Consider the following 55,088-nt stretch of genomic DNA (forward strand, 5'->3'; position numbering starts at 1 on the left):
GCCAACGTTGATGATGTCGCCTTTGACGCCAGAGCGATAAATACAGTCAGCTTTGTCAGGTTCAACAATAATGCTGTGCAGATTTTGCGGGCTGTAGACATCGACCAGATAACCCAGCACACCACCGGCCATCGCGCCGACACCGGCTTGCAGCAGAACGTGCGTCGGGGTTACGCCCATTTCACGCATTTGCTCGACGGCTTCATCTGCCAGTGTTGCATAGCCCTGCATGATCCAGGTTGGGATTTTGGTGTAACCTTCCCAGGCGGTATCTTGCACCACTTCCCAGCCGTGCTGCTGCGCGTGTTGCATGGTCAGGCGAACGGTATCGTCATAGTTCATATCCGTGACGATGCACTCGGCACCGAGGTTCAGAATGGCGTCAACGCGTTCCTGAGCAGAACCTTTCGGCATGTAAATCACCGCATTCTGTCCGAGTTGCTGTGCTGCCCACGCCACACCGCGCCCGTGGTTGCCGTCGGTGGTGGTCGCGAAAGTCATTTTTTCGCCGATGGCATTTTTCAGGTGCTCAAATGACAGCGTTTCGATATCAAGATGATATTTTTCGCACAATAATTGAGCGATGGCGTATGCACCGCCGAGCATTTTGAAGGCGTTCAGACCGAATCGTTTTGATTCGTCTTTGACGAGAATTTTCTTCACACCAAAAAGGTTTGCGAGATCGTCCAGCGCACAAAGCGGTGTTGGGCGATAACCAGCAATTTTCTGGTGGAACTGGCGCGCCAGTTTGGCCTGGCTTTGCGAAAAGAGCGGTGATGTTTCGCCGTTGAAAAATTTGTTATCGGCGATATCAATCTTCAATGAGAAAACGGACATATCCTATCCTTTTGGCCTCTGGAAATAGAGGGCCGACCAGCTGATCGGCCCGAGGGGTTATTTCACGCGTTCTTGCGCTTCTTTCAGCAGTTGCTCGAGCAGTGCACCTGGTTTGGCGTATTTACGGGACAGGATCATCGCGGCGATGATATAAGGCTTCCAGCTGGCTTCTTTGTAGGTTGCGATACGGTATTTTTCGAATACGCCTTCAGTCACTTCACCTTCTTTGCAGGATACGCCGCTGATATCAGCTGGCAGGCAGTGCATGTACAGGGCTTCGCCATCACGGGTCAGTTTCATCATCTCTTCGGTGCAATGCCAGTCTTTGTGCTGAGCGTTCTGCGCCAGACACTGTTTTTCCAGTGCTTTTAAGCCTTCGTGATCGTTAGCGCGCAGCAATTCAGTACGCTCTTCCATCACTTTGTAAGGTGCCCATGACTTCGGATAAACGATGTCTGCGTCTTTGAAGGCTTCTTCCATGCTGGTGACCTGACGGAAGCTACCGCCAGAGGCTTTAGCATTGTTTTTAGCGACTTCAACGACATCCGGGATCAGGTCGTAGCCTTCCGGATGGGCCAGGGTGACATCCATACCGAAGCGAGTCATCAGACCGATGATGCCTTGTGGTACAGATAGCGGTTTGCCATAGCTTGGGGAGTAGGCCCAGGTCATGGCGATTTTTTTACCTTTCAGGTTTTCCAGTGAACCAAAGTGTTCACGTAACCATGCGAGGTCAGCCATTGACTGAGTCGGGTGGTCAATATCGCATTGCAGGTTCACTAAAGCCGGACGCTGCGGCAGTACGCCCTGCTTGTAGCCGTCATCAAGTGCAGCGCCAACTTCACGCATATAAGCGTTGCCTGCGCCCAGATACATATCGTCACGAATACCGATGGCATCGGCGCAGAAGGAGATCATATTGGCGGTTTCACGCACGGTTTCGCCGTGAGCGATTTGTGATTTGCCTTCGTCGAGATCTTGCTGTGCGAGGCCGAGCAGGTTAAGCGCGGAAGCATAAGAGAAGCGGGTACGGGTGGAGTTGTCGCGGAATACGGAAATACCTAATCCACTATTAAAGACTTTGGTTGAGATGTTTTCAGCACGCAGTGCTTTTAATGCTGCGGCAACGTCCAGTACTTGTTTCAGTTCATCTGGCGTCTGTTCCCACGTTAACAAAAAATCTTTCTCGTGAAGGTGAGAGGTCAGCGAATTGATATCCTTAATCAGCTCATTAACAGTTTTCATCATAAAGTCCCGGTAGTGGAATGACAGGCAAAGAGGTTTATTTCACTGTGACTTGCCAAAAAGTGATTGGTCTTTTCACAGCTATACCTGGGACTAACAATAACTATGCCAGAATTATCCAAGCGGCTGCAAAAGACTAATTTGACGGGTAATGTGTGGGGTTGATCACAAATTGATGCCAGCTTCTGGTTGTTTGTAAAATACGAAAACGTTTGGCTTTTTTTATCGCGTTATTTATTTGCTGCTAAGTATCAGAAATAAGATAAAGGGGCAGGTTATCCCTCGTCAGTTTGATAAACTCACCGCCGTAATTCTCATATTGATATAGAAATGTGATATCTCTTCCATAATTTCATTAGAAAGTGATAAAAATCTTATGTTTTTATCAAAGCCAATTTCGTCTGAGTTAATATCATCATGATCTGTGAACCATCAACGTCTTCAATGATCGACTTTTAAGTAAGTCTGGAAGGTAAAGCTATGGAGCTTGCTACTACGCAGTCAGTACTGATGCAAATTCAACCGACAATTCAGCGTTTTGCCAGAATGCTTGCCAGCGTTTTGCAGCTTGAGGTTGAGATCGTTGATGAAAACTTGTGTCGCGTCGCCGGAACGGGCGCGTATGGGAAGTTTCTTGGTCGCCAGTTGAGCGGCAACTCACGCCTGCTCCGCCACGTCCTGGAAACGAAAACTGAAAAAGTTGTGACACAATCTCGCTTCGATCCCCTTTGCGAAGGTTGCGATAGTAAAGAAAATTGCCGTGAAAAAGCATTTCTGGGTACGCCTGTCATTTTACAGGATCGTTGTGTTGGGGTGATAAGTTTGATTGCCGTTACCCACGAGCAACAAGAACATATCAGTGATAATTTACGCGAATTTTCTGATTACGTTCGCCATATATCCACCATTTTTGTTTCGAAACTTCTGGAGGATCAGGGGCCAGGAGATAACATCAGTAAAATATTCGCGACCATGATCGATAATATGGATCAGGGCGTTTTAGTTGTTGATGACGAAAATCGGGTTCAGTTTGTTAATCAGACTGCCTTAAAAACACTCGGTGTTGTGCAAAATAATATTATTGGGAAACCTATCCGTTTCAGACCATTAACATTTGAGAGTAATTTTACCCATGGACATATGCAGCATATTGTTTCGTGGGACGATAAAAGTGAATTAATCATTGGTCAATTGCATAACATTCAGGGCCGACAATTATTTTTAATGGCGTTTCACCAATCGCATACCAGTTTTTCTGTAGCAAATGCACCTGATGAACCGCATATTGAACAATTGGTTGGCGAGTGCCGTGTTATGCGGCAATTAAAACGACTCATTAGCCGTATTGCACCCAGCCCATCCAGCGTTATGGTGGTTGGCGAAAGCGGCACGGGTAAAGAAGTCGTCGCCCGTGCAATCCATAAGTTGAGCGGAAGACGGAATAAACCTTTTATTGCTATCAACTGTGCCGCGATTCCGGAGCAGCTTCTGGAGAGCGAACTGTTCGGTTATGTTAAAGGCGCATTTACTGGCGCATCTGCCAACGGTAAAACAGGGTTGATTCAGGCGGCGAATACGGGCACGCTGTTTCTCGATGAAATAGGTGATATGCCATTGATGTTGCAGGCTAAATTACTGCGCGCTATTGAGGCACGTGAAATTCTGCCGATTGGTGCCAGTAGCCCAATACAAGTCGACATTCGCATCATTTCTGCAACTAACCAGAATTTGGCCCAGTTCATTGCCGAAGGTAAATTCCGCGAAGATCTCTTCTACCGACTTAATGTTATCCCGATAACTCTGCCACCGCTGCGTGAACGTCAGGAAGATATTGAACTACTGGTGCATTACTTTTTACATCTGCATACCCGTCGTCTGGGATCGGTTTATCCGGGCATTGCTCCCGATGTCGTCGAAATATTGCGTAAGCATCGTTGGCCCGGAAACCTGCGCGAGTTAAGCAATTTGATGGAATATCTGGTTAACGTGGTTCCTTCAGGTGAAGTTATCGACAGCACGCTATTGCCGCCAAATCTGCTGAATAATGGCACAACGGAGCAAAGTGATGTAACAGAGGTCAGTGAGGCGCACCTGGCACTCGATGATGCGGGCGGCACGGCGCTGGAGGAGATGGAAAAGCAAATGATCCGCGAGGCGCTTTCACGTCATAACAGCAAGAAGGAAGTTGCTGATGAACTGGGCATCGGCATTGCTACGCTCTATCGCAAGATTAAGAAATATGAGTTGTTAAACACATAACCTCAGTGAATCCGGCCTGAATTCAGGCCGGATATCCTTTTACTTCGTTTTCTCGCAATCCAGAACTGTATTTACAATCATCTGATACCCCGTGCAGCGACAAAGATTTCCCGCCAGTCCACGACGAATTTCCGTAATGGTTAATGGCTTCTCGCGTGGTTTCGCCAGCATTGCCGTGGTAGCCATAATCAGGCCCGGCGTACAAAACCCGCACTGCACTGCGCCGGATTTCGCATAAGCCTGCTGAACATGAGAAAGTTTTCCGCCTTTCGCTTCACCTTCCAGCGTGCGGATCTCTTTTCCTTCAGCCCAGGCGGCAAGGTATAAGCAACTGTCTATTGCTGTGCCGTCGACCAGCACCGTACAGGCACCACATTCACCCACGCAGCACCCTTGTTTGACACTTAGCAGTCCTTGTTCGCGGAGTAATTCCGAGAGCGGCGTGCCTGGTGCGGCGTGAAGCTGAAAAGGTATCCCGTTAATGGTGCATTCGATGGTAATTGTTTCGCTGTGATTCATTGCAATTTTCCCCCCGCCGCGGCGACGGCTTCGCTAATCACTTTTTTGGTCATCGTCTGGATGAGATGCAGACGAAACTCTTTACTGGCCCGCCATGACGAACGCGGGGCGACATCTTGCAGGACTGATTCGCTGATGGCTTCCAGCGTTTGCAGGTTTAATGGCGCATTTTGTGCAGTCTGTTCGGCATGTTGGCAGCGAATCGGCGTTGGCGCGGCAACACCAAATGCCAGACGTAATTCGCTGAAATTGCCGTTATCCAGTCGGCAATGTGCGGCGCAGCCAATCGTTGAAATATCCATTGCGTCGCGCATGGCATATTTAAAATGCGCGCTGCCCGCGTGTTCTTTCGGCTGGGGCGGAAAATGAAAGGCGACAAGGATTTCGTCATGCTCAAGAGACACTTTGCCCGGCCCGGTGTGAAAGCCATTAATCGGGACGAAACGAACACCGCGCGGGGAGTGGATCTCCAGTTTCGCGTCATAAATTAGCGTTGGCGTGGCAGAATCTGCGCTGGTGGCACCGTTGCAAATATTTCCACCGTAGGTAGCGACGTTACGGATCTGCGGTCCGGCAATGGATGAGGCCGCAGCACATAACGCCGGGAGATGACGTTGAGTTACAGGATCTTCAATGAGCTGGGTAAATGTCGTTGCAGAGCCGATACGTAGTGAGCCATCTTCCGCCAGCGTAATTCCCCGCAGCTCCGCCAGATTATGAATATCAACAATATGGCGATAACGGTCATTGTGATGGTGGAGCTGAATCAGTACGTCAGTGCCACCGGCGAGCAGTTTGGCCTGCGGGTTGTCAGCCAGCAGGTTGATGGCATCGGCAAGGGTTGCTGCGCGATGGTAAGAAGCAAAATCAAACATGATGTTATCCTCAAATCAATCCTGCCAGATGGAACTCTTCATATAACCGTTTTGGCGTCAGCGGCAGTGTATTGATTGCAACACCGGTAGCCATCTTCACCGCGTTACGAATAGCAGCGGCAACAGGAATTATTGGTGGCTCACCCAGTGACTTATGTCCGTATGCGGATTGCGGCTCATTGATTTCGACGAACGCGCTTTCCAGTTGTGGCAGATCCGGCATGGTCGGCATTTTGTAATCCAGCAGATTGGGGTTACGGACCACGCCGCTTTTCGCATCAATGATCATCTCTTCAAATAGCGCCCAGCCAATGCCCATTCCCATTCCGCCGTGTACCTGACCTTCTGCCAGTAGCGGATTAAGAATATGGCCCGAATCATGAACGTTGAGGATGCGGTTGATGGTGACTTTACACAGCGCAATATCGACCGTCAGATCAACAAAGGTACAGCCAAACGCTGGTGGGTTAGTGGTGGTTTTGATGGAGCTTTCGGCAGAGAGCTGCCCGCCGCGTTCAGGGTGGTAGAAGGCGTCCATCGCCAAATCTTTTAACGACATTAATGGCTCTTCCGGTCGTTCAACCAGCACGATATGGCCTTTTATCAGGGTAAGATTCATCGCTGACTGATGTAGCATGACAGCGGCATGAGCGATGATTTTCTCCTTTAATAACAGTGCCGCACTGCGCAGCGCAGGCGCGGCAACATAGCTCTGGCGTGAGGCAAATGCACCGGGATCGAACGGCGTAACGTCGGTATCTTGGGTTGAAATAACGCGAACGTCGCTGACCGGAACCCCCACGGTTTCTGCTACCATTTGCGAGAAGACGGTGTCGGCCCCCTGACCGATTTCTGTCGCGCCGCTTTGCACGTTGATGGTTCCATCCTGATTCATCAACAGGCGCGCGCCTGCTATTTCTACGCCGACAGGCCAGGTGTTAGAGGTGTAGCTAAAACAGGCGACGCCAACGCCGCGGCGTAAATTGCCTTGCTGGTTCTGGCATTCTGCACGGCGTTTTTCCCATTCAAAGATTTTCCGGCCTTTTTCAAGACACTCCGGCAACCCTGCGCTGTAAATACGTTTGCCCGTGAGCGGATTAGCATCTCCTTCGCGGGCGGCGTTGCGTAAACGAATTTCAACAGGATCAATACCTAACGCTGTCGCGGCGTCATCAAGCATAGACTCAACGGCAAATACGACTTGTGGCGCGCCATAACCACGCATCGCACCAGCCGAGGGGAGGTTGGTATAGCAGGTCTTTGAACTGTAAGCGTAGGCACAACGAGGATAAAGGTAAGCGACTTTATTTCCGCCCGCAGAAGCGATGGAGTGCCCGTGAGATGCATAAGCGCCGGTGTTAGACAGAACATCCAGACTATAACCTTTCAATGTTCCGTCGCGGTTCACGCCCATTTGCCCGTCAATAGTAAAAGCGTGGCGGGTACGGGTTGCGAGGAAACACTCTTCACGGCTAAGGGAAACTTTCACCGGAATGCCGCCAAGCTTGCTGGTCAGGAATGCCGCCATTGGCTCTTCCAGTACATCCTGTTTATTACCAAAACCGCCACCGACAAACGGTTTGATGACTCGTACGCATGACCAGGGAATATTCAGCGCCTGACCAACCACACGGCGAACAATGTGCGGGATCTGGGTGCTGGAAACGATGGTAATTCGCGAGTCATCCTCCATCCATGCCAGCGATGTCACGCTTTCCATATGACAATGTTGAATAACGGGAGTCTGATAGTGCCCCTGCACCTGGTAATCGGCGGCATCGATTGTTTGTTGGACATTACCCGTCGACATCGAGCTTTGTTTTAGTAAATTGCCGCCGTTATGGATTGGTGCAGCGTCATCTGCCAGCGCCGCTTCTGGCGTGGTGATAACGGGTAATTCTTGCCACTCAATGCTGACCAATTGCGCCGCTTTTTCTGCCGTGAGTTCATCACGGGCCACGACGATGGCAACGGCGTCACCATGATGACGAACATGGCGAGTTAGCAGTGCGCGATCGGCGGTATCGCGCTTGTTTTCGTCAAGTGTCCATGCATGCCCAGCTGTAGCGAATGGGATATCAGGTACATCTTCCCAGGTAAAAATCGCCAGTACGCCTGGTAAACTTCTGGCTTGTTCATCATTAATACCTACGGCATAACCATGTGCGATAGGGCTACGTACATATTTCGCGTAACACATGCCCGCCATAACATAATCGTCAGTATATCGTGCCCGCCCGGTGACCTTAGCAATGGCATCTACGCGCATGCATGATTCACCTGTAGCGGTTGCTTCCCGCGCTTCCATAGAAATCCCCTCGATTTGAACATTTGGTTCTTATGGCAAAGATTTAGTCTAAGCAGGCAAGATTTACGCCAGAAACGACGATAAGCGTTAAGGGAGGAAGGAAGTGTGATGATGTTAAAAAAACACAGATATGATACGAAACAGGACTCTGAATAGGGACAGTGATACGTATCAATATGAGTGGCGATAAAATCAATGTGATAAATCAGGATTATTACGCATCAAGGTGGGAAATAGGGTAAAAGTCAGGAACTTCGATACCACTACAGCAAATATTTTGCTGATGATACTTCCCTTTGCCAAATGAAATTAACCTCTTTCTCTATTACATCGTTTTTCCAGAAGCAAGAGATTGGGTATCAAGAGGCTGGCTGCTATGATATGGCGTCTTGTTTTTTAAGCGAGGAAAGATTTTGAGTGCGGGACGCCTGAATAAAAAATCTCTGGGTATCGTGATGTTGTTATCGGTTGGACTGCTTTTAGCGGGCTGTTCGGGTAGCAAATCATCCGATACAGGAACGTATTCCGGCTCCGTTTACACCGTGAAACGGGGGGATACGCTATATCGTATTTCGCGCACCACGGGAACCAGCGTAAAAGAGCTGGCGCGACTGAACGGCATTTCCCCCCCTTACACCATTGAAGTTGGTCAGAAACTAAAACTGGGTGGGGCGAAAAGTAGCAGTACACGTAAATCAACCGCCAAATCAACGACCAAAACCGCATCGGTTACACCGTCATCAGCAGTACCGAAATCTTCCTGGCCGCCAGTAGGGCAACGTTGTTGGTTATGGCCAACGACAGGGAAAGTTATCATGCCGTATTCGACAGCTGATGGCGGCAATAAAGGGATTGATATCTCAGCTCCACGGGGTACACCTATTTACGCCGCGGGTGCAGGAAAGGTGGTGTATGTGGGCAACCAGCTGCGTGGCTACGGTAATCTCATCATGATTAAACACAGTGAAGATTACATTACGGCTTACGCCCATAATGACACGATGCTGGTAAATAATGGGCAAAGCGTGAAGGCTGGGCAAAAAATCGCCACTATGGGGAGCACTGATGCGGCATCTGTTCGCCTGCATTTCCAGATTCGTTACCGTGCTACGGCAATTGATCCGCTGCGTTACTTGCCGCCTCAGGGCAGCAAGCCAAAATGCTGATGGCGAATTAATCAGCAGTCAGCAGCGTGGTACTTGCTAAGGAGAGCGTAAGGTTTATAATGCCTTACGCATCTCGAAGCGGGCGTAGTTCAATGGTAGAACGAGAGCTTCCCAAGCTCTATACGAGGGTTCGATTCCCTTCGCCCGCTCCAATTTATCTTCACATCATCTACCTGCCATTTTTGTTGTATCTGATTTTCTATATTATCTTAATTCAAGCGCTTCAGACTTTTCGCAATCGCCGTAATACTTCCCCATTTTTTTGTAAACAAAAAGCGTTTACGCAATGCAATCGTCATGTATCTTAAATAGTCTTATTTAAGATGTTCAGAACTCTTTGTGTGTTTAACTGGCTGATAATTATATAATATTACGAGAGAAGTGATAGAGCGGAATAATAACAAATGAACATTATGAAAACTGGGATGGTTCAAAATTGAAGCAATTTTGAACCATCCACAACGGATATTAGCTAAAGAACATTACCGATACGCACAGGATACCCACGATCAGCGTAATCAGATTTCCGATGGAACGCCAGGGTTTAAGCGCCGGGATGAGATACGTTGACAGCGTAGGCATGATGAAAAGTATCATGGCAATGAGCGGGCCGCTGATCGCGTAAATCATCGAAATCGCGTTCGGGTTAATGCAACAAACAATGAAGGTAATCAGCGATACCAACATAATTGATAGTGCGCGGTTAAATGCACGACTTTTCTTTACACCAACCTGCTGTAATGTTGTTTTGACGACCTCTGTGGCACCTTCAATAACGCCAAAGTACGTACCCAGGAATGATTTTGACATCGCAACTACTGCGACAATAATCCCGGAAATTGACAACCATGCTGGGGCGTTCGGCAGCATAGAAAGCGCCGATAAAATGGTAACCCCTTCTTCTTTAGCCGCTTCAATATACGAAGGTGGAATAGAAAGCAGGCAGCTAAAGACAAAGAACAGTACACTTATGCAGATGATGAGATAAGCGACTTTCATAATTTTTTTGCATTTATCCATAGCGTGTTCGCCATATTTTTCACGTCTGTCTATGGCAAACGTAGAAATAATGGGCGTATGGCTAAAGGCGAAAACCATCACGGGAATCGATATCCATATCTGGTGAAGGGTATTCTGATTGAACTCTACCTGGGTTGTTAATAGATCAGGTTGCCAACTACCGACCAGGTAAATAGAAAGAAATAAGAAATAGGCAATCAATGGGAATACCAAAAATCCCATTACCCGAATAGTGGCATGGCGTCCCATCAGAAAAATGAGATTCAGGATTAATACAACCCCCAGACTCACCAACATACGGATGCGAAGATCAATAACCATATGCTTTGCCAGCTGTTCCGTAAGTGAGTTGGTAATTGCCACGGCATATATCAACACGACGACAAAAAAGGCGATGAAATACAGCGTGGTAATCAGATTACCAATCTTCTTGCCATAGTAGTGTGTTACCGCGCCCGTTATCCCTTCACCTGCTGATGTTTTTGATGAGAGGATGAACTGGCATAAGGCTTTATGTGGCCAATATGTTAAAGGCCAGGCGACCAGAGCAGTAATAAACAGGACCACAGCCCCCGCCGAACCTAACTGAATAGGAAGGAAGAGCGTGCCTGCACCAACGGCTGTGCCGTAGAGCGCGAAACTCCACAGAGTTTCTTCTTTTGACCAAATATTAGACATTATCTGAACGTATCATCTACAAATTAAACAAAATGGAGGGCAATTTACCATAAACCAGGTTAAGTATGGGAGATTAACGCCCTATCTACCTCTCTATTGGTGGGTTAGTGGTTGCAAACCTTACGTGCCAGTTATGTCTCTGACTGCTACTCAGGCGTATTTCCTTTGTGATAATAGTCACTTTTTTTAAACAATTAAGATAACTGTAATTAACAATCATTTACTATTGCACTGTTAATTGGTGCGAGGTTGTGATGAAAGACGTTGTGATTGTCGGGGCGTTACGGACACCTATCGGCTGCTTCCGTGGTGCGTTAGCGGGTCATTCCGCCGTGGAACTTGGCAGCCTGGTCGTGAAAGCATTAATAGAACGTACCGGTGTTTCTGCATATGCGGTGGATGAAGTGATTCTTGGTCAGGTGTTGACTGCAGGGGCAGGGCAGAATCCGGCAAGGCAATCGGCTATTAAAGGTGGTCTTCCTAACAGCGTTTCTGCAATCACTATTAATGACGTTTGCGGTTCCGGGCTTAAAGCACTGCATCTGGCTACTCAGGCGATACAGTGTGGCGAGGCTGATATTGTCATCGCCGGTGGTCAGGAAAACATGAGCCGCGCACCACACGTTCTGACTGATAGCCGCACCGGTGCACAGCTTGGCAATAGCCAGTTGGTTGATAGTCTGGTGCATGACGGCTTGTGGGATGCCTTCAATGATTATCATATTGGTGTCACCGCCGAAAATCTGGCTCGCGAATATGGCATCAGCCGTCAGTTGCAGGATGCTTACGCACTTAGCTCGCAACAAAAAGCGCGAGCGGCGATTGACGCTGGACGATTTAAAGATGAGATCGTCCCGGTAATGACCCAAAGTAACGGTCAGACGTTGGTTGTTGATACCGATGAGCAGCCACGCACTGACGCCAGTGCAGAAGGCTTAGCCCGTTTAAATCCTTCATTTGATAGTCTCGGTTCTGTGACAGCGGGTAATGCATCATCCATAAACGATGGCGCAGCTGCAGTAATGATGATGAGCGAAGCCAAAGCACGAGCGTTGAATTTACCCGTGCTGGCCCGCATCCGCGCATTTGCCAGCGTTGGTGTAGATCCGGCATTGATGGGAATTGCGCCGGTGTATGCGACCCGCCGTTGCCTGGAGCGTGTAGGCTGGCAGTTGGCTGATGTCGATCTTATCGAGGCTAATGAAGCGTTTGCTGCACAGGCGCTTTCGGTTGGCAAGATGCTTGAATGGGATGAGCGTCGTGTCAATGTCAATGGTGGCGCGATCGCACTCGGTCACCCAATAGGCGCTTCCGGTTGCCGAATCCTCGTTTCTCTGGTTCATGAAATGGTGAAACGTAATGCCCGCAAAGGACTGGCTACGCTTTGTATCGGCGGGGGCCAGGGCGTGGCATTGACCATTGAACGTGACGAATAGCTCTGCATTTCCTCCTTACCGATAAATATCAGCCGTCATTAATCTGTTGAATAATGGTGGCTGGCGAGTCGACATACATTTTCAGGGCTCCCTGATTTTTCCATTCTCATGACATATTCGTGATCGACACTGCACTTTTTTCAGTCCTTAACTTAAAAATGAAACATTGTTTTATTTTTAATTGAAAACCCTATCCCGTGGGCATATCATCCCCTTATAGAGAAAACGAAACAGTGTTTCACTATCGTTTTCTATTTTCACGCTTCACTGATTATCGGAGGTTGATGTGGACGTAAGACAGAGCATCCACAGTGCGCACGCAAAAACGCTGGATACCCAGGGGCTGCGCAATGAATTTTTGGTTGAAAAGGTATTTGTCGCCGATGAGTACACCATGGTTTACAGCCACATTGACCGTATAATTGTTGGCGGCATTATGCCGGTAACTAAAACGGTTTCCGTTGGCGGGGAAGTTGGTAAACAACTCGGCGTAAGCTATTTCCTGGAACGTCGCGAGTTAGGTGTTATCAATATTGGCGGTGCCGGTACGATTACTGTCGATGGTCAATGCTATGAAATCGGTCACCGCGACGCCCTGTATGTTGGTAAAGGTGCAAAAGAAGTTGTCTTTGCCAGTATTGATACCGCCACTCCGGCGAAGTTTTATTACAATTGCGCACCTGCGCATACGACGTATCCCACCAAAAAAGTCACACCGGACGAAGTATCTCCAGTCACGTTAGGCGATAAACTCACCAGTAACCGTCGCACGATTAACAAATATTTTGTCCCGGATGTACTGGAAACCTGCCAATTGAGTATGGGGCTGACGGAGCTGGCTCCGGGTAACTTGTGGAACACCATGCCGTGTCACACCCACGAGCGCCGGATGGAAGTTTATTTCTATTTCAATATGGATGATGACGCCTGCGTTTTCCACATGATGGGGCAGCCGCAAGAAACGCGTCATATTGTGATGCATAACGAGCAGGCAGTGATCTCCCCGAGCTGGTCGATCCATTCCGGCGTCGGAACCAAAGCTTATACCTTTATCTGGGGCATGGTCGGTGAAAACCAGGTTTTTGATGATATGGACCATGTGGCCGTTAAAGATTTGCGCTAGTTGTGGGCATAAACGAATAAGGTATTGTTATGATTTTAAGTGCATTTTCTCTCGAAGGTAAAGTTGCGGTCGTCACTGGTTGTGATACTGGGCTGGGCCAGGGGATGGCGTTGGGGCTGGCGCAAGCGGGCTGTGACATTGTTGGCATTAACATCGTTGAACCGACTGAAACCATCAAGCAGGTCACGGCGCTGGGGCGTCGTTTTTTAAGCCTGACCGCCGATCTGCGAAAGATTGATGGCATTCCAGCACTGCTGGATCGCGCGGTAGCTGAGTTTGGTCATATTGATATCCTGGTGAATAACGCCGGATTGATTCGCCGCGAAGATGCTCTCGAGTTCAGCGAAAAAGACTGGGACGATGTCATGAACCTGAATATCAAGAGCGTATTCTTCATGTCTCAGGCAGCGGCGAAACACTTTATCGCGCAAGGCAATGGCGGCAAGATTATCAATATCGCGTCAATGCTCTCCTTCCAGGGCGGGATCCGTGTGCCTTCTTATACCGCATCAAAAAGCGGCGTGATGGGCGTGACGCGATTGATGGCGAATGAATGGGCTAAACACAACATTAATGTTAATGCGATAGCTCCGGGTTACATGGCGACCAACAATACTCAACAACTGCGGGCAGATGAACAACGTAGCGCGGAAATTCTCGACCGCATTCCAGCTGGCCGTTGGGGACTGCCGAGTGACCTGATGGGGCCGGTAGTGTTTCTTGCCTCCAGCGCTTCAGATTATGTAAATGGTTATACCATTGCTGTGGATGGCGGTTGGCTGGCGCGTTAATTCATTCCTCTTACTTTTATGACCCTGCCGCATGGCAGGGTTTTTTATACCTGTAGATCATCATAATCCATATCATGGTTATGAAATAATCCATATCAATTATCAATTAATGAACTTTATGAATTTTATCTGCTTTAAAATTAGGTAGTTAATAATAATCTCAATAATTCAACTTAATTTGAAAATTGGAATATCCATCACATAACGACATGTCGTAGCAATTTAATCCATATTTATGCTATTTCCGACCTGACACCTGTGTGAATTGTTCACGTATTTTTTCACTATGTCTTACTCTCTGCTGGCAGGAAAAAATGGTTACTATCAATACGGAATCTGCTTTAACGCCACGTCCTCTGCGGGATATGCGGCGTATGAATATGTTTGTTTCGGTAGCTGCTGCGGTCGCAGGATTGTTATTTGGTCTTGATATCGGCGTAATCGCCGGAGCGTTGCCGTTCATTACCGATCACTTTGTGCTGACCAGTCGTTTGCAGGAATGGGTGGTCAGTAGCATGATGCTCGGCGCAGCAATTGGTGCGCTGTTTAATGGTTGGCTGTCGTTCCGCCTGGGGCGTAAATACAGCCTGATGGCGGGGGCCATCCTGTTTGTACTCGGTTCGATAGGGTCCGCTTTTGCGACCAGCGTAGAGATGTTAATCGCCGCTCGTGTGGTGTTGGGCATTGCTGTCGGGATCGCGTCTTACACCGCTCCTCTATATCTTTCTGAAATGGCAAGTGAAAACGTTCGCGGTAAGATGATCAGCATGTACCAGTTGATGGTCACTCTCGGCATCGTGCTGGCGTTTTTATCCGATACAGCGTTCAGTTATAGCGGTAACTGGCGCGCAATGTTGGGGGTTCTTGCTTTACCAGCAGTTCTGCTGATTATTCTGGTGGTCTTCCTGCCAAATAGCCCGCGCTGGCTGGCGGAAAAGGGGCGTCATATTGAGGCGGAAGAAGTATTGCGTATGCTGCGCGATACGTCGGAAAAAGCGCGAGAAGAACTCAACGAAATTCGTGAAAGCCTGAAGTTAAAACAGGGCGGTTGGGCACTGTTTAAGATCAACCGTAACGTCCGTCGTGCTGTATTTCTCGGTATGTTGTTGCAGGCGATGCAGCAGTTTACCGGTATGAACATCATCATGTACTACGCGCCACGTATCTTCAAAATGGCGGGCTTTACGACCACAGAACAACAGATGATTGCGACTCTGGTCGTGGGGCTGACCTTTATGTTCGCTACCTTCATTGCGGTCTTTACGGTAGATAAAGCAGGGCGTAAGCCGGCTCTGAAAATTGGTTTCAGCGTGATGGCGTTAGGCACTCTGGTGCTGGGTTACTGCCTGATGCAGTTTGATAACGGTACGGCTTCCAGTGGCTTGTCCTGGCTCTCTGTTGGCATGACGATGATGTGTATTGCCGGTTATGCGATGAGCGCCGCGCCAGTGGTGTGGATCTTGTGCTCTGAAATTCAGCCGCTGAAATGCCGCGATTTTGGCATCACCTGCTCAACGACGACAAACTGGGTGTCGAATATGATTATCGGCGCGACCTTCCTGACACTGCTTGATAGCATTGGCGCTGCCGGTACGTTCTGGCTCTACACTGCGCTGAACATTGCGTTTGTGGGCATCACTTTCTGGCTCATTCCGGAAACCAAAAATGTCACGCTGGAACATATCGAGCGCAAACTGATGGCAGGCGAAAAGTTGAGAAATATCGGCGTCTGATTTCACGGGCCGGATGTGCTGTACATCCGGCCCTTTTTTCGTTAATAGAGATTAGGCACCTGGCCGTTGAGGCGTTTGTCTCGTTCCTTATTCAGCCTTGTTGCGGTAACACACATCAGGAGAGAGGAATGAAAACAATTGGTTTGCTGGGAGGAATGAGCTGGGAATCCACTATTCCTTACTATCGTCTGATAAATGAAGGCATTAAACAGCGGCTTGGTGGGCTTCACTCTGCACAAGTGCTGCTACATAGCGTCGATTTTCATGAAATAGAAGAGTGCCAGCGTCGCGGTGAGTGGGACAAAACCGGGGATATTCTGGCTGAGGCGGCGCTTGGCTTACAGCGGGCGGGCGCAGAAGGTATTGTGTTATGCACCAATACGATGCATAAAGTGGCGGATGCCATTGAGTCTCGTTGCTCTCTGCCTTTCTTACACATAGCGGATGCCACTGGATGTGCAATTACCGGGGCAGGAATGACTCGTGTGGCGCTGCTGGGTACACGTTACACCATGGAACAGGATTTTTATCGCGGGCGGCTGACGGAACAATTTTCCATCAACTGTCTTATTCCTGAAGCGGATGAACGGGCAAAAATTAATCAGATTATTTTTGAAGAACTGTGTCTGGGGCAATTTACCGAAGCGTCACGCGCTTATTATGCGCAAGTGATTGCTCGCCTTGCAGAACAGGGCGCACAGGGCGTCATTTTTGGCTGCACAGAAATTGGTTTACTGGTGCCAGAAGAGCGCAGTGTTCTGCCTGTGTTTGATACCGCGGCGATCCATGCCGAGGATGCTGTCGCTTTTATGCTGTCGTAGCTGACGACAAAATAGCGTCAAGAGAAGTGACCAGTTTCGGTAATCCCGCTTGTAAATGCTCACTAAACGCCTGCACCAGCGCTGATGACGGGCGGTGCAGGGGGCGGATCAGGCTGACGGTGAATGGAACCGCAATGCTGAACCGCCGCACCACTAAACCGCTTGCCGCATAATCCAGTGCGGTGAGCGGGTTAACCACCGAAACGCCTACCCCCGCCCGTACCATTGCGCAGACTGACGCGGCGCTGTGGGTTTCTACGATCATGCGTCGTTTAACCTGATTCTCAGTAAACAATTGATCCAGCAACTGGCGATAGCTGTCAGTACGGGAAAGGCTGATGTAGTTCTCACCGTGAAAATCATCCGGCGTTAATACCTTTTTTACCGCCAGCGGATGGCCCGGAGGTAACACACACACTTCATCTAAAGAGAGTAATTCGGTACGTTCTGTTCCCGCAGGCGTATGGAGCGTTTCAGTGAGTCCTAAATCATGACGCTGGGCCGAGAGCCACTCTTCAAGTAGCGGTGATTCCTGGGGCACGATGTTTAAGCTGACATCGGGATAACGTGCCAGAAAGGGTTGCAGGAGCTGCGGTAAAAAAGATTGCGAAAAGACCGGCAGGCAGGCAATAGACAGTTCTCCCTGGCGAAACTCGCGCAGACTTTCTGCGGCACTGACAATGCGATCCAGTCCGTACCAGGATCGTTGCACTTCTTCAAACAGACGCAGTCCTTGCACGGTAGGATGTAATCGTCCACGTATGCGCTCAAACAATTTCAGCCCGATCACCTTCTCAAAGCGCGCCAGTTCGCGGCTGACGGTTGGCTGTGAGGTGTGTAGCAGGTGTGCCGCCTCAGTCAGGCTTCCGGCGGTCATTACCGCATGAAAAATTTCAATATGACGTAAGTTAACGGCGGCCATTAGCGCTCTCTCGCAATCCGGTAATCCATATCATTTTTGCATAGACTCGACATAAATCGATATTTTTTATTCTTTTTATGATGTGGCGTAATCATAAAAAAGCACTTATCTGGAGTTTGTTATGCCACATTCACTGTTCAGCACTGATACCGATCTCACCGCCGAAAATCTGCTGCGTTTGCCCGCAGAATTTGGCTGCCCGGTGTGGGTCTACGATGCGCAAATTATTCGTCGGCAGATTGCAGCGCTGAAACAGTTTGATGTGGTGCGCTTTGCACAGAAAGCCTGTTCCAATATTCATATTTTGCGCTTAATGCGTGAGCAGGGCGTAAAAGTGGATTCCGTCTCGTTAGGCGAAATAGAGCGTGCACTGGCGGCGGGTTACAATCCGCAAACGCACCCCGATGATATTGTTTTTACGGCAGATGTTATCGATCAGGCGACGCTTGAACGAGTCAGTGAATTGCAAATTCCGGTGAATGCGGGTTCTGTTGATATGCTCGACCAACTGGGTCAGGTTTCGCCAGGGCATCGGGTATGGCTGCGTGTTAATCCGGGGTTTGGTCACGGGCATAGCCAAAAAACCAATACCGGTGGCGAAAACAGCAAGCACGGTATCTGGTACACCGATCTGCCCGCCGCACTGGACGTGATACAACGTCATCATCTACAGCTGGTCGGCATTCACATGCACATTGGTTCTGGCGTCGATTATGCCCATCTGGAACAGGTATGTGGTGCTATGGTGCGTCAGGTCCTCGAGTTCGGTCAGGATTTACAGGCTATTTCTGCGGGCGGTGGGCTTTCTATTCCTTATCAACAGGGTGAAGAGGCGGTTGATACCGAACATTATTATGGTCTGTGGAATGCCGCGCGTGAGCAAATCGCCCGCCATTTGGGCCATCCTGTGAAACTGGAAATTGAACCGGGTCGCTTTCTGGTAGCGCAGGCTGGCGTATTAATTACTCAAGTGCGGAGCGTCAAACAAATGGGTAGCCGCCACTTTGTGCTGGTTGATGCCGGGTTCAACGATCTGATGCGCCCGGCAATGTACGGTAGTTACCACCATATCAGTGCCCTGGCAGCTGATGGTCGTTCTCTGGAACACGCACCAACGGTGGAAACCGTCGTCGCCGGGCCGTTATGTGAATCGGGCGATGTCTTTACCCAGCAGGAAGGGGGAAATGTCGAAACCCGCGCCTTGCCGGAAGTGAAGGCGGGTGATTATCTGGTACTGCATGATACGGGGGCATATGGCGCATCAATGTCATCCAACTACAACAGCCGTCCGCTGTTACCAGAAGTTCTGTTTGATAATGGTCAGGCGCGGTTGATTCGCCGTCGCCAGACCATTGAAGAATTACTGGCGCTGGAATTGCTTTAACTGCGGTTAGTCGCTGGTTGCATGATGACTTGCCTCCAGCGACGGAGTTGACACTGAATGGCGACGTACCAGCGTCGGACTAAAGACATTAGTGATTTCCGGGAGAGGGCGATTATCCGCCAGCGCCAAAGCCAGTTCGGCAGCCTGCGTCGCCATCGTCACGATTGGGTAACGCACGGTGGTCAGGCGCGGACGCACATAGCGTGACACCAGCACATCATCAAAGCCAATTAACGAAATCTCACCCGGTACATCAATACCATTATCATTGAGCACGCCCATCGCGCCCGCCGCCATTGAATCGTTATAACAGGCTACCGCAGTGAAATTTCTGCCTCGTCCCAAAAGCTCGGTCATTGCCTGTTCGCCGCCGCTTTCGTCTGGTTCGCCAAATGTCACCAGCCGGTCATTGGCCGGAATACCACTTTCAGCAAGGGCATCGTAATACCCTTGCAGACGATCTTCGGCGTCAGAAATAGAGTGGTTAGAGCACAGATAACCAATGCGGGTATGACCTTGCTGAATTAAATGACGCGTTGCCAGCCAGGCACCGTAACGATCGTCCAGAGCAATACAACGGTTTTCAAAGCCAGGCAGGATACGGTTGATCAGCACCATACCGGGCATTTGTTTCATTAACGAGGCTAAATCGGCATCCGGGATCATTTTGGCATGGACAACCAGCGCAGCACAGCGATGGCGGATCAGTTGCTCAATGGCCTGACGCTCTTTTTGTTCGTTGTGGTAACCGTTGCCAATCAATAAAAAATTACCAGTGTGATAAGCCACCTGTTCGACCGCTTTCACCATTGCGCCGAAAAACGGATCGGAAACATCACCAACGACCAGACCGATCGTTTCAGTGGTCTGCTGCGCCAGCGCACGGGCGTTGGCGTTCGGGTGATAGCTAAGAGACTCCATTGCACTATGCACAGCAAGCCGGGAAGCTTCGCTGGCTTTGGGTGAATTATTAATGACGCGGGAAACGGTGGCGACTGAAACGCCTGCCAGTCGGGCTACATCCTTTATGGTCGCCATGAAAATACCTTAGTGGGTAAACGCTTACATTCTTTCAGTGTTACGGAAAACGCCCGTTGGTTCAAGGGGCGGCGTGTTTTCATTGTGGGAATGTGAGCCAAACGCAAATAAGTAAGACAAAAAAAGAGATTGCAAACCTTTGGTTACACTTTGCGAAACGCTGTTGCGATTGACCGCTGGTGGCGTTTGGCTTCAGGTTGCTAAAGTGGTGATCCCAGAGGTATTGATAGGTGAAGTCAACTTCGGGTTGAGCACATGAATTACACCAGCCTGCGCAGATGCGCAGGTTTTTTTTTGCCGGTCATCAATCTGTAACAGTAACCGACAATTTACACACCTCGTTGCATTTCCCTTCATTCCTTTGCGTTTTCTCGCTGGCGAAGAGTCGTTGTGCAGACCACAATCAAGATCCCAGAGGTATTGATTGGTGAGATTATTCGGTACGCTCTTCGTACCCTGTCTCTTGCACCAACCTGCGCGGATGCGCAGGTTTTTTTTCGCACCTAATTTACTGTCGCTCGCGTTCTTTATCTCGTGTAATCTCCCTCCATTCGCTTTTACTGAATCAGAGCAAAGGGAGTTGGAATGCTTTTTAGCTTTTTTCGAAATTTGTGCCGTGTTTTGTATCGCGTTCGCGTTACGGGTGACACCAAGGCACTGAAGGGCGAGCGCGTTCTAATCACGCCTAATCACGTCTCTTTTATTGATGGCATACTGCTGGCATTGTTTTTACCCGTACGTCCGGTATTTGCCGTTTACACCTCAATAAGCCAACAGTGGTATATGCGTTGGCTGAAATCATTTATCGACTTTGTTCCTCTCGACCCGACGCAACCTATGGCGATTAAACATCTGGTACGTCTGGTGGAACAGGGCCGACCAGTGGTGATTTTCCCTGAAGGACGCATCACCACCACTGGCTCGCTGATGAAAATCTACGATGGCGCGGGATTTGTCGCGGCGAAGTCTGGTGCAACGGTTATTCCTGTGCGTATTGAAGGGGCGGAACTTACGCACTTCAGCCGCCTGAAAGGTCTGGTTAAACGTCGCTTGTTCCCGCAAATTACTCTGCATATTTTGCCACCAACGCAGGTGGAGATGCCGGATGCGCCGCGTGCCCGTGACCGTCGCAAAATCGCTGGCGAAATGCTGCATCAAATAATGATGGAAGCGCGTATGGCGGTGCGCCCGCGTGAAACGCTGTACGAATCTTTACTGAGCGCAATGTACCGCTTCGGAGCCGGGAAGAAATGTGTCGAAGACGTTAACTTTACCCCGGACTCCTATCGCAAATTGCTTACGAAAACGCTGTTTGTTGGACGCATCCTTGAAAAATACAGTGTTGAAGGCGAACGCATCGGCTTAATGCTGCCCAATGCAGGCATCAGTGCGGCAGTGATTTTTGGGGCCATCGCCCGTCGCCGCATTCCCGCAATGATGAACTACACCGCCGGGGTAAAAGGGTTGACCAGTGCTATTACGGCGGCTGAAATCAAAACCATTTTCACTTCCCGTCAGTTTCTCGATAAAGGCAAACTCTGGCATCTGCCGGAGCAACTTACTCAGGTGCGCTGGGTCTATCTGGAAGATTTAAAAGCAGATGTCACCACTGCCGACAAAGTATGGATCTTCGCTCATTTGCTGATGCCGCGTCTGGCACAGGTAAAACAGCAGCCGGAAGAAGAGGCGCTGATCCTTTTTACCTCCGGTTCTGAAGGCCATCCGAAAGGCGTCGTCCATAGCCATAAAAGCATTCTGGCGAATGTCGAGCAGATTAAAACGATTGCCGACTTCACCACCAACGATCGCTTTATGTCGGCGTTACCGCTGTTTCACTCCTTTGGGCTGACGGTAGGCCTGTTTACGCCACTGCTCACAGGTGCAGAGGTGTTCCTTTATCCAAGCCCGCTGCATTACCGCATTGTGCCGGAGTTGGTGTATGACCGCAGTTGCACCGTGTTGTTCGGTACCTCGACTTTCCTCGGTCACTACGCGCGTTTCGCCAACCCGTATGACTTCTACCGTCTACGCTATGTGGTGGCAGGCGCAGAAAAACTACAAGAAAGTACCAAACAGCTTTGGCAGGATAAATTTGGCCTGCGCATCCTTGAAGGCTACGGTGTGACCGAGTGCGCGCCTGTCGTTTCCATCAACGTACCGATGGCGGCGAAACCCGGTACGGTAGGGCGTATTCTACCAGGAATGGATGCGCGCCTGTTGTCGGTTCCTGGTATCGAAGAGGGCGGACGCCTGCAACTGAAAGGGCCGAACATAATGAACGGCTATCTGCGGGTGGAGAAGCCAGGTGTACTGGAAGTGCCCACCGCCGAGAATGTTCGCGGCGAAATGGAGCGCGGCTGGTATGACACTGGCGATATTGTGCGTTTCGACGAGCAGGGCTTTGTGCAGATTCAGGGCCGCGCAAAACGCTTTGCCAAAATTGCAGGCGAAATGGTGTCGCTGGAAATGGTGGAACAACTGGCACTTGGTGTTTCGCCAGATAAAGTCCATGCCACTGCGATTAAGAGCGATGCCAGCAAAGGCGAGGCGCTGGTGCTTTTCACCACAGATAACGAACTGACGCGCGATAAGTTGCAACAGTATGCCCGCGAGCACGGCGTGCCGGAGCTTGCTGTACCGCGCGATATTCGCTATCTGAAACAGATGCCATTACTTGGCAGCGGCAAACCTGACTTTGTCACGTTGAAAAGCTGGGTAGACGAAGCGGAACAACACGATGAGTGAGTCAGTGCACACTAACACTTCGTTGTGGTCGAAGGGGATGAAAGCGGTTATCGTGGCGCAGTTTCTCTCTGCGTTTGGCGATAATGCGCTGCTGTTTGCCACTCTGGCGTTACTGAAAGCGCAGTTTTATCCGGAGTGGAGCCAGCCCATCCTGCAAATGGTGTTTGTAGGTGCTTACATTCTTTTTGCGCCGTTTGTCGGACAGGTGGCGGATAGCTTCGCCAAAGGCCGGGTGATGATGTTTGCCAACGGCCTGAAGCTGCTGGGCGCAGCCAGTATCTGCTTTGGTATCAATCCGTTTCTCGGCTATACGCTGGTGGGTGTTGGTGCTGCAGCCTATTCACCGGCGAAATACGGTATTCTCGGCGAATTAACCACGGGTAGTAAGTTAGTGAAAGCTAATGGTTTAATGGAAGCTTCTACCATAGCGGCGATTTTGCTCGGTTCCGTAGCCGGTGGTGTACTGGCTGACTGGCATGTCCTGGTCGCCCTGGCCGCATGCGCACTGGCCTACGGTGGTGCGGTCGTTGCCAATATCTACATTCCTAAACTGGCGGCGGCGCGTCCGGGGCAGTCCTGGAATCTCATCAGCATGACCCGCAGTTTCCTGAATGCCTGCACCTCGCTATGGCGCAATGGTGAAACGCGTTTTTCGCTGGTGGGCACCAGTTTATTCTGGGGAGCGGGTGTCACGCTGCGTTTCCTGTTGGTGCTGTGGGTACCGGTGGCGCTGGGCATTACCGATAACGCTACGCCGACCTATCTCAACGCGATGGTAGCGATTGGTATCGTGGTTGGCGCTGGTGCGGCAGCGAAGTTAGTTACGCTGGAAACCGTGTCACGCTGTATGCCAGCCGGGATTTTGATTGGCGTGGTGGTACTGATTTTCTCCCTGCAACACGAGCTGCTGTCAGCCTATGCCTTGTTGATGCTGATTGGCGTGCTGGGGGGCTTTTTTGTCGTTCCGCTCAATGCGTTGCTACAGGAACGGGGTAAAAAAAGCGTCGGGGCGGGGAATGCAATTGCAGTACAAAACCTTGGCGAAAACAGCGCCATGTTGTTGATGCTGGGCATTTACTCGCTGGCGGTAATGGTAGGCATCCCGGTCGTGCCCATTGGCATTGGCTTCGGTGCGCTATTTGCGCTGGCAATAACGGCGCTGTGGATCTGGCAGCGCCGTCATTAATATTTAACGCCGGTTTTAACCGGCGTTAATCTTATGGTGCCGGATAAGTATAAACCTGATGTACCGCTTCAATTTCAGCTAATACGTCTTCGCTTAACTCCAGATGCAAACTTTCGACGTTAGTTTTCAGCTGCTCCATCGTGGTTGCGCCCAGCAGAGTGCTGGCAACAAACGGTTGACGGCGTACAAAAGCGAGCGCCATCTGTGCAGGATCCAGGCCATGACGTCTGGCTATATCAACATACGCCGCGACGGCTTTTTGCGTTTGCTCACCGCTATAGCGGGTGAACCGACTAAAGAGTGTATTACGTGCGCCAGCGGGTTTTGCACCGTTGAGATATTTCCCGGTCAGCGTGCCGAAACCCAGGCACGAATAGGCCAGCAGTTCGACCCCTTCATACTGGCTGACTTCTGCCAGACCTACTTCAAAACTGCGGTTTAACAGACTGTAAGGGTTCTGAATGGTGACAATACGCGGCAGATCGTGTTTGTCCGCCAGATGCAGGTAGCGCATTACGCCAAATGCAGTTTCGTTCGACACGCCGATATAACGAATTTTTCCCGCGCGTTGGTACTCTGTCAGTGCGTCCAGCGTATCCAGCAGCGAAACCGCAGGCGCAGAATCCGTCCAGCTATAACCGAGTTTGCCGAAGCAGTTGGTTGGGCGCTGCGGCCAGTGCACCTGATAGAGATCGAGGTAATCAGTCTGCAGACGCTTGAGGCTGTCATGCAGCGCTTCACGGATATTCTTCCGATCCAGCGCCTGATCCGGGCGAATGCCTTTGTCATTATTGCGCGACGGTCCGCTCACTTTGGAGGCGATAATTAACTTTTCGCGGCTGCCATGTTTCGCCAGCCAGTTGCCGACGTAGGTTTCGGTTAGCCCTTGAGTTTCGGGGCGCGGAGGTACTGGGTACATTTCGGCAACGTCGATAAGGTTAATGCCCTGAGCGACGGCATAGTCGAGTTGTGCGTGGGCGTCGGCTTCGCTGTTCTGTTCACCAAACGTCATCGTGCCAAGCCCCAGCGTGCTGACTTCCAGCGAACTGTGGGGTATACGGTGATATTGCATAGCCGTTTCCTTTTTATAATCACGACATAAGGAATATAAAAATGGCAGAGGGAAGGGAAAAGGGAAAGAGAAAAATCTTAAGGCCAGCCGGATGCTGACCTTATTTGTTAACGTTCAATAATTTGCGAAACATCATCACGGTTAATTTGCATCGCGTTACCTTGCTGATCGTGATAACTCACCAGCCCGGTATCATCATCAATTTCAGGTTTTCCATCGGTCAAAATCATACGGCCATCTTTGGTCGCCATGACGTAATCACTGGAACACCCGGAAACAGCAAACGCCAGTCCGACTGCAGAAATTATTACTGCCCATTTTTTCATCCGGTTATCCTCATTTGGCCCACCTATGATAATAGTCTGTTTATAAACCGACGTTATATATCTTGAAAGCAGGAAAATCTTAAACTGTGAGGGTAACAGGAGTGAGTACGCCCTCCCGCAGGAGAGCGTACGGAGTATCAGAGCGGATTCTTTTTGTTGCGAATCAGGTTGAGGCTTTCAACCGCAATAGAGAAGAACATCGCGAAGTAGATGTAACCTTTCGGTACGTGGATGTCGAAACTTTCCAGAATCAGGGTAAAGCCCACCAGAATCAGGAAAGAGAGCGCCAGCATTTTTACCGAAGGATGGCGCTCGACAAAATCACCAATCGAGCGCGCGGCGAACATCATCACGCCTACGGCAATCACCACGGCAGCCATCATAATAAACAGGTGATCTGACAGACCCACAGCAGTAATCACCGAGTCGAGGCTGAAGATAATATCCAGCAGCATAATCTGCACGATAGCGCCGAGGAATGATGAAACGCGTGTTTTCAGCCCTTCTTCTTCACCTTCGATGGATTCGTGGATTTCCTTGCTGGCTTTCCAGATAAGGAACAAGCCACCCAGAAGCAGGATCAAATCACGGGCGGAAATTTCCTGACTGAATATTGTAAAAAGCGGATTTGTCAGGCGCGTAACCCAGGCGATTGATGCCAGCAGCGCCAGACGCATAACCATGGCTCCCGCCAACCCCAGACGCCGCGCATGAGCACGTTGTGCTGTGGGGAGCTTTGCCACCACCAGAGAAAGAAAAATAATATTGTCGATCCCAAGAACGATCTCCAGCAGCGTCAGCGTACCGAGCGCAAGCCAGGCGTTAGGATCGGTTATCCATGCAAATAACATCTAAAAAGCCCTGCCAAAAAAATGAAGCGGTAATTATATGCCCGGAAAGCGGCAGGTCAAAGCGATGGCTACTGGATCAGAAAATGACGGGCCAGTAGCGCACTGGTGAAATTCTTCTTCAAATAAAAGCCGCGCGGCAGCGTCAGAATCCGTTCGCCCCGGACACCAATGGCTTCGGTAAGCGCTTTCGCATTCGCTGCTTTCGGTCGTATCTGCAAATATTCCCCGTGACGAGCGGTGATCCGCTCAACCTGACCGAGAACAATCATATCCATTAATTCTTCCCAGTCTTCGCGCAGTTGCCGGTCTTCCTCTTCATTCGGGCTCCACAGTAACGGTGATCCTACGCGACGCTGCGCCAGCGGGATGCTGCGCTCGCCTTCAACCGGTATCCACAGTACGCGTTTGAGCTTGTGGCGTACGTGGCTGGTTTCCCAGGTCACCCCGCTATTACCCGTTAACGGGGCAACACAAACGAATGTTGTTTCCAGCGGACGACCAAGACTATCCACAGGGATAGTTTTAAGTTCCACGCCCAGGGCAGCAAAATCTTGCTCAGGTTTACTTCCTGCGCTGGCACCTAGCCAGATCTCCAGTAACACGCCAATCCAGCCCTTATCGCGTTTTAAATTCTCCGGCGTAACCAGCCCGGCAAGTGCCGCCAGTTCTCCCAATGTATAACCAGAAAGTTGTTGTGCTTGCGCTAACAATTGTTCTTCAGTTTCGGGAGGAGAGAGCAGTGGGCGAGGTTGGGACATGTCATGATACCTTGGTTAAAAAACAAACAGCAATTAAGTGCCGAATATTCGCAGTGTAACTTTTTCCACATGCGTTGTTCAATTCTCTGATTTATATTGCTTTTTAGGTTGCCGGTAATCGAGTTGCGCAACACTGCAACGGGTTTTCCAAATCTGGTCACTGAAAATAAACAGGATCTTACACCATGTTATCCACAGAAAGCTGGGATAACTGTGAAAAACCTTCACTACTGTTTCCATTTACAGCCTTGACGTGCGACGAAACTCCAGTTTTTAGTGGTTCAGTGCTTAACTTAGTGGCACATTCTGTGGATAAATACGGCATTGGTTGATCTTTCGCCAACCCGTAAATGAGAGGTGTGACCTGGGTCACGAACTACTCTTTTTTATTACTCAAATTACATGTAATGCATTGACTGATAATGAATATTTTAAAATGTCTATATCGGGCTTATTCAGAATGCTCCGGGTTTTCCCGTAGTAATTCCGTAGTTCTTCACAACTCTATCCACAGAAAAGGTGAATAAAAACGGCTATCCACCCCTTCCTCTGTTTATAACTCTGCACATAACTGTGAGTTATTCAATTGTTATTAGTGTGTAATGCCCTGCAGAGAGTGGTTTACCGTCTTCCTGGAGTATGAAACAATCATTCGTATATAAAGCTTTATTTTGAGGTAGTCCGGTGATTGATGACGATGGCTACCGCCCAAACGTAGGTATCGTGATTTGTAATCGCCAGGGGCAGGTAATGTGGGCCCGGCGATTTGGTCAGCACTCCTGGCAATTTCCGCAAGGCGGAATCAACCCCGGAGAATCCGCAGAGCAGGCGATGTACCGTGAATTGTTTGAAGAAGTAGGATTAAGCCGCAAAGACGTTCGAATCCTTGCTTCAACGCGTAACTGGTTGCGCTACAAATTACCGAAACGTTTGGTGCGTTGGGACACGAAGCCGGTTTGTATCGGCCAAAAACAAAAATGGTTTCTCTTGCAGCTGGTGAGCGGCGATGCAGAAATCAATATGCAAACCAGCAGTACACCAGAGTTTGACGGCTGGCGATGGGTAAGTTACTGGTATCCAGTCAGACAGGTGGTGTCATTTAAACGTGATGTCTACCGTAGGGTAATGAAAGAGTTCGCGAGTGTGGTGATGTCACTGCAGGAAAATACGCCAAAACCACAAAACGCATCTGCTTATCGACGTAAAAGAGGTTAAGTCACGCCAATTATGCTCACTCGCCTGCGCGAAATAGTCGAAAAGGTAGCCAGCGCACCACGCCTGAATGAGGCGTTAAATATTCTGGTTACCGACATCTGTCTTGCGATGGATACCGAGGTCTGTTCGGTCTACCTGGCCGATCATGATCGACGTTGTTACTACCTGATGGCGACCCGGGGGCTGAAAAAACCACGTGGTCGCACTGTAACGCTCGCGTTTGATGAAGGGATCGTCGGCCTGGTTGGCAGGCTGGCGGAACCGATAAACCTTGCAGATGCGCAAAAGCACCCCAGCTTCAAATACATCCCCTCCGTAAAAGAAGAACGTTTCCGCGCGTTTTTAGGCGTACCAATTATTCAACGTCGCCAGTTGCTTGGTGTACTGGTGGTACAGCAACGAGAGTTGCGCCAGTATGACGAAAGTGAAGAATCCTTCCTGGTGACGCTTGCCACCCAGATGGCAGCGATTCTTTCTCAGTCGCAGTTGACTGCCTTGTTTGGGCAATATCGCCAGACGCGAATCCGTGCATTACCGGCAGCGCCTGGTGTAGCGATTGCCGAAGGCTGGCAGGATGCCACGTTACCTTTAATGGAACAGGTGTATCAGGCATCAACGTTGGATCCGGCTCTGGAACGCGAACGACTGACCGGGGCGCTGGAAGAAGCGGCAAACGAGTTTCGCCGCTACAGCAAACGCTTTGCCGCCGGTGCACAAAAAGAAACGGCGGCTATTTTCGATCTTTACTCACACCTGCTTTCGGATACCCGGCTGCGGCGCGAATTGTTTGCCGAGGTTGATAAAGGCTCGGTGGCAGAGTGGGCGGTAAAAACGGTCATTGAAAAATTTGCCGAACAGTTTGCCGCGCTAAGCGATAACTATCTCAAAGAGCGGGCTGGCGATTTACGTGCGCTGGGCCAGCGATTGCTGTTTCATCTTGATGACGCTAATCAAGGGCCGAACGCCTGGCCGGAACGTTTCATTCTGGTGGCAGATGAACTGTCAGCGACAACGCTTGCTGAGCTGCCCCAGGATCGCTTAGTCGGTGTTGTCGTGCGCGATGGCGCTGCCAACTCCCATGCTGCGATCATGGTACGTGCGCTGGGGATACCTACCGTGATGGGCGCGGATATTCAGCCTTCGGTACTGCATCGTCGGACGCTGATCGTCGATGGTTATCGCGGTGAATTGCTGGTCGATCCGGAGCCGGTACTGCTGCAAGAATATCAGCGGCTAATTAGTGAAGAGATCGAGCTTAGCCGTCTGGCGGAAGATGACGTCAATTTACCCGCCCAGTTAAAAAGCGGCGAACGCATTAAAGTCATGCTCAATGCCGGTTTAAGCCCGGAACATGAAGAAAAACTGGGCAGCCGTATTGATGGCATAGGACTTTATCGCACTGAAATCCCATTCATGCTGCAAAGTGGTTTTCCGTCGGAAGAAGAACAGGTGGCGCAGTATCAGGGGATGCTGCAAATGTTTAATGATAAACCCGTCACCTTGCGTACGCTGGATGTCGGAGCAGATAAGCAGCTGCCTTACATGCCGATCAGCGAAGAGAATCCATGCCTGGGTTGGCGTGGGATTCGCATTACGCTCGATCAGCCGGAGATCTTCTTGATCCAGGTGCGGGCGATGCTGCGTGCTAATGCCGCTACGGGCAACCTGAATATTCTGTTGCCGATGGTCACCAGCCTCGATGAAGTTGACGAAGCACGCCGCCTGATTGAACGTGCCGGACGTGAAGTCGAGGAGATGATCGGTTACGAAATTCCCAAACCACGTATCGGCATCATGCTGGAAGTGCCGTCAATGGTATTTATGCTGCCGCATCTGGCAAAGCGGGTCGATTTCATCTCTGTTGGCACCAACGATCTGACGCAATACATCCTTGCCGTTGATCGCAACAATACCCGGGTTGCGAACATTTATGACAGTCTTCATCCTGCAATGTTACGAGCTCTGGCGATGATCGCCCGGGAAGCGGAAATACATGGAATCGATCTCCGTTTGTGCGGTGAAATGGCGGGCGATCCGATGTGCGTGGCAATCCTCATTGGGCTTGGGTATCGCCATTTGTCTATGAACGGACGTTCTGTAGCGCGCGTAAAATACCTGCTGCGGCGCATTGATTTTGCCGAAGCAGAAAATCTTGCGCAGCGTAGTCTGGAAGCGCAACTGGCGACCGAAGTTCGCCATCAGGTTGCTGCCTTTATGGAGCGTCGCGGCATGGGCGGGCTGATTCGCGGGGGGTTATAGCGCGGATCATATACATATCTTTTAACGGTATCCGGCAACCAGCCAGGTCCCCTTGTGCTATTATTCGCACCTTTGGAGCGCCTGAAACCTGCGGCGCGCATTTCAATCGCTGTTCTCTTTCAGCGAAATAACAAGAACTTGTGGTGACAGATGACCAGTAGCTATCTGCATTTTCCGGAGTTTGATCCGGTCATTTTCTCAATAGGACCCGTGGCGCTTCACTGGTACGGCCTGATGTATCTGGTGGGTTTCATTTTTGCAATGTGGCTGGCAACACGACGGGCGAATCGTCCGGGCAGTGGCTGGACCAAAAATGAAGTTGAAAACTTACTCTATGCGGGCTTCCTCGGCGTCTTCCTCGGTGGACGTATTGGTTATGTTCTGTTCTACAATTTCCCGCAGTTTATGGCCGATCCGCTGTATCTTTTCCGTGTCTGGGACGGCGGCATGTCCTTCCACGGCGGCCTGATTGGCGTTATCGTGGTGATGATTATCTTCGCCCGCCGTACTAAACGTTCCTTCTTCCAGGTCTCTGATTTTATTGCCCCACTCATTCCGTTTGGTCTTGGTGCCGGGCGTCTGGGCAACTTTATTAACGGTGAATTGTGGGGCCGCGTTGACCCGAACTTCCCGTTTGCCATGCTGTTCCCTGGCTCCCGTACAGAAGATATTTTGCTGCTGCAAACCAACCCGCAGTGGCAATCCATTTTCGACACTTACGGTGTGCTGCCGCGCCACCCATCACAGCTTTACGAGCTGCTGCTGGAAGGTGTGGTGCTGTTTATTATCCTCAACCTGTATATTCGTAAACCGCGCCCAATGGGAGCTGTCTCAGGCTTGTTCCTGATTGGTTACGGCGCGTTTCGCATCATTGTTGAGTTTTTCCGCCAGCCCGACGCGCAGTTTACTGGTGCCTGGGTGCAGTACATCAGCATGGGGCAAATTCTTTCCATCCCGATGATTGTCGCGGGTGTGATCATGATGGTCTGGGCATATCGTCGCAGCCCACAGCAACACGTTTCCTGAGGAACCATGAAACAGTATTTAGAACTGATGCAAAAAGTGCTCGACGAAGGCACACAGAAAAACGACCGTACCGGAACCGGAACGCTTTCCATTTTTGGTCATCAGATGCGTTTTAACCTGCAGGATGGATTCCCGCTGGTGACAACTAAACGTTGCCACCTGCGTTCCATCATCCACGAACTGCTGTGGTTCCTGCAGGGCGACACTAACATTGCTTATCTACACGAAAACAATGTCACCATCTGGGACGAATGGGCCGATGAAAACGGCGACCTCGGGCCAGTGTATGGTAAACAGTGGCGCGCCTGGCCAACGCCGGATGGTCGTCATATTGACCAGATCACTACGGTACTGAACCAGCTGAAAAACGACCCGGATTCCCGCCGCATTATTGTTTCAGCGTGGAACGTAGGCGAACTGGATAAAATGGCGCTGGCACCGTGCCATGCATTCTTCCAGTTCTATGTGGCAGACGGCAAACTCTCTTGTCAGCTTTATCAGCGCTCCTGTGACGTCTTCCTCGGCCTGCCGTTTAACATTGCCAGCTACGCGTTACTGGTGCATATGATGGCGCAGCAGTGCGATCTGGAAGTGGGTGATTTTGTCTGGACCGGTGGCGACACGCACCTGTACAGCAACCATATGGATCAAACTCATCTGCAATTAAGCCGCGAACCGCGTCCGCTGCCGAAGTTGATTATCAAACGTAAACCCGAATCCATCTTCGACTACCGTTTCGAAGACTTTGAGATTGAAGGATACGATCCACATCCGGGCATTAAAGCGCCGGTGGCTATCTAATTACGAAACATCCTGCCAGAGCCGACGCCAGTGTGCGTCGGTTTTTTTTGCCCTCCGTTAAATTCTTCGAGACACCTTCCCGAAATTTTGCAACGTCCTGCAACGGCGTAAATAGTCCGGAAGATGCGCCGAAGAAATAGAAACTGGCCCTCGTCTTTTTTTCTCCTCGCTCCATACTGCCGGCATGAAAACACAACGTGGTTATACGCTGATTGAAACGCTGGTCGCGATGCTGATTTTGGTCATGCTAAGCGCAAGTGGGCTCTATGGCTGGCAATACTGGCAGCAGTCGCAACGGCTTTGGCAAACCGCCAGCCAGGCGCGGGACTATTTGCTCTATTTACGTGAAGATGCCAACTGGCATAACCGCGACCACAGTATCAGTCTTATCAGGGAGGGGACGTTATGGTGCCTTGTGAGTTCCGTTGCTGGGGCGAATACCTGTCATGGCAGTTCACCATTGGTCTTTGTGCCGCGCTGGCCAGAAGTCGAAATGAGCGACCTGACACCTTCGCTTGCTTTCTTTGGCCTGCGCAATACCGCATGGGCCGGGCATATTCGCTTCAAAAACTCAACGGGCGAGTGGTGGCTGGTGGTTTCGCCGTGGGGAAGACTCCGGCTTTGTCAGCAAGGAGAAACAGAAGGATGCCTGTAAAAGAGCAAGGTTTTTCTCTGCTGGAAGTGTTGATTGCTATGGCGATCAGTAGCGTATTGTTGCTGGGGGCTGCACGCTTTCTGCCTGCGTTACAGCGTGAAAGTTTAACGAGCACCCGTAAGCTGGCGCTGGAAGATGAAATCTGGCTGCGGGTATTTACCGTCGCGAAGCATCTCCAGAGGGCGGGTTATTGTCATGGCAGCTGTACCGGCGAAGGGCTGGAAATTGTCGGACAGGGTGACTGTATCATTGTGCAGTGGGATGCGAACAGTAACGGTATCTGGGATCGCGAACCGGTAAAAGAGTCCGATCAGATTGGATTTCGTCTGAAGGAGCATGTGCTGGAAACGCTACGCGGTGCGACATCCTGTGAAGGTAAGGGCTGGGATAAAGTCACTAATCCGGATGCCATCATTATCGACACTTTTCAGGTCGTACGTCAGGATGTCAGCGGCTTCTCGCCGGTGTTGACGGTTAATATGCGTGCTGCCAGTAAGTCTGAACCGCAAACCGTGGTGGATGCCAGCTATAGCGTGACAGGATTCAACCTGTGAACCGCGAAAAGGGTGTTTCGTCACTGGCTCTGGTCCTGATGCTGCTGGTTTTGGGTAGCTTGCTATTACAAGGAATGAGTCAGCAGGATCGCAGTTTTGCCTCTCGCGTGAGCATGGAAAGTCAGTCATTGCGCCGCCAGGCCATCGTTCAGTCGACGCTGGAGTGGGGAAAAATGCACTCCTGGCAGACACAGCCCGCAGTTCAGTGCTTACTGTACGCTGCCACCGGTGCCCGGGTTTGTCTGCGTTTATTGGCAGATAATGAGGCCTTATTGATTGCCGGTTATGAAGGCGTTTCGTTGTGGCGAACAGGCGAAGTCATCGATGGAAACATTGTTTTTTCGCCACGCGGCTGGAGCGATTTTTGTCCGCTGAAAGAGGGGGCGTTATGTCAGCTTCCTTGAAGAATCAACAAGGCTTTAGCCTCCCGGAGGTGATGTTGGCAATGGTGCTGATGGTGATGATTGTCACTGCGTTATCGGGTTTCCAGCGAACATTAATGAACAGTCTTGCCAGTAGAAACCAGTACCAACAGCTCTGGCGGCATGGCTGGCAGCAAACGCAACTGCGCGCGAATTCGCCACCTGCCCACTGGCAGGTCAACCGAATGCAGACATCGCAGGCGGGATGTGTCAGCATCAGCGTTACGCTAGTTTCACCCGGGGGCAGAGAAGGCGAGATGACCCGCCTGCATTGCCCGAATCGTCAGTAGTCAGGAGCCGCTATGTTAAGGGTCTACCATTCCAATCGTCTGGACGTGCTGGAAGCGTTGATGGAGTTTATCGTCGAACGCGAACGGCTGGACGATCCTTTCGAACCAGAAATGATTCTGGTGCAAAGTACCGGTATGGCGCAGTGGCTGCAAATGACCCTGTCGCAAAAGTTTGGTATTGCGGCAAACATTGATTTTCCGCTGCCAGCGAGCTTTATCTGGGATATGTTCGTCCGGGTGTTACCGGAAATCCCCAAAGAGAGCGCCTTTAACAAACAGAGCATGAGCTGGAAACTGATGACTCTGCTGCCGCAACTGTTGGAGCGCGAAGACTTTACCCTGTTGCGGCATTATCTGACTGACGATAGCGACAAGCGAAAACTGTTCCAGCTTTCTTCAAAAGCGGCGGACCTGTTTGACCAGTATCTGGTCTATCGTCCGGACTGGCTGGCACAGTGGGAAACAGGACATTTGGTTGAAGGGCTGGGAGAAGCACAGGCCTGGCAAGCGCCGTTGTGGAAGGCTTTGGTGGAATATACCCATCAACTCGGGCAACCGCGCTGGCACCGCGCCAATCTCTATCAGCGCTTTATCGAAACGCTGGAGTCCGCGACGACCTGCCCGCCGGGGTTACCTTCGCGCGTCTTTATATGCGGTATTTCCGCGTTACCGCCTGTTTATCTCCAGGCGCTACAGGCGCTGGGTAAACATATTGAAATCCATCTCCTGTTTACCAACCCCTGCCGTTATTACTGGGGCGACATTAAAGATCCAGCTTATCTGGCGAAACTACTGACTCGCCAGCGCCGACACAGTTTTGAAGATCGCGAATTACCGCTATTTCGCGACAGCGAAAATGCCGGGCAGCTCTTTAACAGCGATGGTGAACAGGATGTCGGCAACCCGCTGCTGGCTTCATGGGGCAAGCTTGGGCGCGACTACATTTATCTCCTTTCTGACCTGGAGAGCAGCCAGGAGCTGGACGCTTTTGTCGATGTGACGCCAGATAACCTGCTGCATAATATTCAGTCTGACATTCTGGAACTGGAAAACCGCGCCGTTGCTGGTGTGAACATCGAAGAGTTTTCCCGTAGCGATAACAAACGCCCGCTTGATCCACTGGATAGCAGTATCACCTTCCACGTTTGCCATAGCCCGCAGCGTGAAGTTGAAGTTTTACACGATCGCCTGCTGGCGATGCTGGAGGAAGACCCGACACTGACTCCGCGCGACATCATCGTGATGGTGGCTGATATCGACAGCTACAGTCCGTTTATTCAGGCTGTGTTTGGTAGCGCACCTGCGGATCGTTACCTGCCTTACGCCATTTCCGACCGTCGGGCGCGGCAGTCGCATCCTGTACTTGAAGCGTTTATCAGCCTGTTATCGCTGCCAGACAGCCGCTTTGTGTCGGAAGACGTGCTGGCATTACTGGATGTGCCGGTGCTGGCAGCGCGGTTTGACATCACCGAAGAAGGGCTGCGTTATTTACGCCAGTGGGTCAACGAATCCGGCATTCGTTGGGGGATAGATGACGACAACGTTCGCGAGCTGGAACTCCCCGCCACCGGACAACACACCTGGCGATTTGGCCTGACGCGTATGTTGCTGGGCTACGCGATGGAGAGCGCGCAGGGCGAGTGGCAATCGGTTCTACCTTATGATGAATCGAGCGGCTTAATTGCAGAACTGGTGGGGCATCTGGCTTCACTGCTAATGCAGCTAAACATCTGGCGTCGCGGGCTGGCCCAGGAGCGTCCGCTGGAAGAGTGGTTGCCGGTTTGTCGCGATATGCTCAACGCCTTCTTCCTGCCGGATACGGAAACCGAAGCGGCGATGACGCTGATCGAACAACAATGGCAGGCGATTATCGCCGAAGGTTTAGGTGCGCAGTATGGCGACGCGGTGCCGCTGTCACTATTGCGTGATGAACTGGCACAGCGCCTGGATCAGGAACGTATCAGCCAGCGTTTTCTCGCCGGACCGGTTAACATTTGTACTCTGATGCCAATGCGTTCCATCCCATTCAAAGTGGTTTGCCTGCTGGGAATGAACGACGGCGTTTATCCACGCCAGCTTGCGCCATTGGGCTTTGACCTGATGAGCCAGAAACCGAAGCGTGGCGACCGTAGCCGTCGCGATGACGACCGCTATCTGTTCCTGGAAGCGTTAATTTCCGCGCAGCAAAAACTCTATATCAGCTATATCGGGCGTTCTATTCAGGATAACAGTGAACGTTTCCCGTCGGTACTGGTGCAGGAACTGATCGACTACATCGGGCAAAGCCATTATCTACCGGGCGATGAAGCGCTCAACTGTGATGAAAGCGAGGCAAGGGTAAAAGCGCATCTTACTTGCCTCCATACCCGGATGCCGTTTGATCCGCAAAACTACCAGCCAGGCGAACGACAAAGCTATGCTCGTGAATGGCTACCTGCGGCCAGCCAGGCTGGTAAAGCACATTCTGAATTTGTTCAGCCGCTGCCGTTTACCTTACCGGAAACCGTGCCGCTGGAAACGCTACAACGATTCTGGGCACATCCGGTACGGGCGTTCTTCCAGATGCGTTTGCAGGTGAACTTCCGTACTGAAGACAGCGAAATCCCCGACACCGAGCCATTTATTCTGGAAGGGCTTAGCCGTTATCAAATCAATCAGCAGTTATTGAATGCACTGGTTGAGCAGGATGATGCCGAACGCTTGTTCCGCCGCTTCCGGGCGGCGGGGGATTTACCGTATGGCGCTTTTGGTGAAATTTTCTGGGAAACACAGTGCCAGGAGATGCAGCAGCTTGCCGACAGAGTCATTGCCTGTCGCCAGCTGGGGCAGAGTATGGAAATTGATCTCGCCTGCAACGGTGTGCAGATAACTGGCTGGTTGCCGCAGGTGCAGCCGGATGGCCTGTTGCGCTGGCGTCCCTCTTTATTAAGTGTGGCGCAGGGAATGCAACTTTGGCTGGAACACCTTGTCTACTGTGCCAGCGGTGGTAATGGTGAAAGTCGCCTTTTTCTACGCAAAGACGGCGAGTGGCGTTTTCCGCCGCTTGCAGCCGAACAGGCTTTGCATTACCTCTCACAACTGATTGAGGGGTATCGTGAAGGAATGTCCGCGCCATTGCTGGTGTTACCTGAAAGTGGCGGCGCGTGGCTAAAAACCTGTTATGACGCGCAAAACGATGCCATGCTGGATGACGATTCCACGTTACAAAAAGCCCGTACGAAATTCCTTCAGGCTTACGAAGGCAACATGATGGTGCGTGGCGAAGGTGATGATATCTGGTATCAACGGCTCTGGCGGCAATTAACACCAGAGACAATGGAGGCTATCGTTGAACAGTCGCAACGTTTCCTGTTACCGCTGTTTCGCTTTAATCAGTCATGAGTGCTGTATAAAAATTGCGCAATATATCTGCTTGCTTTATGATGCGCACCAGTCACGGACTGATGGATATATAGACATAGGCTGACTCGTTCAGCACAAGATTAAATTCTGGCAGATGATTTGCGTTAACCTGTTGAATCTGGCCAGAAAATAAAGTTGATTATGAGGTCCGTGAATGCCCCGCAGCACCTGGTTCAAAGCATTATTGTTGTTTGTTGCCCTTTGGGCACCCTTAAGTCAGGCAGAAACGGGATGGCAGCCGATTCAGGAAACCATCCGTAAAAGTGATAAAGATAACCGCCAGTATCAGGCTATACGTCTGGATAACGGTATGGTGGTCTTGCTGGTTTCTGATCCGCAGGCGGTTAAATCGCTCTCGGCGCTGGTAGTGCCCGTTGGGTCGCTGGAAGATCCCGAGGCGTACCAGGGGCTGGCACATTACCTTGAACATATGAGTCTGATGGGGTCGAAAAAGTACCCGCAGGCTGACAGTCTGGCCGAATATCTCAAAATGCACGGCGGCAGTCACAATGCCAGCACGGCACCGTATCGCACGGCTTTCTATCTGGAAGTTGAGAACGACGCCTTGCCCGGTGCGGTAGACCGCCTGGCGGACGCTATTGCAGAACCCTTGCTCGACAAGAAATACGCCGAACGTGAACGTAATGCAGTGAATGCCGAATTAACCATGGCGCGTACGCGTGACGGGATGCGCATGGCACAGGTCAGCGCAGAAACCATTAACCCGGCACACCCCGGTTCAAAGTTTTCTGGTGGTAACCTCGAAACTTTAAGCGACAAACCCGGAAATCCGGTGCAGCAGGCGCTGAAAGATTTTCACGAGAAATATTACTCTGCCAATCTGATGAAGGCGGTTATTTACAGCAATAAACCGCTGCCGGAGTTGGCAAAAATGGCGGCGGACACCTTTGGTCGCGTGCCGAACAAAGAGAGCAAAAAACCGGAAATCACCGTGCCGGTAGTCACCGACGCGCAAAAAGGTATTATCATTCATTACGTCCCGGCGCTGCCGCGTAAAGTTCTGCGCGTTGAGTTTCGCATCGATAACAATTCAGCGAAGTTCCGTAGTAAAACGGATGAATTGATTACCTATCTGATCGGTAATCGCAGCCCAGGTACACTTTCTGACTGGCTGCAAAAGCAGGGATTAGTTGAGGGCATTAGCGCCAATTCCGATCCTATCGTCAACGGCAACAGCGGCGTATTAGCGATCTCTGCGTCTTTAACCGATAAAGGTCTGGCGAATCGCGATCAGGTTGTGGCGGCCATTTTTAGCTACCTCAATCTGTTACGCGAAAAAGGGATTGATAAACAATACTTCGATGAACTGGCGAATGTGCTGGATATCGACTTTCGTTATCCGTCAATCACCCGTGATATGGATTACGTCGAATGGCTGGCAGATACCATGATTCGCGTTCCTGTTGAGCATACGCTGGATGCAGTCAATATTGCCGATCGGTACGACGCTAAAGCAGTAAAAGAACGCCTGGCGATGATGACGCCGCAGAATGCGCGTATCTGGTATATCAGCCCGAAAGAGCCGCACAACAAAACGGCTTACTTTGTCGATGCGCCGTATCAGGTCGATAAAATTAGCGCACAAACTTTCGCTGACTGGCAGAAAAAAGCCGCCGACATTGCGCTCTCTTTGCCAGAGCTTAACCCCTATATTCCTGACGATTTCTCGCTGATTAAGTCAGAGAAGAAATATGACCATCCAGAGCTTATTGTTGATGAGTCGAATCTGCGTGTGGTCTATGCGCCAAGCCGTTATTTTTCCAGCGAACCCAAAGCTGATGTCAGCCTGATTTTGCGTAATCCGAAAGCCATGGACAGCGCCCGCAATCAGGTGATGTTTGCGCTCAATGATTATCTTGCCGGGCTAGCGCTTGATCAGTTAAGCAACCAGGCGTCGGTTGGTGGCATTAGTTTTTCCACCAACGCTAACAACGGCCTTATGGTTAATGCTAATGGTTACACCCAGCGTCTGCCGCAGCTGTTCCAGGCATTGCTCGAGGGGTACTTTAGCTATACCGCTACGGAAGATCAGCTTGAGCAGGCGAAGTCCTGGTATAACCAGATGATGGATTCCGCAGAAAAGGGCAAAGCGTTCGAGCAGGCGATTATGCCCGCGCAGATGCTCTCGCAAGTGCCGTACTTCTCGCGAGATGAACGGCGCAAAATTTTGCCTTCAATCACTTTGAAAGAGGTGCTGGCCTATCGCGACGCCTTAAAATCAGGGGCTCGACCAGAGTTTATGGTTATTGGCAACATGACCGAAGCCCAGGCAACAACGCTGGCACGCGATGTGCAAAAACAGTTGGGCGCTGATGGTTCGGAGTGGTGCCGTAACAAAGATGTCGTGGTCGATAAAAAACAATCTGTCATCTTTGAAAAAGCCGGTAACAGCACCGACTCCGCACTGGCAGCGGTATTTGTACCGACTGGCTACGATGAATACACCAGCTCAGCCTATAGCTCTCTGTTGGGGCAGATCGTACAGCCGTGGTTCTACAATCAGTTGCGTACCGAAGAACAGTTGGGCTATGCCGTGTTTGCGTTTCCAATGAGCGTGGGGCGTCAGTGGGGCATGGGCTTCCTTTTGCAAAGCAATGATAAACAGCCTTCATTCTTGTGGGAGCGTTACAAGGCGTTTTTCCCAACCGCAGAGGCAAAATTGCGGGCGATGAAGCCAGAGGAGTTTGCGCAAATCCAGCAGGCGGTAATAACCCAGATGCTGCAGGCACCGCAAACGCTCGGCGAAGAAGCATCGAAGTTAAGTAAAGATTTCGATCGCGGCAATATGCGCTTCGATTCGCGTGATAAAATCGTGGCCCAGATAAAACTGCTGACGCCGCAAAAACTTGCTGATTTCTTCCATCAGGCGGTGGTCGAGCCGCAAGGCATGGCTATTCTGTCGCAGATTTCCGGCAGCCAGAACGGGAAAGCCGAATATGTGCATCCTGAAGGCTGGAAAGTGTGGGAGAACGTCAGCGCGTTGCAGCAAACAATGCCCCTGATGAGTGAAAAGAATGAGTGATGTCGCCGAGACACTAGATCCTTTGCGCTTGCCCTTACAGGGCGAGCGCCTGATTGAAGCCTCTGCCGGCACAGGCAAAACCTTTACGATTGCGGCGCTCTATTTGCGCCTGTTACTTGGACTAGGCGGTTCTGCCGCCTTTCCCCGCCCGCTGACCGTTGAAGAACTGCTGGTGGTCACCTTTACCGAGGCTGCCACGGCAGAATTGCGCGGTCGTATCCGTAGCAATATCCACGAGTTGCGCATCGCCTGTCTGCGTGAAACCACCGACAATCCACTGTACGAACGCCTGCTGGAAGAGATCGACGATAAAGCGCAAGCCGCGCAGTGGTTGTTGTTAGCCGAACGGCAGATGGATGAAGCGGCAGTCTTTACTATTCACGGTTTTTGCCAGCGCATGCTCAACCTGAATGCCTTTGAATCCGGCATGCTGTTTGAGCAGCAGCTGATTGAAGATGAGTCTCTGCTACGTTACCAGGCCTGCGCCGATTTCTGGCGTCGCCACTGCTACCCGCTGCCGCGTGAAATTGCCCAGGTCGTCTTTGAAACCTGGAAAGGGCCGCAGGCGTTACTGCGCGATATTAATCGTTATCTGCAAGGCGAAGCGCCGGTTATCAAAGCGCCGCCGCCCGATGATGAAACGCTGGCTTCCCGCCACGCGCAAATTGTGGCGCGTATTGATACGGTAAAACAGCAGTGGCGCGACGCGGTGGGTGAACTGGATGCGCTGATCGAATCTTCTGGTATTGATCGACGCAAGTTTAACCGTAGCAATCAGGCTAAATGGATCGACAAGATCAGCGCCTGGGCAGAAGAAGAGACCAACAGTTATCAGTTGCCAGAGTCGCTGGAAAAATTCTCTCAGCGTTTCTTAGAAGATCGCACGAAAGCCGGGGGGGAAACCCCGCGACATCCACTGTTTGAGGCGATCGATCAACTGCTTGCAGAACCATTGTCGATCCGCGATCTGGTGATCACTCGCGCATTAGCTGAGATCCGCGAAACAGTAGCGCGTGAAAAACGCCGCCGTGGCGAATTGGGTTTTGATGACATGTTAAGTCGGCTCGATTCCGCGCTGCGTAGTGAAAGCGGCGAGGTATTGGCAGCGGCGATCCGTACGCGATTCCCGGTGGCAATGATCGATGAATTTCAGGATACCGACCCCCAGCAGTACCGAATTTTTCGCCGTATCTGGCACCATCAGCCGGAAACCGCATTGTTGCTGATTGGCGACCCGAAACAGGCTATTTATGCATTCCGGGGTGCGGATATCTTCACTTATATGAAGGCGCGTAGCGAAGTTCATGCTCACTACACCTTAGATACCAACTGGCGTTCCGCACCGGGAATGGTGAACAGCGTTAACAAACTTTTCAGCCAGACTGATGACGCGTTCATGTTTCGTGAAATACCGTTTATTCCTGTGAAATCTGCCGGCAAAAATCAGGCGTTACGTTTTGTGTTTAAAGGTGAAACGCAGCCTGCGATGAAAATGTGGCTGATGGAAGGCGAAAGCTGCGGCGTTGGCGACTATCAAAGTACCATGGCGCAGGTATGTGCTGCGCAAATCCGCGACTGGCTACAAGCCGGACAGCGGGGCGAAGCGTTGCTGATGAACGGCGACGACGCGCGTCCGGTGCGTGCTTCGGACATCAGTGTGCTGGTGCGCAGCCGCCAGGAGGCCGCCCAGGTGCGCGATGCCTTAACGCTGCTGGAAATCCCTTCCGTTTACCTTTCGAACCGCGACAGTGTTTTTGAAACTCTGGAAGCGCAGGAGATGCTTTGGCTGTTGCAGGCGGTGATGACTCCCGAACGTGAGAACACCCTGCGCAGTGCGCTGGCAACGTCAATGATGGGGCTGAATGCGCTGGATATTGAAACGCTGAATAATGACGAACATGCGTGGGATGCGGTCGTCGAAGAGTTCGATGGTTATCGGCAAATCTGGCGCAAACGTGGCGTTATGCCGATGCTGCGGGCGCTGATGTCGGCGCGTAACATTGCAGAAAACTTGCTGGCAACAGCAGGCGGTGAGCGGCGTCTTACCGATATCTTGCATATCAGCGAATTGCTACAAGAAGCCGGAACGCAGCTGGAAAGTGAACATGCGCTGGTACGCTGGTTATCGCAACATATCCTCGAGCCAGACAGTAATGCCTCCAGCCAACAAATGCGCCTCGAAAGTGATAAACATCTGGTGCAGATTGTCACGATCCATAAATCAAAAGGGCTGGAATATCCGCTGGTCTGGTTGCCATTTATTACCAATTTCCGCGTCCAGGATCAGGCGTTCTATCACGATCGCCACTCGTTTGAGGCAGTTTTGGATCTTAACGCTGCGCCAGAAAGCGTCGATCTCGCGGAGGCCGAACGTCTGGCGGAAGATCTGCGTTTGCTTTACGTGGCGCTGACGCGTTCGGTTTGGCATTGCAGTCTCGGCGTTGCACCGCTGGTGCGCCGTCGTGGCGATAAAAAAGGTGACACCGACGTCCACCAAAGTGCGCTCGGGCGTTTGCTGCAAAAAGGGGAACCGCAAGATGCGGCAGGGCTTCGCACCTGTATTGAAGCGTTATGCGATGATGATATTGCCTGGCAAACGGCACAAACTGGTGATAACCAGCCCTGGCAGGTTAATGATGCTATAACTGCAGAACTGAATGCGAGGACGCTACAACGATTGCCCGGCGATAACTGGCGTGTCACCAGCTACTCCGGTTTGCAGCAGCGTGGTCACGGTATCGCTCAGGATCTGATGCCACGGCTGGATGTTGATGCCGCAGGCGTGGTCAGCGTCGTTGACGAACCGACGTTAACACCGCATCAGTTCCCGCGCGGTGCGTCACCGGGGACATTCTTGCACAGTTTGTTTGAAGACCTCGATTTTACCCAGCCGGTTGACCCGAACTGGGTACAGGAAAAACTGGAACTCGGCGGCTTTGAATCGCAGTGGGAACCGGTGTTGACCGAGTGGATCACGGCTGTCCTCCAGGCACCTCTCAATGAAACGGGTGTTAGCCTGAGTCAGCTTTCCGACCGCGATAAACAGGTGGAGATGGAGTTTTACCTGCCGATTAGCGAACCGCTCATCGCCAGCCAGCTTGATGCACTAATTCGCCAGTTTGACTCGCTATCCGCTGGCTGCCCGCCGCTGGAGTTCATGCAGGTACGCGGCATGTTAAAAGGCTTTATTGACCTGGTGTTCCGCCACGAAGGGCGTTATTACCTGCTCGACTATAAATCCAACTGGTTGGGTGAAGACAGTTCTGCTTACACCCAACAGGCTATGGCAGCGGCAATGCAGGCACACCGCTATGATCTGCAATATCAGCTTTATACCCTGGCGCTGCACCGTTATCTGCGCCATCGCATTGCTGATTACGACTATGAGCGCCACTTTGGCGGCGTTATTTATCTGTTCCTGCGTGGTGTTGATAAAGAACATCCGCAACAAGGGATCTACGCGACCCGACCCAACGCCGGGTTGATTGACCTGATGGATGAGATGTTTGCCGGTATCACCCTGGAGGAGGCGTAATGAAATTGCAAAAGCAATTACTGGAAGCTGTGGAGCACAAACAGTTACGCCCGCTGGATGTGCAATTTGCCCTGACCGTGGCGGGAGATGAACATCCTGCCGTCACCCTCGCGGCAGCCCTGTTAAGCCACGACGCCGGGGAAGGGCATGTCTGTTTACCGCTCTCACGACTGGAAAATAACGAGGCGTCACATCCGCTGTTAGCAACCTGCGTCAGCGAAATCGGTGAGTTACAAAATTGGGAAGAATGCTTGCTGGCTTCACAAGCGGTCAGCCGGGGAGATGAACCAACGCCGATGATCCTCTGTGGTGATCGTCTTTATTTGAATCGCATGTGGTGTAACGAGCGCACAGTGGCACGCTTTTTCAACGAAGTGAATCATGCCATTGAGGTTGATGAAGCTCTACTGGCGCAAACCCTGGACAAACTTTTTCCAGTAAGCGATGAAATTAACTGGCAAAAAGTTGCGGCGGCAGTGGCGCTGACGCGGCGGATTTCGGTGATTTCCGGCGGTCCTGGCACCGGTAAAACGACCACCGTAGCGAAGTTGCTGGCAGCCTTAATTCAAATGGCCGACGGAGAACGCTGCCGTATCCGTCTGGCTGCACCAACGGGTAAAGCTGCCGCGCGCTTAACCGAATCTCTCGGCAAGGCTTTGCGACAATTACCGCTGACCGATGAACAAAAGAAACGCATTCCGGAAGATGCCAGCACTTTGCACCGATTGCTGGGTGCGCAGCCGGGTAGCCAGCGTTTACGTCATCATGCCGGTAACCCGCTGCATCTTGATGTGCTGGTGGTAGATGAAGCGTCAATGATCGATCTGCCTATGATGTCGAGACTGATCGACGCCTTGCCCGATCATGCGCGAGTGATCTTTCTCGGCGATCGTGATCAACTGGCCTCGGTTGAGGCTGGGGCTGTGCTGGGCGATATCTGCGCTTATGCCAACGCGGGCTTTACCGCCGAGCGTGCCGGGCAGTTGAGCCGCCTGACGGGAAGCCACGTTCCAGCAGGAACTGGCACAGAAGCGGCATCTTTGCGCGACAGCCTCTGCCTGCTGCAAAAAAGCTATCGTTTCGGCAGCGATTCTGGCATTGGTCAGTTAGCTGCGGCGATTAACCGTGGTGATAAAACGGTAGTGAAAACCGTTTTTCAGCAGGATTTTACTGATATCGAAAAACGACTTTTACAGAGCGGCGAAGATTATATTGCGATGCTTGAGGAAGCTCTTGCGGGTTACGGACGTTATCTGGATCTGTTGCAAGCGCGTGCCGAGCCGGATTTAATCATTCAGGCGTTCAATGAGTACCAGCTTTTGTGCGCCCTGCGGGAAGGGCCGTTTGGCGTGGCTGGACTGAATGAGCGAATTGAGCAGTTTATGCAACAGAAGCGCAAAATTCATCGTCATCCGCACTCTCGTTGGTACGAAGGCCGACCGGTGATGATTGCCCGTAATGACAGCGCGCTTGGGTTGTTTAATGGCGATATTGGTATTGCGCTGGATCGCGGGCAGGGGACGCGCGTCTGGTTTGCGATGCCGGACGGCAATATTAAGTCTGTGCAACCGAGTCGCCTGCCAGAGCACGAAACGACGTGGGCGATGACGGTACATAAATCGCAGGGATCGGAGTTCGACCATGCGGCGTTGATTTTACCGAGTCAACGCACGCCGGTAGTAACGCGAGAGCTGGTTTACACCGCAGTGACCCGCGCGCGTCGCCGTCTGTCGCTGTATGCCGATGAGCGCATATTAAGTGCGGCAATCGCCACTCGTACTGAGCGGCGCAGTGGTCTGGCGGCGTTGTTTAGTTCGCGGGAATAAACGTGATTGCCTGATGCGACGCATGCGCGTCCTGTCATGCCTCCGGGCATTGCGCATATGCGCATCTGGCGATTTCCGTCGCTTACCCTAAATCCGCCATCAACACCTTTGATTTGATGTAGGTCGGATAAGGCGTTCACGCCGCATCCGACGATGAGCGTCAATACCTGATGCGATGCTAGCGTGTTTATCATGCCTCCAGGCATTGCGCATGTCGCATCTGGCGATTTCCACCACTTACCCCAAATCCGCCATCAACACTTTGGATTTACGCTGGTAGTTGTACAACTGCTTTTTGCTCTCGGGTAGTAAATCAATATCCACCGGGGTAAATCCACGTTCCTGGAACCAGTGAATACTGCGCGTGGTCAGCACAAACAATTTGCTTAAGCCGCTCTGCTTCGCCTGAGCGGCAATGCGTTCCAGCAGAACCTCGCCCCGTGATGAACTGCGGTAATCCGGGTGAACTGCCACACAGGCCATTTCCCCAATCTTCTCTTCCGGGAACGGATAGAGCGCGGCGCAGGCAATAGTCGTGTTATCGCGCTGAATAATGGTGAATTTGTCGATTTCCATCTCCAGCTGCTCGCGAGAACGGCGTACCAGAATACCTTGCTGCTCCAGCGGGCGAATCAACTCCAGAATACCGCCAATATCGTTGATTGTTGCGCGACGAATCTGCTCGGCGCTTTCCATCACAATCTGCGTACCGATACCGTCGCGTGAGAACAACTCTTGCAATAGCGCGCCATCTTCCTGATAACTGATTAAATGACAGCGACGCACGCCGCTGCGGCAGGCTTTCACTGCGCCACGCAAAAAGCGCACCGTACCGGAGTTGTAATCACCTTTCTCTTCCTGGGCTTCTACCCGTGCTTGCGCTTCGTTAGGGAAAAGTTCGGAGACAATATCACCGTCGTCATTAGTGACGCCCTGGGAAGAGCAAAAACCAATCATCTTTTCAGCTTTCAGTTTGATGGCCAGTTGAGTGGCAATCTCTTCCGAGGTCAGATTAAAGCTCTCGCCAGTGACTGAAACAGCGACCGGCCCCATTAGCACTATTGCACCGCTGTCCAGTTGACGATGGATCGCGTCTTCATCAATCCGCCGGATACGCCCGCTATGGCAGTAATCCACGCCGTCATCGACGCCCAGCGGCTGGGCGATAATAAAATTGCCACTGACGACGTTGATATGCGCGCCCTGTAGCGGCGTGTTATTGAGACTCATCGACAGGCGAGCAGTAATATCCAGTTGCAATGTTCCCGCAGCCTGCTTCACCAGTTCCAGTGTTTTGGCGTCGGTCACACGTATATTCTTGTGATACAGCGGTTCGTGGTGATGCGCAGCCAGATTTGCGTCGATCTGCGGACGTGCGCCATAGACCACCACCAGACGGATGCCGAGGCTGTGCAACAACCCGATATCATTAACGATACTGGAGAAATTCTCATGCTCAATGGCTTCACCGCCGAGCATGATGACAAATGTTTTTCCCCGGTGGGTATTGATATAGGGAACCGAATGGCGGAATCCCTCGACCAGCTCGGTTTTACGTTCCTTTACCACGGTACACCTCTTTGCATGATTATTCGAAATTATTGTATTTTTATTCTGTTTTTTCGCAGGGTGCAAGTGTAAATTTTATGCGGGAGAGAGTTTTTTATCAGTAATACCGTGAATATAAAAAGAATGTTTACCGTTTTATAGATGACAGATTATGCGTCTTTCGCTAAAGTTTCCGGTCAAATTGGTCGTTTACTTGTTACACAGCTTAGATTTCTTTTGCTCGGGAGAGGCATGTCAGGATCCAACACTGCAATCAGCCGTCGTCGTTTACTGCAAGGCGCGGGTGCCATGTGGCTATTGAGCGTAAGTCAGGTCAGCCTGGCTGCGGTCAGCCAGGTCGTGGCGGTGCGCGTCTGGCCTGCGTCCAGCTACACCCGCGTGACGGTAGAATCAAATCGTCAGCTGAAATATAAGCAGTTCGCGTTGAGTAACCCGGAACGCGTGGTGGTGGATATCGAAGATGTAAACCTGAACTCGGTACTCAAGGGGATGGCGGCACAAATTCGTGCAGACGACCCGTTCATCAAGTCGGCGCGCGTCGGGCAATTTGACCCGCAAACCGTACGCATGGTTTTTGAATTAAAGCAAAACGTAAAACCGCAGCTGTTTGCCCTTGCGCCGGTCGCCGGGTTTAAAGAGCGTCTGGTGATGGACCTCTATCCGGCCAATGCACAGGATATGCAGGACCCGCTGCTGGCGCTGCTGGAGGATTACAACAAAGGCGACCTCGAAAAGCAGGTGCCGCCAGCGCAAAGTGGTCCACAACCAGGTAAAGCAGGGCGCGATCGTCCGATTGTCATTATGCTTGACCCTGGCCACGGTGGCGAAGACTCCGGTGCGGTGGGGAAATACAAAACGCGCGAAAAAGACGTGGTATTGCAAATAGCTCGCCGTCTGCGCTCTCTGATCGAGAAAGAGGGCAATATGAAGGTGTACATGACGCGCAATGAAGACATCTTCATTCCGTTGCAAGTGCGCGTAGCAAAAGCCCAGAAACAGCGTGCCGACCTGTTTGTCTCTATCCATGCCGACGCCTTTACCAGTCGTCAGCCGAGCGGTTCCTCTGTGTTTGCGCTCTCAACCAAAGGTGCAACCAGTACTGCGGCAAAATATCTGGCACAAACCCAGAACGCCTCGGACTTGATTGGTGGCGTGAGCAAAAGCGGTGACCGCTATGTCGACCACACCATGTTCGATATGGTGCAGTCGCTGACCATTGCCGACAGCCTGAAGTTTGGTAAAGCGGTGCTGAATAAGCTCGGTAAAATCAACAAGCTGCATAAAAATCAGGTTGAACAAGCCGGGTTTGCCGTGCTGAAAGCGCCTGATATACCCTCCATTTTGGTCGAAACGGCGTTTATCAGTAACGTTGAGGAAGAACGTAAACTGAAAACGGCAACCTTCCAGCAGGAAGTTGCGGAATCAATCCTCGCAGGGATAAAGGCGTATTTTGCCGATGGGGCGACGCTGGCGAGAAGGGGATAATGTTTTTATTTATTCAATGAATTTATATTTCGTTGAATAGATAATATTTACCTGAATATTAGACGTTGGTTTTGTGACTGATGTCGAATATTTGAATGTCGGCTTGAAAAATAAGCCGACCATCTCTTTAATTAAGCACAATTCCGTGTAATGTATATGCATTAGTTAATCATCTTGTAACTGTTAAATCAGGCAAGGCAATGTTTGAAGTAGTTATTACTTCTGACGTGCCTTGCCTTTTTTTTTGGAGCTATGGAATGATCATCGAAAAAGTCATGAACAATAATTGTGTACAGGCATCGATGAATGGACAGGAGGTTATCATTTCTGGGCCTGGCGTCGGTTACAACAAAAAATATGGAATGTCGGTCCCTGAGCATCCGGCTAACCGGATTTTTTATGTCAGAAATGAACAAAAAAATAAACTCTACAAATTGATTGAGCATGTGGATATCGAGTATGTTTTTGTTGCCGAAAAAATAGTGCAATATGCGGAGAACAATCTCGAAAAAAATCTCAATCCATCGCTACTATTGATTCTTGCTGATCATATTTCGAATGCAATATCCCGAGTCGCTTCAGGCATACAAATTAATAATGTTTTCCTTGATGAAATCAAAGCGTTGTACAAAGCAGAGTATGCGATAAGTCGCGATGCATTAACTATCATTAATGAGCAATTCAGCGTTCAACTTCCTGATGATGAGATTGGTTTTATAGCATTGCATATCTTAAATAATTATGAAAATTCAGTTGATTATGAATCAGTACGGATTATTGAGTTGTCGCAAATAATCACGGGGCTTATTGAAGTTGTTTATAACAGAAAGGTGGACAGAAGTTCATTTAATTATTCCAGGTTCATGATACACCTTAAATATTTTTCAAGTCGCGTATTATGCAATGAAAAAATAAAACAGAAAGATATTGGTGATCTCTATGAACAGTTTCTTGAGAAAGACATTCTGTTACAGCGCGCAATTCATGAAATTGAAAGGTATTTGTACGCCACTTTTAAATATGAATTGATTTTGGAAGAAAAACTATATCTCTCTATTCGCACCAAAGTATTAATGGACTAATTATATATAACATTTATATGAGATAACCCGCATGAAACAAAAGAAAGCCTGGAGTTTTTTTCAGAGCCTGGGAAAGGCATTTATGTATCCCATCGCTCTGCTAAGTGTATGTGCATGATGTTAGGGCTAGGAAGTGGTTTAGCCAGCGATGATATGGCAAAATTAATTCCACTACTGGCTATTCCCGTAATTAAAACCATTCTTGATTTTATTGTTAGCCTTGGTTTGTTTGCCTTTGTCAATTTACCTGTATTGTTTGCGATAGCTATACCTCTGGGGTTATTAAAAGAGAAAGAGGATAAAGCCTATGGCGCTTTTTCTGGCTTAATTGGTTTCATGGCGATGCATCTGGGAACGAACTTTTATCTTAAACAACATGACTTATTGGTCGCTGCTGATCAAATGTCGACACATGGGCAAACCATTATTCTGGGAATCCAGTCCTACAATACCAGTGTGTTGGGTGGGATTATAGCAGGATTATTAGTCGCCAGTATGTATAAAAAGATCGTTAACTTACGTATTCCTGAATCATTAGGATTTTATAGTGGTCCACGCCTGGTGCCTATTATTACACTGATTGTGATGAGTGGATTTGGTCTGATCATCCCTTTTATCTGGCCGCCATTTTTCAATCTTTTCATGCTCATTGGCCACTGGATTTCAACTTCCGGTCCTGTTGGCTATTTTTTCTATGCAGTCGCCGAACGCGTGACGATACCTTTTGGTTTAAATCACCTGGTGACGTCAGTTTTCCGCTTTACCCCCATCGGCGGATCGGCAGTGATCGGCGGCGAAGAGTATTATGGCACCCTGAACATGTTTATGGCGTACGTCAAAGAGAATGCGGTCATTCCGCTGGATTTGGCGGGGAAAATGGAACAGGGCAAACTGATGATTCAGTATGGTCTGGCTGGTGCCGCGCTGGCGATGTATCGCACTGCTCATGCTCAAAACAGAAAAGCTATCAAAGCATTGCTTATTTCCGGGGTGCTTACAGTCATTATTGGCGGCGTCAGCGAACCGATTGAGTTTCTGTTCTTATTTGTCAGTCCACTGCTATTTGTCTTCCATGCTTTTATGAATGGCTTCGCCAACATGGTCTTGCCATATATGGGCGTGAAGATGGGATTTACTGGCGATCTGATTCAATTTATTAGCTTTGGCGTATTGCGTGGCACAAGAACAGGTTGGCCAATAGCGATGTGTGTCGAAGTGGCCTATTTCTTTATTTATTACTTTGTGTTCCGTTGGACTATTCTCAAATTTAACCTGATGACGGTAGGCCGTGAAGAGTCCAGTCCTGTCACGCTGAACGCTCATGAGGATACGGCTATAGCGGATATCCCAACGCTTGATAAATCAGAGCTGCAAGCAGCGGAGCAGATGGTTAAGGCACTTGGTGGTAAAGAGAATATTAAATCCCTGGATAATTGCGTAACTCGTTTACGTTTAACAATCGCAGATATGGGATTGATTGACGAGGCAGCAATAAAAAGAGCTGGCGGAATTGCGGTTGTTAAACTTGATCAAAATACCCTACAAGTCATTATCGGTACTAAAGTCATCGCCTTGCGTCGGGATATGGATAACTACATGGGGATATGCTGATGGATGTTTTTAATACTCCTATTTCCCGCAAAGGAACATATTGTACCCAATGGGACTTTTGCGAGGACAGATTTGGTGTAAAAGATGTATTACCATTCTCTATTTCAGATATGGATCTTCCGATACCGGAAGCTATCATCAGGGCATTAAGAAAACGTCTGGAACACCCGATTTTAGGGTACAGCCGTTGGCAGCATGATGACTATCTGAATGCGATAGTCAATTGGTATCATCAACAATATAAAACTGAAATCAAACCAGAATGGATAACCTATAGCCCAAGCGTGATGTACTCCATTGCTAAAGCAATAGAGTTATTGACATCGCATGGTGATAATATTCTCGTTTTTACACCTGTCTATAATGCATTTTTTGATATAATTAAACATAGTGAGAGAAATATTCTGACAGCCTCTTTGATTATAAAAAATGAGGGGGGCTACGCTATCAATTGGCAAGATTTTGATCTTAAGATTCAAAGCGCAAAGATGGTGTTATTATGTAATCCTCATAACCCGACAGGAACCGTCTGGTCGGAAGAAGATCTGCATAAAATCGCTGCAAGCTGTGCAAGACATAATGTCTGGTTATGTTCAGATGAAATTCACAGTGATTTTGTTTTTAATCGTAGCTTTACATCTGCGCTTAAAATAAAAAAAGAAAAAGTAGTGGTGTTTAATTCGATATCGAAGACATTTAATGTTCCTGCGCTAACAGGATCGTATATGATTTCAACTGACGATAATTTTAATCATAAGTTCAGAACGATATCAAGATATCGCGATTTTGTAAACTCCCCATCCGTACTGAATATAATTGCAACTATTATTGCCTATAACGAATGTGAGGGATGGTTAAAGTCATTAAAGGCACATATTGCCTCTAACATTCAATTCACCCAGCAGTATCTGAACGAAAATACTCCAGAATTGATCGTAAGGCCAGCTGATGGTTGCTATTTTTCGTGGATAGATTGCTCTGCTATTGGTTATTCCTTTGATGAATTCTACAGTCGATTAATTCATGAAGGCAAAGTGGGCATTATGGCGGGGAATGTCTATGGAACGGAGGGGGAGGGCTACCTTCGTCTGAACCTGGCCTGCGGTCGAGAAAAATTATATATGGGGCTTACGCGTCTTGCGAGTGTAATTAAAAATATTAATCAAGGAAAATAAAAATGAACAGTACGGATCTTATCCATCTCATTAAACATTTTATGCGTAACGAACATAAAGCAGTTGAAGAAGTTATTGATTCCCCCCTTTCGGAGGTCGCAAATTTAATTAAAGTATTACAGTCTTGTCAGGGGAAAGTTGTTTTTATTGGTGTCGGTAAGTCCGGTATTATTGCCCGAAAACTCGCCGCAACATTTGCCAGCACTGGAACTCCCTCGTTTTTTGTTCACGGTACTGAAGCCGTACACGGCGATCTTGGGATGGTGGCGAAAGATGATGTTGTTATTCTTATTTCAAACAGTGGTGAGACGACAGAAATCCTGGCAACACTACCTAGTCTGAAAAAAATGGGTAATTATTTGATCTCCTTTACCCGCAGTCATCGCTCATCGCTTGCGATAAGTTGTGATTTATCCGTTGAAATTCCCGTAAAAAGTGAGGCGGATAATTTAGGTTTAGCGCCGTCATGCTCATCAACAGTCGTTCTGGTTGTTGGTGATGCGGTGGCGCTTGCGCTCTCCGAATTGAAAAAGTTTACTCGTGCTGATTTCGGCTTATATCATCCAGGAGGTGCGCTCGGTATTAAAGCAAACTCATAATTTTAGAATATAAAACAGTAACCGGTCACGCCATCTTTTGGGGTGGCGTTCATTGATGTGAGTGTCAGCTATGAAAAACGTTCTGGTCACCGTTCCCAGCTTTTCAGCGCGTTGTGTTTCTGCCAGCAAGCTGCTAAGAGAAAATCATTTTAACCTTATTATCAAGAATAATGTGGAGCATCTGGTTAAATCAGAATCCACAGTATTACGAGAATCTATTTGCGCAGTCATTGCCGGAAAAGATTGTTATCAAGCGGATACGTTATCGCGACTACCAGGAGTGAAAATAATATCGAGATTCGGGACAGGGATTGATAATATTGATCTTCATACGGCTCGACAATCAGGTATTGTGGTCAATAATGCTGTTGGGATTAATTCAAATGCAGTCGCGGAATTTATCATCGGTCTTATTTTTGCGAGCATGAGAAATATCCCCGGTAGCTATCATGCAATGCAAAATGGTTATTGGGGCGAGTCGCATGGCTGCGAGTTACAAGGTAAACGTATTGGCCTGCTTGGCTACGGCAATATTGGCAAAACACTGGCGAAAAGGTTATCTGGTTTTGATGTTGAGCTTTTAGCTTTTGACAAACAACCCGATTTCCAGGCCGCAGGCAAAGATGGAGTTCAGTTCGTATCAATTGAAGATATCTTTATGCAGTCTCATGTCATCATCGTTCTTTTGCCATTTTCTCCGGAGCTGGAGAACTTCATTAGTCATAAATATTTGTCGATGATGCGCAATGGTGCTCTTATCATCAACGCCGCAAGGGGAAAGTTGCTGGATGAGGGTGCTTTACTTCAGGTAATTGAAGAACGAAATGTTTTTGCAGCGCTGGATGTGTTTAGCTCTGAACCGCTAGCGCAATTTAGCCCATTGCTACATGCCAGGAATATCATTACAACGCCGCATATTGCGGCCGCCACCGTTGAGTCATACCAGCAAACCGGGATATACGTTGCCAGGTCGATAATAGATTTCTTTGCAGGAAGGGAGATAAAAAACGTGCTGTGAGTTCAGCTAAGGAAGATTTCAGGTACAAAAAAACCGCAATTTGTGAAACACATTGCGGTTTATCAGCATCATAGGTGTTGGTTGCGGGGGCCACAGTCAAGAGGTTAATCCAACCTTTTGAAACTTAAGACATTCACTGTTCCCGAACCCAAGCTATCTACCGAAATATACACTCATTATCTGATGTGAATCAACGAGTAGATCGAATGGCCTGTTCCTCTCTTTTTTGTACACAGAGACTCCTTTTAAAAAATGGCAAGGGCACATATCCCTTATTGGTACATAAATCCCCCGATGTTTACTGACTTTGTTCCACCTGCGTATTTTCATGAAAGGAGATCACTCAATAACTTCCATCGAGATCGGGTAATAACATTTGAACAGATCGCTGAATAACATCGATGGAGATCACTTTTGACTCATTTTGT

Annotated in this window: 41 protein-coding genes, 1 tRNA gene and 1 pseudogene (1 of these 43 only partly in view); 30 read left to right on the top strand and 13 right to left on the bottom strand. The window is 50.0% G+C overall.

The features are described 5' to 3' along the window. Together dpaL and ygeW are read right to left on the bottom strand one after the other, a co-directional pair. Positions 1–837, bottom strand: the 5' portion of a protein-coding gene (gene dpaL, locus ACJHWT_RS12510) for a diaminopropionate ammonia-lyase (protein ID WP_000110489.1). It extends 360 nt beyond the left edge of the window; 837 of the gene's 1,197 nt are visible here — the first part of the coding sequence; the start codon lies at positions 835–837; the stop codon falls past the left edge of the window. A 57-nt stretch (positions 838–894) separates the two neighbouring features. Beyond that, positions 895–2,082, bottom strand: a complete 1,188-nt coding sequence (gene ygeW, locus ACJHWT_RS12515) for a knotted carbamoyltransferase YgeW (RefSeq protein ID WP_001696120.1) — start codon at positions 2,080–2,082, stop codon at positions 895–897. Between the two features lie 480 nt (positions 2,083–2,562). Between ygeW and ACJHWT_RS12520 the strand changes: the two genes are divergently transcribed. After that, on the top strand, positions 2,563–4,341 hold the full coding sequence (locus ACJHWT_RS12520) for a sigma-54 interaction domain-containing protein (protein ID WP_000417790.1): 1,779 nt from the start codon (positions 2,563–2,565) through the stop codon (positions 4,339–4,341). Between the two features lie 39 nt (positions 4,342–4,380). Here ACJHWT_RS12520 and xdhC read toward each other — a convergent pair whose 3' ends face one another. The 3 genes from xdhC to xdhA are packed head-to-tail and all read right to left on the bottom strand — an operon-like array spanning position 4,381 to position 8,043. After that, complete coding sequence (gene xdhC, locus ACJHWT_RS12525) at positions 4,381–4,860, bottom strand: xanthine dehydrogenase iron sulfur-binding subunit XdhC (RefSeq protein ID WP_001016587.1); 480 nt, start codon at positions 4,858–4,860, stop codon at positions 4,381–4,383. Beyond that, positions 4,857–5,735 carry a xanthine dehydrogenase FAD-binding subunit XdhB gene (xdhB, locus tag ACJHWT_RS12530; RefSeq protein ID WP_000459188.1) on the bottom strand — a complete coding sequence of 293 codons (879 nt, stop codon included), beginning with the start codon at positions 5,733–5,735 and terminating at the stop codon, positions 4,857–4,859. Before xdhB ends, xdhC begins: the two co-directional genes overlap by 4 nt. Before the next feature lie 10 nt (positions 5,736–5,745). After that, a complete protein-coding gene (gene xdhA / locus ACJHWT_RS12535) occupies positions 5,746–8,043 on the bottom strand; it encodes a xanthine dehydrogenase molybdenum-binding subunit XdhA (protein ID WP_000388089.1) in 2,298 nt (765 codons plus the stop codon). A gap of 413 nt (positions 8,044–8,456) precedes the next feature. Here xdhA and actS point away from each other — a divergent pair, with 413 nt between their 5' ends. Continuing rightward, on the top strand, positions 8,457–9,209 hold the full coding sequence (gene actS, locus ACJHWT_RS12540) for an amidase activator ActS (protein ID WP_001309712.1): 753 nt from the start codon (positions 8,457–8,459) through the stop codon (positions 9,207–9,209). A gap of 78 nt (positions 9,210–9,287) precedes the next feature. After that, positions 9,288–9,361: transfer RNA gene (locus ACJHWT_RS12545), tRNA-Gly, on the top strand. A 316-nt stretch (positions 9,362–9,677) separates the two neighbouring features. Here the strand turns inward: ACJHWT_RS12545 and ACJHWT_RS12550 are convergent. Next, positions 9,678–10,907, bottom strand: coding sequence for an amino acid permease (locus ACJHWT_RS12550; protein ID WP_000065950.1), 1,230 nt, complete (start codon positions 10,905–10,907; stop codon positions 9,678–9,680). Between the two features lie 254 nt (positions 10,908–11,161). Between ACJHWT_RS12550 and ACJHWT_RS12555 the strand changes: the two genes are divergently transcribed. From ACJHWT_RS12555 to ygeA, 5 genes are all read left to right on the top strand, one after another. Then, positions 11,162–12,343 (top strand): acetyl-CoA C-acetyltransferase, encoded by a 1,182-nt coding sequence (locus ACJHWT_RS12555; protein ID WP_000656041.1) that lies wholly within the window; start codon positions 11,162–11,164, stop codon positions 12,341–12,343. 286 nt (positions 12,344–12,629) lie between these two features. Further along, positions 12,630–13,466, top strand: coding sequence for a 5-dehydro-4-deoxy-D-glucuronate isomerase (gene kduI, locus ACJHWT_RS12560; RefSeq protein ID WP_000383247.1), 837 nt, complete (start codon positions 12,630–12,632; stop codon positions 13,464–13,466). 29 nt (positions 13,467–13,495) lie between these two features. Beyond that, the gene (gene kduD, locus ACJHWT_RS12565; protein WP_000603518.1) at positions 13,496–14,257 is read left to right on the top strand and encodes a 2-dehydro-3-deoxy-D-gluconate 5-dehydrogenase KduD; all 762 of its coding nucleotides are present in this window, start codon (positions 13,496–13,498) and stop codon (positions 14,255–14,257) included. A gap of 314 nt (positions 14,258–14,571) precedes the next feature. Continuing rightward, the gene (araE, locus tag ACJHWT_RS12570) at positions 14,572–15,990 is read left to right on the top strand and encodes an arabinose-proton symporter AraE (RefSeq protein WP_000256421.1); all 1,419 of its coding nucleotides are present in this window, start codon (positions 14,572–14,574) and stop codon (positions 15,988–15,990) included. A 128-nt stretch (positions 15,991–16,118) separates the two neighbouring features. Then, positions 16,119–16,811: an amino acid racemase gene (gene ygeA / locus ACJHWT_RS12575; RefSeq protein WP_000848647.1), complete on the top strand. Its 693-nt coding sequence runs from the start codon at positions 16,119–16,121 to the stop codon at positions 16,809–16,811. Here the strand turns inward: ygeA and lysR are convergent. After that, positions 16,798–17,733: a DNA-binding transcriptional regulator LysR gene (gene lysR / locus ACJHWT_RS12580; protein WP_000741810.1), complete on the bottom strand. Its 936-nt coding sequence runs from the start codon at positions 17,731–17,733 to the stop codon at positions 16,798–16,800. The genes ygeA and lysR overlap by 14 nt on opposite strands. A 121-nt stretch (positions 17,734–17,854) precedes the next feature. Here lysR and lysA point away from each other — a divergent pair, with 121 nt between their 5' ends. Continuing rightward, positions 17,855–19,117 carry a diaminopimelate decarboxylase gene (lysA, locus tag ACJHWT_RS12585; protein WP_001120720.1) on the top strand — a complete coding sequence of 421 codons (1,263 nt, stop codon included), beginning with the start codon at positions 17,855–17,857 and terminating at the stop codon, positions 19,115–19,117. Between the two features lie 6 nt (positions 19,118–19,123). Here the strand turns inward: lysA and galR are convergent, their stop codons facing one another. Continuing rightward, positions 19,124–20,155: an HTH-type transcriptional regulator GalR gene (gene galR, locus ACJHWT_RS12590; protein WP_000201041.1), complete on the bottom strand. Its 1,032-nt coding sequence runs from the start codon at positions 20,153–20,155 to the stop codon at positions 19,124–19,126. Between the two features lie 585 nt (positions 20,156–20,740). Between galR and aas the strand changes: the two genes are divergently transcribed. Further along, positions 20,741–22,900 carry a bifunctional acyl-ACP--phospholipid O-acyltransferase/long-chain-fatty-acid--ACP ligase gene (gene aas / locus ACJHWT_RS12595; RefSeq protein WP_000899026.1) on the top strand — a complete coding sequence of 720 codons (2,160 nt, stop codon included), beginning with the start codon at positions 20,741–20,743 and terminating at the stop codon, positions 22,898–22,900. After that, positions 22,893–24,086, top strand: a complete 1,194-nt coding sequence (gene lplT / locus ACJHWT_RS12600; RefSeq protein ID WP_000004625.1) for a lysophospholipid transporter LplT — start codon at positions 22,893–22,895, stop codon at positions 24,084–24,086. The genes aas and lplT overlap by 8 nt, the downstream gene beginning before the upstream one ends. Positions 24,087–24,117: 31 nt before the next feature. Here the strand turns inward: lplT and ACJHWT_RS12605 are convergent, their stop codons facing one another. The 4 genes from ACJHWT_RS12605 to mutH form a co-directional block, all read right to left on the bottom strand. Continuing rightward, positions 24,118–25,158, bottom strand: a complete 1,041-nt coding sequence (locus ACJHWT_RS12605; RefSeq protein WP_001199314.1) for an NADP(H)-dependent aldo-keto reductase — start codon at positions 25,156–25,158, stop codon at positions 24,118–24,120. Positions 25,159–25,265: 107 nt separating this feature from the next. Continuing rightward, positions 25,266–25,484, bottom strand: coding sequence for a lipoprotein YgdR (ygdR, locus tag ACJHWT_RS12610; RefSeq protein ID WP_000758655.1), 219 nt, complete (start codon positions 25,482–25,484; stop codon positions 25,266–25,268). 137 nt (positions 25,485–25,621) lie between these two features. Continuing rightward, entirely contained in the window at positions 25,622–26,335 is a 714-nt protein-coding gene (locus ACJHWT_RS12615; protein WP_000895624.1) for a TerC family protein, read from the bottom strand. Between the two features lie 68 nt (positions 26,336–26,403). Next, the gene (gene mutH / locus ACJHWT_RS12620) at positions 26,404–27,093 is read right to left on the bottom strand and encodes a DNA mismatch repair endonuclease MutH (protein ID WP_000082192.1); all 690 of its coding nucleotides are present in this window, start codon (positions 27,091–27,093) and stop codon (positions 26,404–26,406) included. 185 nt (positions 27,094–27,278) lie between these two features. Here mutH and ygdT point away from each other — a divergent pair, with 185 nt between their 5' ends. From ygdT to recD, 13 genes are all read left to right on the top strand, one after another. Further along, positions 27,279–27,425, top strand: coding sequence for a protein YgdT (gene ygdT, locus ACJHWT_RS12625; RefSeq protein WP_001350143.1), 147 nt, complete (start codon positions 27,279–27,281; stop codon positions 27,423–27,425). Positions 27,426–27,777: 352 nt separating this feature from the next. Further along, positions 27,778–28,308: an RNA pyrophosphohydrolase gene (gene rppH / locus ACJHWT_RS12630; RefSeq protein WP_000564489.1), complete on the top strand. Its 531-nt coding sequence runs from the start codon at positions 27,778–27,780 to the stop codon at positions 28,306–28,308. Between the two features lie 12 nt (positions 28,309–28,320). After that, on the top strand, positions 28,321–30,567 hold the full coding sequence (gene ptsP, locus ACJHWT_RS12635) for a phosphoenolpyruvate--protein phosphotransferase (RefSeq protein ID WP_000957911.1): 2,247 nt from the start codon (positions 28,321–28,323) through the stop codon (positions 30,565–30,567). 150 nt (positions 30,568–30,717) lie between these two features. After that, positions 30,718–31,593 (top strand): prolipoprotein diacylglyceryl transferase, encoded by an 876-nt coding sequence (gene lgt, locus ACJHWT_RS12640; RefSeq protein WP_000204658.1) that lies wholly within the window; start codon positions 30,718–30,720, stop codon positions 31,591–31,593. A gap of 6 nt (positions 31,594–31,599) precedes the next feature. Further along, positions 31,600–32,394 carry a thymidylate synthase gene (gene thyA / locus ACJHWT_RS12645; RefSeq protein WP_000816232.1) on the top strand — a complete coding sequence of 265 codons (795 nt, stop codon included), beginning with the start codon at positions 31,600–31,602 and terminating at the stop codon, positions 32,392–32,394. Positions 32,395–32,578: 184 nt separating this feature from the next. Then, positions 32,579–33,049 carry a prepilin peptidase-dependent protein gene (locus tag ACJHWT_RS12650; protein WP_000857041.1) on the top strand — a complete coding sequence of 157 codons (471 nt, stop codon included), beginning with the start codon at positions 32,579–32,581 and terminating at the stop codon, positions 33,047–33,049. After that, the gene (locus ACJHWT_RS12655; protein ID WP_001144322.1) at positions 33,040–33,603 is read left to right on the top strand and encodes a prepilin peptidase-dependent protein; all 564 of its coding nucleotides are present in this window, start codon (positions 33,040–33,042) and stop codon (positions 33,601–33,603) included. The genes ACJHWT_RS12650 and ACJHWT_RS12655 overlap by 10 nt, the downstream gene beginning before the upstream one ends. After that, a complete protein-coding gene (locus ACJHWT_RS12660; RefSeq protein ID WP_001078402.1) occupies positions 33,600–34,007 on the top strand; it encodes a DUF2509 family protein in 408 nt (135 codons plus the stop codon). Before ACJHWT_RS12655 ends, ACJHWT_RS12660 begins: the two co-directional genes overlap by 4 nt. Beyond that, entirely contained in the window at positions 33,992–34,315 is a 324-nt protein-coding gene (locus ACJHWT_RS12665; protein ID WP_001276462.1) for a prepilin-type N-terminal cleavage/methylation domain-containing protein, read from the top strand. Before ACJHWT_RS12660 ends, ACJHWT_RS12665 begins: the two co-directional genes overlap by 16 nt. A gap of 12 nt (positions 34,316–34,327) precedes the next feature. Then, entirely contained in the window at positions 34,328–37,696 is a 3,369-nt protein-coding gene (recC, locus tag ACJHWT_RS12670) for an exodeoxyribonuclease V subunit gamma (RefSeq protein ID WP_000946945.1), read from the top strand. A gap of 175 nt (positions 37,697–37,871) precedes the next feature. Continuing rightward, positions 37,872–40,760 carry a pitrilysin gene (gene ptrA / locus ACJHWT_RS12675; protein ID WP_001138159.1) on the top strand — a complete coding sequence of 963 codons (2,889 nt, stop codon included), beginning with the start codon at positions 37,872–37,874 and terminating at the stop codon, positions 40,758–40,760. Beyond that, positions 40,753–44,295, top strand: coding sequence for an exodeoxyribonuclease V subunit beta (gene recB / locus ACJHWT_RS12680; protein ID WP_001696111.1), 3,543 nt, complete (start codon positions 40,753–40,755; stop codon positions 44,293–44,295). Before ptrA ends, recB begins: the two co-directional genes overlap by 8 nt. Beyond that, positions 44,295–46,121 carry an exodeoxyribonuclease V subunit alpha gene (recD, locus tag ACJHWT_RS12685; RefSeq protein ID WP_000775940.1) on the top strand — a complete coding sequence of 609 codons (1,827 nt, stop codon included), beginning with the start codon at positions 44,295–44,297 and terminating at the stop codon, positions 46,119–46,121. Before recB ends, recD begins: the two co-directional genes overlap by 1 nt. A 237-nt stretch (positions 46,122–46,358) precedes the next feature. Here the strand turns inward: recD and argA are convergent, their stop codons facing one another. Continuing rightward, positions 46,359–47,690: an amino-acid N-acetyltransferase gene (argA, locus tag ACJHWT_RS12690; RefSeq protein WP_000237947.1), complete on the bottom strand. Its 1,332-nt coding sequence runs from the start codon at positions 47,688–47,690 to the stop codon at positions 46,359–46,361. Positions 47,691–47,921: 231 nt separating this feature from the next. Between argA and amiC the strand changes: the two genes are divergently transcribed. From amiC to ACJHWT_RS12720, 6 genes and pseudogenes are all read left to right on the top strand, one after another. Further along, a complete protein-coding gene (amiC, locus tag ACJHWT_RS12695; protein ID WP_000016907.1) occupies positions 47,922–49,175 on the top strand; it encodes an N-acetylmuramoyl-L-alanine amidase AmiC in 1,254 nt (417 codons plus the stop codon). 257 nt (positions 49,176–49,432) lie between these two features. Beyond that, positions 49,433–50,257, top strand: coding sequence for a PRD domain-containing protein (locus ACJHWT_RS12700; RefSeq protein ID WP_001318021.1), 825 nt, complete (start codon positions 49,433–49,435; stop codon positions 50,255–50,257). A 31-nt stretch (positions 50,258–50,288) separates the two neighbouring features. Then, positions 50,289–51,868: pseudogene (locus ACJHWT_RS12705) on the top strand (PTS transporter subunit EIIC). After that, positions 51,868–53,043: a MalY/PatB family protein gene (locus ACJHWT_RS12710; protein ID WP_000382402.1), complete on the top strand. Its 1,176-nt coding sequence runs from the start codon at positions 51,868–51,870 to the stop codon at positions 53,041–53,043. Before ACJHWT_RS12705 ends, ACJHWT_RS12710 begins: the two are co-directional and overlap by 1 nt. A 2-nt stretch (positions 53,044–53,045) precedes the next feature. Continuing rightward, positions 53,046–53,642 (top strand): SIS domain-containing protein, encoded by a 597-nt coding sequence (locus tag ACJHWT_RS12715; protein WP_001089172.1) that lies wholly within the window; start codon positions 53,046–53,048, stop codon positions 53,640–53,642. Positions 53,643–53,712: 70 nt separating this feature from the next. Then, on the top strand, positions 53,713–54,660 hold the full coding sequence (locus tag ACJHWT_RS12720) for a phosphoglycerate dehydrogenase (RefSeq protein ID WP_001318019.1): 948 nt from the start codon (positions 53,713–53,715) through the stop codon (positions 54,658–54,660). Positions 54,661–55,088: the final 428 nt, after the last annotated feature.

This window comes from Escherichia sp. WS338 (assembly GCF_046486405.1).
In the GTDB taxonomy this organism is placed as follows: Bacteria; Pseudomonadota; Gammaproteobacteria; order Enterobacterales; family Enterobacteriaceae; genus Escherichia; species Escherichia coli.

Excerpts from the sequence above, each read along its gene's own strand:
- ygeW (WP_001696120.1), bottom strand. The coding sequence starts at position 2,082 with ATGAAAACTGTTAATGAGCTGATTAAGGATATCAATTCGCTGACCTCT.
- ACJHWT_RS12520 (WP_000417790.1), top strand. The coding sequence starts at position 2,563 with ATGGAGCTTGCTACTACGCAGTCAGTACTGATGCAAATTCAACCGACA.
- xdhC (WP_001016587.1), bottom strand. The coding sequence starts at position 4,860 with ATGAATCACAGCGAAACAATTACCATCGAATGCACCATTAACGGGATA.
- xdhB (WP_000459188.1), bottom strand. The coding sequence starts at position 5,735 with ATGTTTGATTTTGCTTCTTACCATCGCGCAGCAACCCTTGCCGATGCC.
- xdhA (WP_000388089.1), bottom strand. The coding sequence starts at position 8,043 with ATGGAAGCGCGGGAAGCAACCGCTACAGGTGAATCATGCATGCGCGTA.
- ACJHWT_RS12550 (WP_000065950.1), bottom strand. The coding sequence starts at position 10,907 with ATGTCTAATATTTGGTCAAAAGAAGAAACTCTGTGGAGTTTCGCGCTC.
- ACJHWT_RS12555 (WP_000656041.1), top strand. The coding sequence starts at position 11,162 with ATGAAAGACGTTGTGATTGTCGGGGCGTTACGGACACCTATCGGCTGC.
- kduD (WP_000603518.1), top strand. The coding sequence starts at position 13,496 with ATGATTTTAAGTGCATTTTCTCTCGAAGGTAAAGTTGCGGTCGTCACT.
- araE (WP_000256421.1), top strand. The coding sequence starts at position 14,572 with ATGGTTACTATCAATACGGAATCTGCTTTAACGCCACGTCCTCTGCGG.
- ygeA (WP_000848647.1), top strand. The coding sequence starts at position 16,119 with ATGAAAACAATTGGTTTGCTGGGAGGAATGAGCTGGGAATCCACTATT.
- lysR (WP_000741810.1), bottom strand. The coding sequence starts at position 17,733 with ATGGCCGCCGTTAACTTACGTCATATTGAAATTTTTCATGCGGTAATG.
- lysA (WP_001120720.1), top strand. The coding sequence starts at position 17,855 with ATGCCACATTCACTGTTCAGCACTGATACCGATCTCACCGCCGAAAAT.
- galR (WP_000201041.1), bottom strand. The coding sequence starts at position 20,155 with ATGGCGACCATAAAGGATGTAGCCCGACTGGCAGGCGTTTCAGTCGCC.
- aas (WP_000899026.1), top strand. The coding sequence starts at position 20,741 with ATGCTTTTTAGCTTTTTTCGAAATTTGTGCCGTGTTTTGTATCGCGTT.
- lplT (WP_000004625.1), top strand. The coding sequence starts at position 22,893 with ATGAGTGAGTCAGTGCACACTAACACTTCGTTGTGGTCGAAGGGGATG.
- ACJHWT_RS12605 (WP_001199314.1), bottom strand. The coding sequence starts at position 25,158 with ATGCAATATCACCGTATACCCCACAGTTCGCTGGAAGTCAGCACGCTG.
- ygdR (WP_000758655.1), bottom strand. The coding sequence starts at position 25,484 with ATGAAAAAATGGGCAGTAATAATTTCTGCAGTCGGACTGGCGTTTGCT.
- ACJHWT_RS12615 (WP_000895624.1), bottom strand. The coding sequence starts at position 26,335 with ATGTTATTTGCATGGATAACCGATCCTAACGCCTGGCTTGCGCTCGGT.
- mutH (WP_000082192.1), bottom strand. The coding sequence starts at position 27,093 with ATGTCCCAACCTCGCCCACTGCTCTCTCCTCCCGAAACTGAAGAACAA.
- ygdT (WP_001350143.1), top strand. The coding sequence starts at position 27,279 with ATGTTATCCACAGAAAGCTGGGATAACTGTGAAAAACCTTCACTACTG.
- ptsP (WP_000957911.1), top strand. The coding sequence starts at position 28,321 with ATGCTCACTCGCCTGCGCGAAATAGTCGAAAAGGTAGCCAGCGCACCA.
- lgt (WP_000204658.1), top strand. The coding sequence starts at position 30,718 with ATGACCAGTAGCTATCTGCATTTTCCGGAGTTTGATCCGGTCATTTTC.
- thyA (WP_000816232.1), top strand. The coding sequence starts at position 31,600 with ATGAAACAGTATTTAGAACTGATGCAAAAAGTGCTCGACGAAGGCACA.
- ACJHWT_RS12650 (WP_000857041.1), top strand. The coding sequence starts at position 32,579 with ATGAAAACACAACGTGGTTATACGCTGATTGAAACGCTGGTCGCGATG.
- ACJHWT_RS12655 (WP_001144322.1), top strand. The coding sequence starts at position 33,040 with ATGCCTGTAAAAGAGCAAGGTTTTTCTCTGCTGGAAGTGTTGATTGCT.
- ACJHWT_RS12665 (WP_001276462.1), top strand. The coding sequence starts at position 33,992 with ATGTCAGCTTCCTTGAAGAATCAACAAGGCTTTAGCCTCCCGGAGGTG.
- recC (WP_000946945.1), top strand. The coding sequence starts at position 34,328 with ATGTTAAGGGTCTACCATTCCAATCGTCTGGACGTGCTGGAAGCGTTG.
- ptrA (WP_001138159.1), top strand. The coding sequence starts at position 37,872 with ATGCCCCGCAGCACCTGGTTCAAAGCATTATTGTTGTTTGTTGCCCTT.
- recB (WP_001696111.1), top strand. The coding sequence starts at position 40,753 with ATGAGTGATGTCGCCGAGACACTAGATCCTTTGCGCTTGCCCTTACAG.
- recD (WP_000775940.1), top strand. The coding sequence starts at position 44,295 with ATGAAATTGCAAAAGCAATTACTGGAAGCTGTGGAGCACAAACAGTTA.
- amiC (WP_000016907.1), top strand. The coding sequence starts at position 47,922 with ATGTCAGGATCCAACACTGCAATCAGCCGTCGTCGTTTACTGCAAGGC.
- ACJHWT_RS12700 (WP_001318021.1), top strand. The coding sequence starts at position 49,433 with ATGATCATCGAAAAAGTCATGAACAATAATTGTGTACAGGCATCGATG.
- ACJHWT_RS12710 (WP_000382402.1), top strand. The coding sequence starts at position 51,868 with ATGGATGTTTTTAATACTCCTATTTCCCGCAAAGGAACATATTGTACC.
- ACJHWT_RS12715 (WP_001089172.1), top strand. The coding sequence starts at position 53,046 with ATGAACAGTACGGATCTTATCCATCTCATTAAACATTTTATGCGTAAC.
- ACJHWT_RS12720 (WP_001318019.1), top strand. The coding sequence starts at position 53,713 with ATGAAAAACGTTCTGGTCACCGTTCCCAGCTTTTCAGCGCGTTGTGTT.